The 55,107-nt window shown below is 70.6% G+C and carries 56 protein-coding genes, 3 tRNA genes and 3 pseudogenes (1 of these 62 only partly in view); 33 read left to right on the forward strand and 29 right to left on the reverse strand.

Annotated elements, in window-relative coordinates; all coding sequences use genetic code 11:
* Positions 1-173 precede the first annotated feature (173 nt).
* Entirely contained in the window at positions 174-716 is a 543-nt protein-coding gene (locus tag BLW84_RS24375; protein ID WP_093269273.1) for a chorismate mutase, read from the reverse strand.
* A 261-nt stretch (positions 717-977) separates the two neighbouring features.
* On the opposite strand from BLW84_RS24375, the gene BLW84_RS24380 reads away from it, so the two are divergent.
* Complete coding sequence (locus tag BLW84_RS24380; protein WP_093269276.1) at positions 978-1,580, forward strand: phosphatase PAP2 family protein; 603 nt, start codon at positions 978-980, stop codon at positions 1,578-1,580.
* A gap of 103 nt (positions 1,581-1,683) precedes the next feature.
* Here the strand turns inward: BLW84_RS24380 and BLW84_RS24385 are convergent, their stop codons facing one another.
* The gene (locus tag BLW84_RS24385) at positions 1,684-2,343 is read right to left on the reverse strand and encodes a response regulator (protein ID WP_281247439.1); all 660 of its coding nucleotides are present in this window, start codon (positions 2,341-2,343) and stop codon (positions 1,684-1,686) included.
* Between the two features lie 8 nt (positions 2,344-2,351).
* On the reverse strand, positions 2,352-3,863 hold the full coding sequence (locus BLW84_RS24390) for a sensor histidine kinase (RefSeq protein WP_245761344.1): 1,512 nt from the start codon (positions 3,861-3,863) through the stop codon (positions 2,352-2,354).
* 38 nt (positions 3,864-3,901) lie between these two features.
* On the opposite strand from BLW84_RS24390, the gene BLW84_RS24395 reads away from it, so the two are divergent.
* Complete coding sequence (locus BLW84_RS24395) at positions 3,902-4,453, forward strand: phosphatase PAP2 family protein (protein WP_093269282.1); 552 nt, start codon at positions 3,902-3,904, stop codon at positions 4,451-4,453.
* A gap of 105 nt (positions 4,454-4,558) precedes the next feature.
* Here the strand turns inward: BLW84_RS24395 and BLW84_RS24400 are convergent, their stop codons facing one another.
* Both BLW84_RS24400 and BLW84_RS24405 read right to left on the reverse strand, forming a co-directional pair.
* Complete coding sequence (locus BLW84_RS24400) at positions 4,559-5,365, reverse strand: NAD-dependent epimerase/dehydratase family protein (protein ID WP_093269284.1); 807 nt, start codon at positions 5,363-5,365, stop codon at positions 4,559-4,561.
* Positions 5,362-5,796: a nuclear transport factor 2 family protein gene (locus BLW84_RS24405; protein WP_093269564.1), complete on the reverse strand. Its 435-nt coding sequence runs from the start codon at positions 5,794-5,796 to the stop codon at positions 5,362-5,364. The genes BLW84_RS24400 and BLW84_RS24405 overlap by 4 nt, the downstream gene beginning before the upstream one ends.
* 102 nt (positions 5,797-5,898) lie before the next feature.
* Here BLW84_RS24405 and BLW84_RS24410 point away from each other — a divergent pair, with 102 nt between their 5' ends.
* The 3 genes and pseudogenes from BLW84_RS24410 to BLW84_RS24430 form a co-directional block, all read left to right on the forward strand.
* Positions 5,899-6,708 (forward strand): helix-turn-helix transcriptional regulator, encoded by an 810-nt coding sequence (locus BLW84_RS24410; RefSeq protein WP_093269287.1) that lies wholly within the window; start codon positions 5,899-5,901, stop codon positions 6,706-6,708.
* 595 nt (positions 6,709-7,303) lie between these two features.
* Positions 7,304-7,683: pseudogene (locus tag BLW84_RS50365) on the forward strand (Scr1 family TA system antitoxin-like transcriptional regulator).
* A 32-nt stretch (positions 7,684-7,715) separates the two neighbouring features.
* Positions 7,716-7,874, forward strand: a pseudogene (locus tag BLW84_RS24430) (DUF397 domain-containing protein); the annotation flags it as partial.
* A gap of 75 nt (positions 7,875-7,949) precedes the next feature.
* On the opposite strand, the gene BLW84_RS24435 reads toward BLW84_RS24430, so the two are convergent.
* On the reverse strand, positions 7,950-9,101 hold the full coding sequence (locus BLW84_RS24435; protein WP_093269298.1) for a DUF418 domain-containing protein: 1,152 nt from the start codon (positions 9,099-9,101) through the stop codon (positions 7,950-7,952).
* Positions 9,102-9,218: 117 nt separating this feature from the next.
* Here BLW84_RS24435 and BLW84_RS24440 point away from each other — a divergent pair, with 117 nt between their 5' ends.
* On the forward strand, positions 9,219-9,830 hold the full coding sequence (locus BLW84_RS24440) for a TetR/AcrR family transcriptional regulator (protein WP_093269300.1): 612 nt from the start codon (positions 9,219-9,221) through the stop codon (positions 9,828-9,830).
* Here the strand turns inward: BLW84_RS24440 and BLW84_RS24445 are convergent, their stop codons facing one another.
* The 8 genes from BLW84_RS24445 to BLW84_RS24475 all read right to left on the reverse strand — a co-directional run bounded on the left by BLW84_RS24445 (position 9,831) and on the right by BLW84_RS24475 (position 17,263).
* Positions 9,831-11,036 carry a hypothetical protein gene (locus tag BLW84_RS24445; protein WP_093269302.1) on the reverse strand — a complete coding sequence of 402 codons (1,206 nt, stop codon included), beginning with the start codon at positions 11,034-11,036 and terminating at the stop codon, positions 9,831-9,833.
* Between the two features lie 266 nt (positions 11,037-11,302).
* Positions 11,303-11,515, reverse strand: a complete 213-nt coding sequence (locus BLW84_RS46475; RefSeq protein ID WP_143061092.1) for a hypothetical protein — start codon at positions 11,513-11,515, stop codon at positions 11,303-11,305.
* 104 nt (positions 11,516-11,619) lie between these two features.
* Positions 11,620-13,008: an ADP-ribosylglycohydrolase family protein gene (locus BLW84_RS24450; RefSeq protein WP_245761345.1), complete on the reverse strand. Its 1,389-nt coding sequence runs from the start codon at positions 13,006-13,008 to the stop codon at positions 11,620-11,622.
* A gap of 145 nt (positions 13,009-13,153) precedes the next feature.
* A complete protein-coding gene (locus BLW84_RS24455; protein ID WP_093269307.1) occupies positions 13,154-13,411 on the reverse strand; it encodes a hypothetical protein in 258 nt (85 codons plus the stop codon).
* A 3-nt stretch (positions 13,412-13,414) separates the two neighbouring features.
* Positions 13,415-15,550, reverse strand: coding sequence for a putative T7SS-secreted protein (locus tag BLW84_RS24460; RefSeq protein ID WP_093269309.1), 2,136 nt, complete (start codon positions 15,548-15,550; stop codon positions 13,415-13,417).
* Positions 15,550-16,038, reverse strand: a complete 489-nt coding sequence (locus BLW84_RS24465) for a hypothetical protein (protein ID WP_093269311.1) — start codon at positions 16,036-16,038, stop codon at positions 15,550-15,552. The genes BLW84_RS24460 and BLW84_RS24465 overlap by 1 nt, the downstream gene beginning before the upstream one ends.
* Positions 16,039-16,521: a hypothetical protein gene (locus BLW84_RS24470; RefSeq protein WP_143061093.1), complete on the reverse strand. Its 483-nt coding sequence runs from the start codon at positions 16,519-16,521 to the stop codon at positions 16,039-16,041.
* A gap of 121 nt (positions 16,522-16,642) precedes the next feature.
* Positions 16,643-17,263, reverse strand: a complete 621-nt coding sequence (locus BLW84_RS24475; RefSeq protein WP_093269566.1) for a YigZ family protein — start codon at positions 17,261-17,263, stop codon at positions 16,643-16,645.
* A gap of 193 nt (positions 17,264-17,456) precedes the next feature.
* Between BLW84_RS24475 and BLW84_RS24480 the strand changes: the two genes are divergently transcribed.
* The gene (locus BLW84_RS24480) at positions 17,457-17,615 is read left to right on the forward strand and encodes a hypothetical protein (protein ID WP_245761346.1); all 159 of its coding nucleotides are present in this window, start codon (positions 17,457-17,459) and stop codon (positions 17,613-17,615) included.
* 208 nt (positions 17,616-17,823) lie between these two features.
* Positions 17,824-18,969 (forward strand): FAD-dependent monooxygenase, encoded by a 1,146-nt coding sequence (locus BLW84_RS24485; protein ID WP_245761347.1) that lies wholly within the window; start codon positions 17,824-17,826, stop codon positions 18,967-18,969.
* Positions 18,970-19,032: 63 nt separating this feature from the next.
* On the opposite strand, the gene BLW84_RS24490 is transcribed toward BLW84_RS24485, so the two are convergent.
* From BLW84_RS24490 to BLW84_RS50165, 7 genes and pseudogenes are all read right to left on the reverse strand, one after another.
* Positions 19,033-19,917 carry a hypothetical protein gene (locus BLW84_RS24490; RefSeq protein ID WP_093269321.1) on the reverse strand — a complete coding sequence of 295 codons (885 nt, stop codon included), beginning with the start codon at positions 19,915-19,917 and terminating at the stop codon, positions 19,033-19,035.
* A 140-nt stretch (positions 19,918-20,057) separates the two neighbouring features.
* On the reverse strand, positions 20,058-20,888 hold the full coding sequence (locus BLW84_RS24495; protein WP_093269323.1) for an aldo/keto reductase: 831 nt from the start codon (positions 20,886-20,888) through the stop codon (positions 20,058-20,060).
* A gap of 130 nt (positions 20,889-21,018) precedes the next feature.
* The gene (locus tag BLW84_RS24500; RefSeq protein ID WP_093269569.1) at positions 21,019-22,227 is read right to left on the reverse strand and encodes an MFS transporter; all 1,209 of its coding nucleotides are present in this window, start codon (positions 22,225-22,227) and stop codon (positions 21,019-21,021) included.
* A 726-nt stretch (positions 22,228-22,953) separates the two neighbouring features.
* A complete protein-coding gene (locus BLW84_RS24505; RefSeq protein ID WP_093269326.1) occupies positions 22,954-23,421 on the reverse strand; it encodes a MarR family winged helix-turn-helix transcriptional regulator in 468 nt (155 codons plus the stop codon).
* A 21-nt stretch (positions 23,422-23,442) separates the two neighbouring features.
* Positions 23,443-25,161: an aa3-type cytochrome oxidase subunit I gene (ctaD, locus tag BLW84_RS24510; RefSeq protein WP_093269329.1), complete on the reverse strand. Its 1,719-nt coding sequence runs from the start codon at positions 25,159-25,161 to the stop codon at positions 23,443-23,445.
* 81 nt (positions 25,162-25,242) lie between these two features.
* Complete coding sequence (locus BLW84_RS50160) at positions 25,243-25,497, reverse strand: helix-turn-helix domain-containing protein (RefSeq protein ID WP_342743176.1); 255 nt, start codon at positions 25,495-25,497, stop codon at positions 25,243-25,245.
* A gap of 228 nt (positions 25,498-25,725) precedes the next feature.
* Positions 25,726-25,911, reverse strand: a pseudogene (locus tag BLW84_RS50165) (AraC family ligand binding domain-containing protein); the annotation flags it as partial.
* Positions 25,912-26,135: 224 nt separating this feature from the next.
* On the opposite strand from BLW84_RS50165, the gene BLW84_RS24520 reads away from it, so the two are divergent.
* The gene (locus BLW84_RS24520) at positions 26,136-27,515 is read left to right on the forward strand and encodes an MFS transporter (protein WP_093269332.1); all 1,380 of its coding nucleotides are present in this window, start codon (positions 26,136-26,138) and stop codon (positions 27,513-27,515) included.
* Between the two features lie 6 nt (positions 27,516-27,521).
* Here BLW84_RS24520 and BLW84_RS24525 read toward each other — a convergent pair whose 3' ends face one another.
* Positions 27,522-28,094, reverse strand: coding sequence for an SACE_7040 family transcriptional regulator (locus BLW84_RS24525; RefSeq protein ID WP_093269335.1), 573 nt, complete (start codon positions 28,092-28,094; stop codon positions 27,522-27,524).
* Between the two features lie 87 nt (positions 28,095-28,181).
* Here BLW84_RS24525 and BLW84_RS24530 point away from each other — a divergent pair, with 87 nt between their 5' ends.
* The 3 genes from BLW84_RS24530 (at position 28,182) to BLW84_RS24540 (ending at position 33,118) form a co-directional block, all read left to right on the forward strand.
* Positions 28,182-29,795 carry a carboxyl transferase domain-containing protein gene (locus tag BLW84_RS24530; RefSeq protein ID WP_093269338.1) on the forward strand — a complete coding sequence of 538 codons (1,614 nt, stop codon included), beginning with the start codon at positions 28,182-28,184 and terminating at the stop codon, positions 29,793-29,795.
* Positions 29,796-29,914: 119 nt separating this feature from the next.
* Positions 29,915-31,957 (forward strand): ATP-binding protein, encoded by a 2,043-nt coding sequence (locus BLW84_RS24535; protein ID WP_093269341.1) that lies wholly within the window; start codon positions 29,915-29,917, stop codon positions 31,955-31,957.
* 3 nt (positions 31,958-31,960) lie between these two features.
* Positions 31,961-33,118 carry an acyl-CoA dehydrogenase family protein gene (locus BLW84_RS24540; RefSeq protein ID WP_093269344.1) on the forward strand — a complete coding sequence of 386 codons (1,158 nt, stop codon included), beginning with the start codon at positions 31,961-31,963 and terminating at the stop codon, positions 33,116-33,118.
* Positions 33,119-33,292: 174 nt separating this feature from the next.
* On the opposite strand, the gene BLW84_RS49280 is transcribed toward BLW84_RS24540, so the two are convergent.
* Together BLW84_RS49280 and BLW84_RS24550 are read right to left on the reverse strand one after the other, a co-directional pair.
* A complete protein-coding gene (locus tag BLW84_RS49280; protein WP_093269347.1) occupies positions 33,293-33,766 on the reverse strand; it encodes a hypothetical protein in 474 nt (157 codons plus the stop codon).
* Positions 33,767-34,031: 265 nt separating this feature from the next.
* Complete coding sequence (locus BLW84_RS24550) at positions 34,032-34,253, reverse strand: heavy-metal-associated domain-containing protein (RefSeq protein ID WP_093269349.1); 222 nt, start codon at positions 34,251-34,253, stop codon at positions 34,032-34,034.
* Between the two features lie 245 nt (positions 34,254-34,498).
* Between BLW84_RS24550 and BLW84_RS24555 the strand changes: the two genes are divergently transcribed.
* The 5 genes from BLW84_RS24555 (at position 34,499) to BLW84_RS24575 (ending at position 36,124) form a co-directional block, all read left to right on the forward strand.
* Positions 34,499-34,738: a hypothetical protein gene (locus BLW84_RS24555; protein ID WP_093269352.1), complete on the forward strand. Its 240-nt coding sequence runs from the start codon at positions 34,499-34,501 to the stop codon at positions 34,736-34,738.
* Between the two features lie 200 nt (positions 34,739-34,938).
* Positions 34,939-35,535, forward strand: a complete 597-nt coding sequence (locus BLW84_RS24560) for a ScbR family autoregulator-binding transcription factor (RefSeq protein ID WP_093269355.1) — start codon at positions 34,939-34,941, stop codon at positions 35,533-35,535.
* Between the two features lie 316 nt (positions 35,536-35,851).
* Positions 35,852-35,924, forward strand: a tRNA-Glu gene (locus tag BLW84_RS24565).
* Positions 35,925-35,946: 22 nt separating this feature from the next.
* Positions 35,947-36,023, forward strand: a tRNA-Asp gene (locus tag BLW84_RS24570).
* Positions 36,024-36,050: 27 nt separating this feature from the next.
* Positions 36,051-36,124 (forward strand) — tRNA-Phe (locus BLW84_RS24575).
* 159 nt (positions 36,125-36,283) lie between these two features.
* On the opposite strand, the gene BLW84_RS24580 is transcribed toward BLW84_RS24575, so the two are convergent.
* A complete protein-coding gene (locus BLW84_RS24580; RefSeq protein ID WP_093269358.1) occupies positions 36,284-36,994 on the reverse strand; it encodes a GTP pyrophosphokinase in 711 nt (236 codons plus the stop codon).
* A gap of 270 nt (positions 36,995-37,264) precedes the next feature.
* Between BLW84_RS24580 and BLW84_RS24585 the strand changes: the two genes are divergently transcribed.
* The 3 genes from BLW84_RS24585 (at position 37,265) to BLW84_RS24595 (ending at position 39,879) form a co-directional block, all read left to right on the forward strand.
* Positions 37,265-38,908, forward strand: coding sequence for an ABC-F family ATP-binding cassette domain-containing protein (locus BLW84_RS24585; protein ID WP_093269361.1), 1,644 nt, complete (start codon positions 37,265-37,267; stop codon positions 38,906-38,908).
* A gap of 90 nt (positions 38,909-38,998) precedes the next feature.
* Positions 38,999-39,631: a maleylpyruvate isomerase N-terminal domain-containing protein gene (locus BLW84_RS24590; protein WP_093269364.1), complete on the forward strand. Its 633-nt coding sequence runs from the start codon at positions 38,999-39,001 to the stop codon at positions 39,629-39,631.
* 41 nt (positions 39,632-39,672) lie between these two features.
* Entirely contained in the window at positions 39,673-39,879 is a 207-nt protein-coding gene (locus BLW84_RS24595; RefSeq protein WP_093269367.1) for a hypothetical protein, read from the forward strand.
* Positions 39,880-40,230: 351 nt separating this feature from the next.
* Here BLW84_RS24595 and yczE read toward each other — a convergent pair whose 3' ends face one another.
* Entirely contained in the window at positions 40,231-40,878 is a 648-nt protein-coding gene (yczE, locus tag BLW84_RS47640; RefSeq protein ID WP_177226667.1) for a membrane protein YczE, read from the reverse strand.
* 61 nt (positions 40,879-40,939) lie between these two features.
* Here yczE and yczR point away from each other — a divergent pair, with 61 nt between their 5' ends.
* On the forward strand, positions 40,940-42,385 hold the full coding sequence (gene yczR, locus BLW84_RS24605; RefSeq protein WP_093269370.1) for a MocR-like transcription factor YczR: 1,446 nt from the start codon (positions 40,940-40,942) through the stop codon (positions 42,383-42,385).
* 249 nt (positions 42,386-42,634) lie between these two features.
* Here yczR and BLW84_RS24610 read toward each other — a convergent pair whose 3' ends face one another.
* Positions 42,635-43,357: a hypothetical protein gene (locus BLW84_RS24610; protein WP_143061094.1), complete on the reverse strand. Its 723-nt coding sequence runs from the start codon at positions 43,355-43,357 to the stop codon at positions 42,635-42,637.
* Positions 43,358-43,624: 267 nt separating this feature from the next.
* On the opposite strand from BLW84_RS24610, the gene BLW84_RS24615 reads away from it, so the two are divergent.
* From BLW84_RS24615 to BLW84_RS24630, 4 genes are all read left to right on the forward strand, one after another.
* Complete coding sequence (locus BLW84_RS24615; RefSeq protein WP_245761349.1) at positions 43,625-44,749, forward strand: S8 family peptidase; 1,125 nt, start codon at positions 43,625-43,627, stop codon at positions 44,747-44,749.
* An 87-nt stretch (positions 44,750-44,836) separates the two neighbouring features.
* Entirely contained in the window at positions 44,837-45,421 is a 585-nt protein-coding gene (locus BLW84_RS24620; protein ID WP_093269574.1) for an RNA polymerase sigma factor, read from the forward strand.
* Entirely contained in the window at positions 45,418-45,891 is a 474-nt protein-coding gene (locus BLW84_RS24625) for a hypothetical protein (protein WP_093269375.1), read from the forward strand. The genes BLW84_RS24620 and BLW84_RS24625 overlap by 4 nt, the downstream gene beginning before the upstream one ends.
* Positions 45,888-48,509 carry a CHAT domain-containing protein gene (locus tag BLW84_RS24630; RefSeq protein ID WP_093269378.1) on the forward strand — a complete coding sequence of 874 codons (2,622 nt, stop codon included), beginning with the start codon at positions 45,888-45,890 and terminating at the stop codon, positions 48,507-48,509. Before BLW84_RS24625 ends, BLW84_RS24630 begins: the two co-directional genes overlap by 4 nt.
* A gap of 15 nt (positions 48,510-48,524) precedes the next feature.
* On the opposite strand, the gene BLW84_RS24635 is transcribed toward BLW84_RS24630, so the two are convergent.
* Positions 48,525-49,694 carry a pyridoxal phosphate-dependent aminotransferase gene (locus tag BLW84_RS24635; protein WP_093269380.1) on the reverse strand — a complete coding sequence of 390 codons (1,170 nt, stop codon included), beginning with the start codon at positions 49,692-49,694 and terminating at the stop codon, positions 48,525-48,527.
* Positions 49,695-49,878: 184 nt separating this feature from the next.
* On the opposite strand from BLW84_RS24635, the gene BLW84_RS24640 reads away from it, so the two are divergent.
* Positions 49,879-51,087: a DUF445 domain-containing protein gene (locus BLW84_RS24640; RefSeq protein WP_093269576.1), complete on the forward strand. Its 1,209-nt coding sequence runs from the start codon at positions 49,879-49,881 to the stop codon at positions 51,085-51,087.
* 246 nt (positions 51,088-51,333) lie between these two features.
* Here the strand turns inward: BLW84_RS24640 and BLW84_RS24645 are convergent, their stop codons facing one another.
* A complete protein-coding gene (locus BLW84_RS24645) occupies positions 51,334-51,876 on the reverse strand; it encodes a CGNR zinc finger domain-containing protein (protein WP_093269382.1) in 543 nt (180 codons plus the stop codon).
* Between the two features lie 98 nt (positions 51,877-51,974).
* Here BLW84_RS24645 and BLW84_RS24650 point away from each other — a divergent pair, with 98 nt between their 5' ends.
* The 7 genes from BLW84_RS24650 to BLW84_RS24680 all read left to right on the forward strand — a co-directional run.
* The gene (locus BLW84_RS24650) at positions 51,975-52,199 is read left to right on the forward strand and encodes a hypothetical protein (protein ID WP_093269385.1); all 225 of its coding nucleotides are present in this window, start codon (positions 51,975-51,977) and stop codon (positions 52,197-52,199) included.
* Between the two features lie 17 nt (positions 52,200-52,216).
* Positions 52,217-52,603, forward strand: coding sequence for a VOC family protein (locus BLW84_RS24655; RefSeq protein WP_425441748.1), 387 nt, complete (start codon positions 52,217-52,219; stop codon positions 52,601-52,603).
* 146 nt (positions 52,604-52,749) lie between these two features.
* On the forward strand, positions 52,750-53,154 hold the full coding sequence (locus tag BLW84_RS24660; protein ID WP_093269388.1) for a helix-turn-helix domain-containing protein: 405 nt from the start codon (positions 52,750-52,752) through the stop codon (positions 53,152-53,154).
* Positions 53,155-53,159: 5 nt separating this feature from the next.
* Positions 53,160-53,813 (forward strand): hypothetical protein, encoded by a 654-nt coding sequence (locus tag BLW84_RS24665; protein WP_093269390.1) that lies wholly within the window; start codon positions 53,160-53,162, stop codon positions 53,811-53,813.
* A gap of 48 nt (positions 53,814-53,861) precedes the next feature.
* Complete coding sequence (locus BLW84_RS24670) at positions 53,862-54,146, forward strand: DUF2516 family protein (protein ID WP_093269392.1); 285 nt, start codon at positions 53,862-53,864, stop codon at positions 54,144-54,146.
* A complete protein-coding gene (locus BLW84_RS24675; RefSeq protein ID WP_093269395.1) occupies positions 54,146-54,880 on the forward strand; it encodes an alpha/beta fold hydrolase in 735 nt (244 codons plus the stop codon). The genes BLW84_RS24670 and BLW84_RS24675 overlap by 1 nt, the downstream gene beginning before the upstream one ends.
* Positions 54,881-54,922: 42 nt before the next feature.
* Positions 54,923-55,107: the 5' portion of a YbaK/EbsC family protein gene (locus BLW84_RS24680; protein ID WP_093269397.1), read on the forward strand. Its footprint extends 364 nt past the window's final position; 185 of the gene's 549 nt are visible here — the first part of the coding sequence; its start codon is at positions 54,923-54,925; the stop codon falls past the right edge of the window.

Consider the following 55,107-nt stretch of genomic DNA (forward strand, 5'->3'; position numbering starts at 1 on the left):
CACTGGACCGCAGCGTCCGCTACCAACGACTCACACCAAAACTGTCCACGACGTCATGAGACAAAACTGTCCGTGAGGTCTTGAGACATGACAGGTCGTCAGAACAGCCATCACCGCTCACGAGGTGAGGTCGGCTCGATGAAATCGCGGGCTGGGCGGGTGACGACTCCAGATCAGGGGCCGGTGCAGATCGACGGGACCGCTCGGACGAGGCCGAGGCGGTGCAGGCCGGTCAGCCGCAGGTCGGCGCTGGCGTGCTGGAAGGCGCTGGTCAGGTAGCCGTCGCAGGACGGCGCGTCGCGCAGTTGCCGGGTGTCGCGTAGTTCCAGCAGGATCTCGTCGTTCAGCCGGTCGATGACCGGCCGGATCTCGCCCAGATCCGGGCGTTCCACCGGCCGCTCGCCGGGGTTCGCGGCCCACCGCTCGTGCAGGGCCCGCTGGACGAGCTTGCTGGCCTCGATCTGGTCCCGGAAGACCCGCTTCGTCTCCTCCGGGTCGATGCCGAGCTCCACCGACTTGCGGGCGACCGCGTCGAGCACCTGCTGCTCCCGCACCGGATCGTCGATCGGCCGGCCGGTGCCCCACTTGGCCGCGGCGACCTTGTCCGATGTGGTGACGCGCGCGGCGGCCGACCGCAGCAGCGGGTCGAGCGATTCCCGCTCGCAGGAGTGGGCCGGGGACGCGAGCGCGGCGATGATCGCGCCGGCGAGGAGCATTGAACGCACCGGTGCCTCCTGTCGACGATCCAGCCGCGCCAGGGTACTGCGCACCTACCGCCGAAACGCCAACAAAGACAGCGACTTTCAGCCATCTCACCGAACGCGACCACACCGTCGCGCAACCCGGATCACCATCCGTAGCGGCCCCGGGTGTCGGGATTCTGCCGAAAGTAAGGGCGGCCGCTGCCGAAAGACCACTGCCCGGGCGACTTCCCGATCCATACCTTCGACCGCGTTGCTAGCAGATGCGGAGGATCGATGAGTTTGCCGTTGGCCACCAACGAGATCGAGGACGTGCCGGACATCAGCATCGACTGGTACCGCGCGGTCACGGGCCTCGCCCACGACGCGCCGGGCTGGGTGCAGGCGTTGGCGGACGTGGCGACGGAGGCGGTGATCCTGGTGTTCGGCGCCCTGGTGCTGGCGAACCTCTGGCGAACCCGCCGGGCCGACCGCCGGCTGCGCGTCCTCGCGTTCGCGGCCCCGGCGGTCACGGTGCTCGCCTACGCGATCAGCGAGGTGACGAAGACGTTCGTCGAGCAGGAAAGGCCGTGCCGCGAGGTCCGCGGCGTCGTCGCGACGATCGCGGAATGCCCGGAGCCGGGCGACTGGTCGTTCCCCAGCAACCACAGCACCATCGCGGCGGCGGCCGCGGTCGGCCTGGCCGTCGCATGGCGCCGACTGGCCGTCGTCGTCGCACTGCTCGCGGTGCTGGAGGCATTCCTGCGGGTCTTCGTCGGAGTCCACTACCCGCACGACGTGATCGTGGGCCTCCTGCTCGGCGCGATCGTCGCGGCAGCGGGCATGGCCCTAGCCGCGAAGCTGGCCAAGACCCGCCTAGCCGCGCTGCAACACCGCTGAAGCCAGCACCTCCGAAACCAGCCGCGCCACTCACAGCCCCCGAAGCGAACGGCCCGTTTGTCTCGATAGACGAGGTGAACAGGCCGTTCGCTTGGCCCCACGCTCAGGCGTCGCCGCGCGGCACCAGGCCTGCTTCGTAGGCCAGGATCGCGGCCTGCACCCGGTTCTTCACGCCCAACCGGCCCAGGACGGCGCTCACGTACGCCTTCACCGTGCCCTCCACGACGTGCAGCCGCCGGGCGATCTCGGCGTTCGACAACCCGGCCCCGACCAGCGCGAGCACTTCGCGCTCCCGGTCGCTGAGCGCGTCCACGTGTTCCCGCGCGGCGATCTCCTGCTGCAGCCGCGGCCCGCCCAGCTGCCGGATCACCCGGTGCGCCACCGACGGCGAGAGGTATGCGCCGCCCTCGGCCGCCGCCCGCACGCCCAGCAGCAGTTCTCGCGGATCACCGGTCTTGAGCAGGAATCCGCTCGCACCGCCGTGCAACGCCCGCGTGACGTAGTCGTCCTCGTCGAACGTGGTCATGATGAGCACCGCGGTTTCCGGTGCCACGCGGCGGATCTCGTTCGCCGCGCCGAGGCCGTCGAGCTCCGGCATCCGGATGTCCAGCAGCGCCACCGCCGGCCGGTGCCGCCGCACCAGCTCCACCGCGTCCCGCCCGTTGGCGGCTTCCCCGACGATCTCGACGTCCGGGTCCGCGGCCAGGATCGCCCGCACCCCGGCGCGAACCATGGCCTCGTCGTCGGCCAGCACCAGCCGCACGTCTCCTCCTAACGCTGCAGGTAGTCCTTGTCCACCAGCACGTCCTGCCGGAAGCACAGCCGGTACAGGTCGCCGCGCCGCTCGTCGAACGGGTTGTGGTGCGTGCTGTAGTAGGAGCAGCTCGTACCGGGCGGCGGCGGCAGGTCGCCGTCGGGCGGGTCGTCGATCTTCGTGCGCGCCGGCAGCAGGTGCTCGATCGACGACCGCGACTGCCCGATCTGCATCCGGTCGAAGGCGGCCGACGGCAGCACGGAGGTAATGGTGTCGAACGCCGTGATGTTCACCGTCAGCAACCCCAGCAAGACGGCGCTCGCCGCCGCGGCAGCGACCGCGATGTTGCGGCTGCTGCGCACCTGACCTTCGGCCCGGGCCAGGCGCGCTGCGGAGTCCGAAGCGGCGATGGCCTGCGCGACCTGCGGAATCCGCGCGGACAGCAGGAACCGCCCGCGCTCCGGGCCCGCCTGGAAGGTTCCGCCCGCCAGCCGCACCCGCTCGGCGAGGGCGACGAGGCCGTACCCACCGCCGGAAGCGGGCTCGCGATCATCGGTCAGCGGGTTCGCCACTGACACTTCGCTCTCGTCGTCGGTGTGCCGCACCTCGACGGTCACGGCCGCTCCCGGCGCGTGCTTCGCCGCGTTGGTCAGCGCCTCCTGCACGATGCGGCACACCGCCCGGGCGCGCATCGACTGCGCCACCTCGCCGGTCTCCGACAACGTCACCGCCATCCCGGCGGCCCGAGCCTGCTCGACCAGCTCCGCGACGCTCTCGCCGGTGACCGGCCCGGAGTCGTCGCGCAGGACCTCGACGACCTCCCGCAGCCGCTCGGCCGCCTCCGTCACCGAGGCCCGGGCCTGCCCGGCCGCCTCCCGGTGCCCGGCGTCCAGCGAGGGCGCCACCTCCAGCGCGCCGATCCGCAGCGCGATCAGGCTGAGCTGGTGGCCGAGCAGGTCGTGCATGTCGCCGGCGATCCGGGTGCGTTCCTGCAGCCGCGCCTGCTCGCCCACGATCTGCTGCTGCCGCTCCAGCTGCTCCGCCCGCTCCCAGCCGGCCCGCACCAGCGCCCGGTACTTCTGGTGGTGCCGCCCCAGCAGCCACGGGATCAGCGCGAACAGCAGCGCGCCGATCAGCGTCACCAGCCACGCCCCGACGTCGCGCGCCAGCACGAGCACGAGCAGCGACAGCACGCCGGCGGCCAGCGCGAGCCGGATCAGCGCGTCGCGGTGCCTGCGCACCCGGAATCCGGCGTTGTAGCTGGTCGCGACCAGCATCGCGGTGAAGGCGAAGGCCGCGACGGCACCCGCCTCCGGCCGGGGGATCAGCGCACCCGCCCAGGCGGCCAGCGCGATGCCCGCGGCGACGAGCGGCCGGGCCCGGCGCAGCAGCACGGTGATGCCGACCACACCCACGCCGAGCGCGATCTCCCAGCCGCTGAACGGATCGGCCGCGGCGACCTGGTTGACCAGCAGCACGGGAGCGGACAGGACGAGCCACCACAGCACGTCCCGGATCGACACCTTCACCGCATCGACGCTACCGCCAGGTCGGTAGTGTCGGATTGATGCTGGAACCGAGCGCGGACTGGTACCGCGAGATCGCGGCGTGGGGGACGGCGTCGCCGGGCTGGGTGCACGGCCTCGCGCTGTTCGGCACCCAGGCGCTGCTGGCGGTGTTCGCGGTGCTGACGCTGCTCGCGTGGTGGCGGGCGGACCGGCGGCTGCCGGTGCTGCTCGCGCCGCTGCTGGCGGCGGGTGCAGCCTGGCTGTTCAGCGAGCTGATCAAGAACATCGTGCGGCAGGACCGGCCGTGCCTGGTGATGCGGATCCCGGGCGGCACGATCAAGAACTGCGCGGAGGTGAGCGCCTGGTCGCTGCCCAGCAGCCACTCGGCGGCGGCCGCGGCGTTCGCGGTGGCGCTGTCGATGCTGTGGCGGCGCATCACGGCGATCGTGGTGCTCCTCACGCTGCTCGAAGGCTTCTCCCGGGTCTTCATCGGAGTCCACTACCCGCACGACGTCCTCGCGGGCTTCCTCCTCGGCGCGGCCCTGGGAGCGGTCAGCGTCCTCGCGTGCAACAACGTGCGATTCCGGCGAAAACCATCCCAGCCACAGTGAACGTGCCGCGGTGAGGCGGGCAGGCGCGGGGTGACGGTTTCGCGCGAAACCGCCACCGCCAGGCACGGGGAACGGCGGTTTCGCGCGAAACCGGCGCCCGGTCGCCTAGCCGAGCTCTGCGCGGATGAAGTCGCGGAAGGAACGCGGCGGGCGCCCCGTGACGTCCTGGACGGTCGAGGTCGTGCGGTCCTCGCCGCCCTCCCGGATGTGCTCGTCCATGGCCGCCAATCCCGCCGCGAAGTCCGCGGGCAGCTCCGCCGAAAGCCGCCGGGCCAGCTCGCCCACGGTCATGTCCCGGTGCCGGACCGGCCGCCCGGTGATCTCCGAGATGATCGCCGCGGCTTCGCCGTAGCTCAACGCCTCCGGGCCGGTCAGCAAGTACTCGTCGGCCACCTCGTCCGAGGTCAGCGCGTGTGCGGCGACCGCGGCGATGTCGGCGGCGTCGATCCAGCCGAGCCGTCCCGAACCGGTGGCGGTCACGATCTCGCCGCGCTCCCGGATGCCGTCGGCCACCGGATGCCGGCCGGTGAAGTTCTGCATGAACCAGGTGGGCCGCAGCACGGCGCAGCCCGGCATCGACGCGATCCGCGCGCGGTACTCCGCCAGCCCCGGCGCGTTCGGCAGCATCGCGGACGACCCCAGCGCGACGATCCGGCGCCCGGCGGCGGCCGCCAGGAACGGCCCGACCTGCGGCATCGGGTCGGTGACCCCGACCGGCGGCACCAGGTAGACGCGGTCGACGCCGTCCAGCGCGCGCCGCTGCGAGTCCGGGTCGGCCCAGTCGAAGCGCACGTGGTCCGGGTCGTCGGCCGGGTGCCTGCTCGCGATCCGGACGGCGATCCCGCGCTCCCGCAGCACTGTCGCAAGTGGACGGCCGGTCTTCCCGGTGCCGCCGGTGATCAGCACGGTCACGAGCGCACCTCGTCGCCCAGCGCGGTCACGAGGCCGGCGAGTTCCCCGGACGCCTTGGCGCCCATGACCGGGCTCCAGTAGTCGCGGTACGAGGCGATCGCGCCGTCCCGCGCGACGATCACCGCGACGTAGCGCATCTCGTAATCCGCGCCGGTCGCCACGGTGCGGCCGCGCGCGGTGAACTCGGCGACGATGGTGCCCGGATCGGCGGTCCGGTGGACGATCACGGACGGGAAGCCCGCGATGTCCAGCTTCTGCGGGTAATCCGCCAGGTATTCGCGCAGCGCTTCCCGCCCGTTCAGGCGCTCGGGGGTGCCCGCCGCGAACGGGAACTCGAAGGTGCAGTCGGGCGCGAACAGGTCGACGAACCCGTCCATGTCCTTGGCCAGCAGCAGGTCGAGGGCCTGCTCGAAGAGTTGGTTCGCTTCCACGACGTCCAGGTTCGTCGCCGCGGAGCGCGCCGAGCAGGTCCGCGCTTGCCCCGGATCGGCGGTCCGTGGCTGGGCGGTCCGCCCCGGTGGCAAGGTGGTGAGGTGAACAAGCGCGAGCTGGCCGATTTCCTGCGCCGTCGCCGGGAGGAGCGACGTCCCGGCGATGTCGGGCTGCCCGACGGGGCCGGCCGCCGCCGCACGCCCGGCCTGCGCCGCGAGGAGGTCGCCTGGCTGGCGGGGGTGTCGACGAACTACTACGAGCGCCTCGAACAGGCCCGCGCGCCGCGCCCGTCGACGCAGGTCCTCGCGGCCCTGGGCACGGCGCTGAAGTTGTCGGAGGCGGAAGGCGAGCACTTGGCGCGACTGGCAGGGCAGGCCCCGCCGGCGCCGGAGGCCGCGGAACCGGTGCCGGAAGGCGTGCTGCGGCTGCTCGACCGCCTCGGCCCGATCCCGGCGTACGTGGTGAACGAGCGGCTCGACATCGTGGCGTGGAACGCCCTCGCCGCAAGCCTGATCACCGATTTCTCGAAGCTGCCGCGCGAAGAGCGCAATTCCCTGCGCCTGTCCATGCGAGGGGTGTGCTCGGCGAACGGCGAGAACCACTTCGCCCGGCAGGCGGCGGCGGAGCTTCGCCTGGCCGCCGCCCGCCACCCGGACGATCGGGCACTAGTGGCCCTGACCAGGGAATACGTCGAGTTCAGCCGGGAGTTCGCGGAAAGCTGGCGAGACCACGAGGTCCGGCCCCGCCCAACGCTGCGCAAGCGGATCGACCACCCGGACTTCGGCCCGCTGGACCTGGACTGCCAAACCCTGCACGTCCCGGGCCAGAAGCACCGCCTGATCCTCCTGTCGGCGGAACCGGGAACCCCGAGCCACAAGGCCCTCGAAGACCTAACGACCGCGGCCGAGTAGCGCGTGCCGCCCGTAGACCTCGGTCGCCATCTCGCGTTGTCGCTCCATCGCGACGCGCGCGCAGAGCTGCCAAACGCCGAGCGCGCTTTCGCCTGAGCCCGCGTGCTGCCCGGTCGACCGACCGATCCAGCAGAATCCAACGACGACGAAAACCGACGCAACGAGCAGAAACCCAAACACCGCAATCACTTTCTCGCCCTTTCCCAGAGGGCCCGGCAGAGGTGGGATTTCGGAGGGAGGGGGCATCCCGCCCCTGCCGGGGGCCTCGCCGCACCGGGCCGGGGGAATGCTGGGCGGCGAGGCGGTCATAGGTGCTCACCTGGCCTGTGCGTGTTTTGTGTCGCTATGGCAGCACAAAACACGCACGGGCCTTTACCTGCGAAAACAAGTGTCTGCGGAGGTCTCAGAAGTCCCAGACGGTCGATGGCGAGCCGCGTAGTCGGTACTCCGTGACGCATTCCGGGCACTGGTCGGTAATGCTGGCGGTGCGCGGCGTCGCGGGCCACGACGTCGGCCACGGGATCTTCACGGTTTTGGCAGCAAGACCGCCGTTGAGATCGACGAAGCCGTGAACATCCGGCAGGTGCGCCGAGGTGTGCTCTACAAGTCGGAACCCGCGACGCTGATGGTGTTCCTGGATGAAGGCGTCCTCGCTCGGCCGGTAGGTGGGCCGCGCGTAGCCGCCGAGCAGTTCCGGCATGTGCTGAAGGAGACCGAATCGAGGTACGAGTCGCGCCCACGGCTCTCGGGGCGCATCTCGGTCTGGATGGCGGGTTCTCGTTGCTCGAGTTCGCCCGTGGTAGCGCGAACATCTACGTCGAGGCGCACAACTCCGGTTTGCTGCTGAACGATCCAGCCGAGGAACCTCCGTTCCGAGCCACAACCAGTAGGTTCGGAGAGGTGGTGCTGAGCCCGGAAGAGTCGGCGCGGCTCATCGCTACCTACGCGGCGAGGTTCGAGAGCGAGGACGCATGACACACGCGTTAGCAGGCTAGCGAAAGAGCAGCTACAGCGGCGCGAACACGGGATGCGTCGAGGTCGGCTCGGCGCCGGATCTGGTCGGTATCCGGGACACGAAAGACCATGACAGCGGGACGTTAGCCGTTCCTCGGGGCGCATGGGTTCGGTTCGTCGCTGCTGTGAAGGCCAATCGCTTCCGCGGCTGAGCGCTGTTTTGGCTGGTCAGGCTTCGTGAGTGTTTTGGAGCGCCATAGCACTCCAAAACACTCACGAGCATTAGGTCAGCGCTGGGGCAGGCGGTAGGCCCAGTTCCAGGCCGCCTCCAGCGGGCCGCGTTCGAAGCGGCGCAGCCACAACGTCGACAGCGTCATGAACGTCGCGCAGATCGCCGCCCAGATCACCAGGACCCACCACGGGCGGGCCCAGTCGAAGCGCGCCGCCAGCCCGAATCCCCAGCCGTAGCACAGGATTGCCGCCACGAGGTTCTGGAAGACGTAGCAGGACAGCGCCATCCGGCCGACCGCGGTCAGCCCGCGCCGCAGGACGCCCGGCGTGCCGCGCAGCGCGCCCACCACGGTCGGGATCAGCCCGAGCAGGCCCAGCGCGATGATCGGCGGCAGGATGTAGCGGTCGACCATGAACCAGCCCTGCCCGGAGAAGGCGGTGAGCAGGTTCAGCGGCACCCCGATGCCGAAGCCGAACAGCATCAGGCGGTTCCGCAGCCGCTGCCCCTCGGCGGCGAACACCCCCGCGCGGAACAGCCGGGCGCCGATCAGGAACAGCGCCACGGACATCGGGATGATGAAGATCGCTTCGATCCGGTAGACGCCCCAGTGGGTGATCCGGGAGGACACCTGCTCTAGCCAGCCGCCGTGGGTGAACAGCTGCGACGGCGCGCCGCTGCCGCCGCTCATCGACGCGTGCCCGGTCAGCAGGCCGAGCGTGACCACGCTCATGAACGCGACGTGCAGCGAGGCCATCGTGATGATCCAGCCCTTCACCGCCCGGTCGCTGCGCCCGATCAGGTAAGCGACCAGCATCGACGTCACCGCGTAGCTCATCAGCACGTCGAACTCGAAGATCAGGACGTAGTGCAGCAGGCCCTCGGTGAACAGCAGCGCCGCCCGCCACAGGTACCAGCCGGGCCAGCGCCCGCCCCGGCGCCGCGCCGACCGGTACTGCAGCTCCAGGCCGATGCCGAACAGCAGCGTGAGCAGGGACAGGAACTTGCCGTTGGCGAGGACCCGGAGGGTCGCCTCGATGTTCGCGGTGAGCGTGCCGGTCTCCACCATGGTCAGCATCCCGGCCGGCCCCTCCGAGTCGGTGAAGATCCAGATGTTGGTGCCCAGCGTGCCTAGGATGGCGACGCCGCGGACCACGTCTATCGCGGTGATCCTGCTGGAGGTGGGTGCTTGCCGTAGTACCTCGGTCATGAATTCCCCAGTCGTTCGAAACTCGCCTCCGCAACCACGGAGGGTTACGATGCAGATGCATGGTAAACGGGTGGCGGACCCGTTTGCAATGCGATCGCATTGGAAAGGTGCGAGACGGTGCCCAAGCAGGTGGACCACGAGGCCCGGCGGATCCAGATCGCCGAGGCGCTCATGCGGCTGGCCAGCCGCGGCGGCCTGGAGGCGGTGAGCCTCCGCGACGTCGCGGCCGAAGCGGGCGTCTCGATGGGCGCGGTGCAGCACTACTTCAAGTCGAAGGACGAGATGCTGGGCTTCGCCATGGGGCACGTGAACAACCGGGCCTCGAACCGGATCGTGCAGCGGCTGAGCCAGGAGGGCGAACGGCCGAAGGTGCGCGTGGTGCTGCGGACGCTGATGCTCGAAATGCTGGCGCTCTCCGACGACAGCCGCATGGAGTTCCTGACGCACATCGCGTTCTTCCTCCGCGCGCTCGGCGCCCCGGACCTGGCCGAGACCTACCGCGAATGGTGGCCGAAGCTGGAGGAGTGGGTGGCCTCCGAGCTCCGCGCGGCGCAGGAGTCCGGCGAGCTACCCGCCGACCGCGACCCGGAGCGCGAGGCGGAAGCCCTGCTGCTCATCCCGGACGGCCTGTCGGTCGGCCTGCTGCTGGGCCACCGGACCGGCGAAGGCGCGACCGCGGCCATCGACTACCACCTCGACCGGCTCTTCGAGAAGTCCACAGAGGACTGATCAGCCGTGGTGCCGGTGGAAGGCGAGCTGATCGCGCACCGGGACGACGCGGTCGAGGTCGGCTTCGTCAACGGCGGCAAGCAGATCCACCGACTCGCCGGAGCCGTGGACCGACCCGTGCTGGCCGGGGAAGCGGCCCCCGGGCGCGGACCACACGTCGTGGCGAGAGCCTGCGGTCGCGAGCGAAAGTCCCTCGGGTTCCAGCTGGTTCAGCCGGATGTCCAGCAGCGCGGCGAAGAGGTTCTCGCCCCGCGAGCGGAAGGTGCGGGCCGCGGTGGAGATCTCCAGGACGACGCTTCCGCCGTCGACCCACCACCTGGCATCGGCGTGCGCTGCCCGGTCTCCGAGCAGGAGCACCTGGCGAGTGACCGGAACGCCCTGCGGATACGGCGTCGGCGCCCGATGCGCCTCGCGCCTACCCGCGCTCGGCGATCGCTGGGCCGGTACTCGCTGGCCGCCGGTCAGCTGCCCGACGAAACCGGCCGGATCCTCGGTGAAGCTGGCGCCGACGAACGCCTTCGCGGCCGAGAGCGTCCCGGATACCAACCCGCCGATGGTCTCGCCGTACTGCTGCGAGGGAGCTTTGTCGGACGCCAGCAGCAAGGTCTTCACGAGGTTCTTCGCGGCGTCCTCGACCTGGTTCTTCGCGGAGTCGATCGAGGCTCGCGCCTGGTCGTGGGCGGTGCCCGGATCCGGACGCGGCTCGGCGGCGCCGGCCTGCTCGACATCCGCGCGCGCCCGCTCGGCCTGCCGCTGGGCCCAGGCCAGCACGTCGCGGTACCGCTGCATAGCCCGGGCGGATTCGGTGAAGTCGTCGGTCGCGCGGAGCGACTCGGGGGTGATCCCGTGCAGCGCCACGGCGTGCTCTTGCAGCGGATCCAGCAGCACGTTCGTGCCCTGCGGCAGGCCGGGCAGATACCCGTCGAGCAGCCGCGCGCCGGTGAGCACCAGGTATTCGGCCCGGTCGCCCTCGCCGCGCCGCCGCCGGTACTCGGCGAAGTACCGCAGGTCCGAGAACACCGGCAGCCACGGGGCCTCGGCCACGTGCACGACGGGCACGGCCGGCGGATCGGACGCGCACTCCAGGTACACCCCGCTGCGGCGGAAGGTGGCCACCAGATCGGCCGGGCGCTGCACGGTTCGCCGGAACCGGAGAGCCTCCCGCACCAGCGGTGGCCCATCCGGAACGCACGTCGCCGAACCCATGTCTCCTCCGTAGTCGTGCGAGCACAGAGAGTGGCCAGGCTACTGGATCAAGAACAGTAAAAACCGAACGAAATACGTGGTATGAACCATACCGAAAGCTAGCCCGAACGGCGGTAAGTGATCAGATGTCCACCTCGACGTAACCCGGCCCACCGAAGAGCGCGAGGTAAGGACGCCCGTTCATCCCCCGAGAGACTCGGTGTTCGGGCAAGCGTCGATCGGTATCGTCGCCATCGGACATCTCGATTCCTGAGGTGGCCTGACGGTCAACCATCCGCCCCAGGCTCGGTTCTGGGAGCGGAGGGCTTGGGTTTGGTCGGCAGCGGGACCTCGGCGTGACGTTGTGCCAGCGACTCGGAGACGACCTCGCCACGTTCCTGCATGTCCTGGATACGCTGTCCGATCTGCTGCCTGCGCGCCTGCGCGTCAGGGCCATCCGATGGCGTATCGAACTTGCGGATCAGATCTTCGTGGTTCATTGCTCACCTCAACGTGGGCCCGATTGCGGCCTGCCACAGCACCCCCAGCTCTTGGGTTTTGTCCCTTTCGCAGCATGCAAGTCAGCGGTGGACGAGTGCTCTGGTCATGAGGCCGGGTACCGGTGGAGCCAGGCCTCGTTGGTCGGCGGGTTGGGGCCGTGCTCGGTGAGTGCGTCTTTGGCGAGGGTGTCGACGACCTCGGCCAGTGGTACCGCGGCACGCAGGTCGGCGGGGATCGCGCGCACACCACATTCAGCACCGATCAGCATCCCGGTGATCGCCCCGACTACCGGGCGGTGTGCTGAGTAGTTCATGGCCAGCTGCAGCGCCTCACGCACGTAGTCGCTGGCCATCGCGCAGTACAACCCGAGCCCAAGCGCTTCGGCGCCGTCGCGGCCGCCATCGCCGAAAGGCTTGCGGATGTTTTCCGGGGTGGTGGGCACCCAGTAGTCCTTGTTCATGATCAGTGCGAGCTCGATTTTGCGGAGCACGCGCGCGTTTCGTCGAGGCCAGCGCTCCAGGTGTGCACGGGCGGTCGTGAGGCAGTCGTGGAACGGCTGATCGCGGATCTGCTGGTGCAGGATTACCGCGAGCGTGCCTGCGGCCAGGCAGTCGTCCGGGCTGCTGTGTGTCAAAACAGCGATGTGGACTGCGGCCGCGAACACCTCGGCGGGATCATCGGCGCACACCGCCGCCATAGCGGCCCGAGGCACCACCTCGCTGCCGCGGGCGTGGGCGCGCATTTTGCGGAGCCTCGAGTGCTGGCCGGTGCGGGCGAAGTTCTCCAGCGCCGCCACCGTGTCTGGGTGGGGGGCGCCGTCGCGGCGCAGGCTGTCTACGCCGACCAGCCAGCCGTCCGGCTCGGGCGCAGCATAGGGGCCGCAGTGCTCCCAGCCACGTCGTTGCCCGTCTGGCGTGGGCTGGGTGTGCAGCCACCGTTGGTAGGCGTGCTGAACGACCGCCTCCGGTTCGCTGTCCCCTTTGGTGATGCGGTGGGCGACGTCGGCTCGGATGATCCCCTCCAGCGTGAAGGCGAGCAGCTGAGTCACGGCCGACGACTCAGCCGCGCTGTCGCGGAGGGAGTACTCGGTGAGTGCCTTCTCCCCTCGCAGTTTCACAGCAGGCGACCAGGGCAGCTTTGCTGTAGCGCAGGAGTCGACGGCGCAACCGAGCGCGTCCCCGACCGCTGCGGCGAGTACGGCGCCCCGAAACCGTTCCGCGGTATCGGGTTCCGGCAGGTGCCGACCAGTGCCGGGGTCGCGGCCGTCGATCTCCCGCACGCGGCGGTCAAAATCCACAATCGCGTCCAGCGGAGCGTGCACGTCGACGTAGTGGAGGTTGTAGTCACTTCCTTCTTTCCGGCCCTGCGGCCGGAAATCCGCTCGATGCTCGGTGCGCCGGGTCCAATCGTCATGCCAGCGCCCGACCTTGCCGCTGCGCCGGGACCGCTGCCGCACTGGCCAGCCCTTCGGAGCCACTCGCTCGTCTCTCACAGCTTCTTAATCCCCCGGCGTGCTCCTGAAGCGAATCCAGCAGCACGCTCGTGCCCTGCGGCATACCGGGAATTCGTAAGGAAGCTCCCGCGTAGTTCGAGATGTTCGGCGTTGTGTTGCGGCCAGGGGGCGCTGGCCGGGACGCTCATTGTTGGGTCTCGTCACCTGTCCGACGCTGATCCTGGTCTGGTCCGGTGAGGGGGAATGGCTCCATGTTGCTGTCCAGCCCGATGGGGAAGTTCTCCTTGCTCCACGATTTCAGCACTTCGCCGCGAGCGATCTTTTCGTTCATATACCGGATTGCCTCGTCGGTCTCCTTCCTGATTTCTGGGTCGATGTCCTCCGGCTTGGGCAAGTGCTTGCGGAGCAATGCTTCACGCTCTTCACGCTCTTCAGGGGTCATGGCTTAGTTTCCTTTCCCTAGGTCTCGCATGACAACATACATTTCTTCATCAGCGGCTCGCGTTTCGCGTACCAGGAAACGATTGCCGTCCTGCCACATGACCTCTAGCTCGTCCGGATTCGTCACGGACAGGTCTCGGGCGTTCCGGGGGTCTTCGATGATGAACCGCACCTTGTAGGGCTTCTCGGTGCCGTGTTCTGAGAACATCGCTGGTGGGATGTCCTTTGATGCCGAGGTGAACCCCGGCTCTTCTACTTCCGCACCGGGCTTGTAGCGCTGCAAGATGGCGTCGAATTCCTGCTTGCTGACGCCGATGTCGCGAAAGACTCGCGGCGTTTCGGTGGTGTCGACCTTGGACATCTCGTCGAGCGCGCTGCGTAGCACGTTGGCCTCGGGCCCGACGTAGTCCCGGTCGACCTCGTCTCCTTCACGCAAGACGCGGTTGAGGGTGTTGGCGTCCTCGCCGATGTAACGGCGCAGGCCCATCGCTTTCTCGTCGTCCAGGTGGGCGAGTTCGGGATGGTCCTCCCGCAGCCGAGCCACGCTCTCTTCGAACGAGACTCCGGTACGCGACTCGATGCGTTCACGGTATGTCTGCCGGTCCTCGTCGGATAGCTCGTGGCGAGGCTCGCCGTGCGGTTCCGGCTCGGGTCCGCGTGGCGCGGTCTCAGCCGCCCCGTCCTGGTCGCGCTGTCCGGTTGGATCCTCATGGCGGTGCGTTTCCGGCTGGTGGTCAGGGCGATCGTTGTGCTGCTCCGGGGCTTCCTGGGATGGTGGCTCCCCGCCATGTTCCCGCGTGCTGCCTCTCCCCGCGTCATCCCACGGGTCACCCCAGTCGAGGTCATCATTCCTGTTCGCCCCGCGTCCATAGGTCGGGCGCGGCTGGTCCTGGTTGCCCGGCTGAGTGTCCCGTGCGGGCGTGTCGTGGTCGGGCCCGCGGTCCCACCCGCTGCCCTGCGGTCCGAACGGCTTCCCGTTGTCCGGGATCGACTGGAGTTCGGGCGAGTGGCTCATCGGGGGCGAAGAAGTGTGACCCCAGGACGCGGTGGGTGGTTGTGATGGCGGTTCAGGAGTCCAATTGCTAGGCGTGGAATGAGACTGGGGGGTCGGGTGGGCAGGGTTCGGGTTCTGTGGGGCCGGGTGCGCGTTCGGCTGGATTGGTGGGTGCGTGGAGGCATTCGGGACGACGTCCGGGAGATGAGCCGGGGTCTTGTTCTTGTCGCCGAAGAAGTCCGTGACAGTGTCCAGCGCCCGTCGGCCCAGCGTGCCTGCTGTGCTGCTGCCGCTGGTGGCCAGGCCGGCTGCTACCTCCGGGGCCAGGCGTCCGACGAAGCCGGACGGGTCCTTGGTGAAGCTGTCGATTCCCGCGCCGATCATCGCTTTGCCGGTGCCGATCGGGTCGCTGATGAACGCCTTGCCCGCCGCTACCGTGCTGCCCGCCAGCTGGCTGATGTTCTCGCCGTACTGCTGCGGGTGCATCACGTTGTACGGGTCGAACGGGTTCAGCGTTCGCGCCTGCTGGAGCATGTCCAGCGCGCCGTCGAAGCTGCCCTTCCAGAAGTCGCCGTAGGACTCTGCGACGTTCTGGAAGACGTCCTCGAAACCCGAGGCGAGCATGGTGAGCGGCCCGGGCTGCGGGGGTGCTTTTTCGGACGCCTTGATCAGCGTTGCCGCGGCCCTCTTCGCCGCTTCTTCGACCTGCTCCTTCGCGGCGTCGAGGGCGGCCTGCGCCTGGTTGCGGGCGGCGGCGCCCGGGTCCTGGAACGGCTCGGTGGCGTTGCCCTGGTCGGCCGCCTGCTCGTACTTGGCCTCGGCCTGCGCGGTCTGCCGGTCTGCTCGCTCGATGTCGGCGCATGCCTGCTCGGCCTGCCGCTGTGCCCAGGCCAGCACGTCGCGGTACTGGCGCAGGGCGTCGGCGGACTCGGTGAAGGCGTCCGCCGCCCGGAACCACTTGGGCGGTTCTTGCTGGTAGTAGTCGCGGAACGCGTCGGCGGTCGGGCCTTCCCAGCCAGCGGTGTTGATCTTCTGGAAGCCCTGGGCGGCGTTCTCGAACGCGGTGCCCAGCTTGGTCATGGTGGCCAGGGTTTCGTCGATGGCAGGCAGCTCGCCCGGGACCTCTTCCCTGGGGTCCGGTGCCATCAGCCGTCCACCTTGGTGTTGTAGCCCGCCTGGTTCAACACGTGCGAGGCGGCTTGCTGCGGCATGCCAACTGGTGCGATGTCGACCCCGAACTGCGCGAACGACTTCTGCGGGGCGGCGTTCAGATCAGCGGTGGGGTTGTCGAACCCGGCGCCCAGGACCTTCTTGAACGCGTCGATCGCCGCCTGCTCCATCTTCTCGTACTCGGAACGGGTGTCGGTCAGCGCCGATGCCGCGGCGGCACCTTCTTCGACCAGGAACTTCACCCCGTATTCCCACCGGCCGCAGAACCTCTTCAGCGCCTCGGTGACCAGCGCCGACCCGGACTGCTCCGCATCGAGGTTCATCATGGTGACGCCGTGGCCGTCGTTGCCCATCTTCCGCACGGGCCACGGAAGTTCGTTCTCCAACGCGGCGATGGCGTCGCCCACGCCTTGCGACGCTTGTTGCAGCGCCGCCAGATCGACGCGGAATCCATCGTTACCCACTTACAGCGTCCCTCCCCAAGCACGCTTGACGGGTTTCTCGTACGGAGACTGCGCGGACACCGGGCGATCCGGCCGGTTTCGATCCACTGCGATCGATTCGGCGAGGATTCCGCGCAGTGCGGGCAGCGTCACCGAGTGCTCCTGCAGCGGATCCAGCAGCAAGCTCGTGCCCTGCGGCATGCCCGGCAGGTATCCGTCCAGCAGCCGGGCTCCGGTGAGCACCAGGTACTCGGCCGCCAGGTCGCCTTCGCCGCGCTGCCGCCGGTATTCCGAGAAGTACCGCAGATCCGAGAACACCGGGAGCCACGGAATCCCGTCCACGTGCACGACCGGCACGGTCGGCGGGGCGGACACGCATTCCAGGCAGACGTCGGCCCTGCGGAAAGTGGCCACCAGATCTTCCGGACGCTGCATGCTCCGCCGGAACCGGAGCGCTTCGCGCACCAGCGGTGGCGCGTCCGCAACGGACGCCAATGAACTCATGATCCCCCCGTAACCGTTCATGCACGGCGCGCAACGACGCTAGCCGATCAGCAACCGGGAAATCCGCCCAAAACTCGTGGCCTACACCATAGAAAGCATTAGGCCGAATGGCGGTAAGTGATCAGATGTCAACCTCGGCGTAACCGAGCTCGCCTGGCTCCGCTTCGGCGACGCCGCCGGTGGCCTCCGCCAGCCAGGTGCGAAAGGCGTCCACTTCGGACTCCGGGACGTTGATGCGGAAGCGGACCGCGTCCTGGTAGTCGGTGTCGGCCACCTGGTAACCGGCCGAACGCAGGTCGTTGTCGAGCTTCCCGGCCAGCAGGTAGTCCACTGTGGTATCCACGGCGCGGACCGGGCGGCGTTCGACCAGGCCGACGTGGTCCAGCGCCGCCGACACCGCGCCGCCGTAGGCGCGCACCAGACCGCCCGCGCCGAGCAGCACCCCGCCGAAGTAGCGGGTCACCACGGCGACCGAGTTGGTGATCTCGTTGCGGCGCAGCACCTCCAGCATCGGCACGCCCGCGGTGCCCGCCGGCTCGCCGTCGTCGCTGGACTTCTGGAACTCGCCGGCGTCGCCGAGGACGAACGCGGAGCAGTGGTGCCGCGCGTCGTGGTGCAGCCTGCGCCGCTGCTGGATGAATTCCCGGGCCTCGGCCTCGCTGGCGACCCGCGCCAGCGCGCACAGGAAGCGGGACTTCTTGACCTCCAGCTCGTGCTCGCCCGGCCGCTTGATCGTCCGCATCGGTCCCCTTCGCCAGGTGATGCCGCTCGCCGCCGCGCGGCGGTCCTCGCGGTCCATCCTCCCACTCCGGTAACAGTGCAGGTCAGCGCGGTGATGGGGGCTCGGGTCGGAGGCGATTTCCGTTGCAGCCCGCGGGCACGTAACGTCCCCCTTTATGGAGCAATCATCGAGCCCGTTTGAACCAGGCGTGCGGGTGCGCGCCACGTTCGGCCGGTTCCGTGATCAGGTCGGCACGGTGGTGGAGACCGCCACCGGTCTTCCTGAGGTCTTCGACGGTCCCGTCCTGTGGGTGCGGTTCGACGGAGGCGACGAGCCTGGCCTGGTTGCGGGGAGATTCCTGGAAGCGGCCTGACGGCATCCCTCAGCCGTTGAGTTCGTCGACCCGTGGGCCGCCGGTCCGCTGGCGGATATCGACATGTCTCCCGGGCTCTTGACCAGGTATGACGAATGTCTTGATCGATTCTCGCGGGCGCGCGGTGTGAGCAAGGACAATTCGGTACTTCCGGTCGAGTGGATAAAATCGTCCTTGAAAACCGACGTCGCGACGACGGATGGAGACGATGCGGGTTCTCGTGATCGGGGCCGGAGTCGGGGGACTCGCCATCGCCAACGGATTGTTGGGCAAGGGCCACCACGTGCAGATCTTCGAGCACGCGGACGCCCTGCGCACCACGGGTGCGGGCATCACGGTGTGGAGCAACGGCACCGCGGCGCTGCGTGGGCTCGGCGTCGACATCGAACCGGCCGGTCACCGGCTGCACAGCCTCCGCTCGGTCACCGAATCCGGCCGGCTGCTCTGGGAGGCGGACCTCGGCGAGGTCACCGAGCGCCTGGGATCGCCCACCGTGCAGATCCCGCGCCGCGAGCTGATCGCGGAGATGGCCGCCGCGCTGCCGCCGGGCGTGCTGCACTTCGGCCGCCGGTGCGTCGGCGTCACCGAGCACCCGGACCACGTCGTCGTCGAGTTCGCCGATGGCAGCTCGGCCACCGGTGACCTGCTGATCGGCGCCGACGGGCAGCGCTCGGTGGTGCGCCGCGAGGTGCTGGGCGGCGAACCGGCGCGGCCCACCGGCTGGGCCAGCTGGCAGGGCCTGACCCGCAGCGACCTCCCGCTCGCGCACGGCCACCAGACCCTCAACATCGCCGGCCGCTACGCGCACTGCGGCCTGATCCCGACCGGCGGCGGGCTGCTGCACTGGTGGTTCGACATGCTCTGGAAGGACGGCGACCCGGTGCTGTCCGTCGCCGAGCTGCGGCGGATCTTCCGCGGCTGGCCCGATCCCGTCGAGGCGCTGCTGGCCTCGGTCACCGACGACGACCTCGGGTTCTTCCCGCACATCCGGCACAAGGTGCCGCAGGTCTGGGGCGGCCCGCGCAGCACGCTGCTGGGCGACGCGGTGCACGCGATGCCGCCCGCCGTGGCGCAGGCGGCCAACCAGACGCTGGAAGACGCCTGGCTGCTCACCCAGTTCCTGTCCGTCGTGGATAGAGATCCGGCGGAGCTGCTGCGCGCCTACGAGCAGGAGCGCCGTCCCCGCGCGCTGAAGGTGTCACGCACCGCGGCGCTGACATCGGCCCAGCGCAGCACGCCTCTGCAGCGCTTGGCGAAGTTCCCGAGGTGGCTCGCGACCCGCAGCCAGGTGGCGTCGCTGCGCTCCGGCAGCGACGTCCTCCGCCTGGCCCGCCCTAGCGTCCAGGCCGCCTGAGCAGTGCCCGTGTGTACTTCGTGTCGCCATGGCAGCACAAAGTGCGCACGGGCCTGAATCGCCTCAGCTCCCGGTCGTCAGGACCGAGCCTCCGGCGTTCTCGTCGTCGCTGCCCAGCAGCAGGCCGCCGCCGACCTCGATCAGCGCCTCGACCTTGTGCCCGGGGAACTCGCCGAGCGGCTCCGGCTCCTGGTCGATGGTCAGGCGCGGCTCGCCGCCGTCGACGGTGAGCGTTCCGGCGGCGAACACGGCGGAGTCGAACGGCCCGTCGTCGCCGGAGTCGGACGCCGAGGACACCACGATCCGGCCGTCCGCGCGCAGCTTCAGGTCCGACACGTGCCGCACGTCCTTCGTCGGGTACGGCGCGCGGAACTCCTGCGTCTGCGCCTCGCCGAACTCTAGGCGCTCCTCGTCGAACTCGGCCGCGCGCAGCGTCGCGGGCCGGTCGTCCTCGCCGCGCTCGGCCCAGACCGCGAACAGCCGCCCGTCCGCCGCCAGCAGGCCGAAGCCCTCGTAGTTCTCGTCGTCGGCGCGGTCGGGCAGCTCGAAGGTGCCCAGGACGGTGGCGCCGCTGCGGTCGATCCGGACGTGGCAGGCGCTGCCGTCGCTGGCCAGCGCGATGTACTCGCCCGGCGAACCGGGGATCGCCTCGATCGCCTCCAGGTCGACCGGCAGCTCGCCCTGCCAGTCCAGCGGCTCGGCGCCGGTGACCTGCCCCTGCCGCAGCGACAGCCAGGACGCCCGGTTCTCGCCGTCCTTCTTGTTGTCCCGGACGATGATCGCCTCGGTCGCTTCGGGCGTGGCGTCGACGAGCGCGATCCCGCTGATCCCGGACTCGGTTCCGTCGCCGACCGGCTGCCAGTCCGCCTGATCCGGCGCGGCCGTCGCGGTGCCTGGCGACGCGAGCACGAGCGCCAGCGAAACGGCGCCGACGAGAGATCTGTGCACGGCAGAACCTCCAAGAGATCGGAACCCGGCGTCGATCTTTCGGCCCCTGCCGCACCGCGTCAACGGCCGTTAGGCGGAGTTCTCCGCGCAGCGAGAAGCCCTCCCCGGCCGATCGGCGAGGAGGGCCTTCGAGGTGCGGGTCAGCTGCCGAAGGTGTCCGGGTCGGGTCCGACGCGCACGCCGGTCTTCAGCGCCGTGATGGCGGCGACGTCGTCGTCGGCGAGCTCGAAGTCGAAGACCTCGAGGTTCTCCTTGATCCGCGACGGCGTGACCGACTTCGGGATCGCGATGTTGCCGAGCTGGATCTGCCAGCGCAGCACGACCTGCGCCGGGCTCTTGCCGTACTTCTCGGCCAGCGAGGCCAGCGCGACGTCGTCCAGCAGGCCCTTGCCCTGGCCCAGCGGGCTCCACGCCTCGGTGGCGATGCCGTGCTCGGCGTGGAACGCGCGCAGCTCGGCCTGCGGCAGGTTCGGGTGCAGCTCGATCTGGTTGACCGCGGGCACCACGTCGGTCTCGTCGAGCAGCCGGCGCAGGTGCGGGACCTGGAAGTTCGACACGCCGATCGCCTTGGCCCGGCCGTCGGCGTGCAGCTGCTGGAGGGCCTTCCAGGTCTCCACGTACTTGTCCTTGGACGCCACCGGCCAGTGGATCAGGTACAGGTCGACGTGGTCGAGACCGAGCTTGGTGAGGCTCTCGTCGAACGCCTTCAGCGCGCTGTCGTAGCCCTGCGAGTCGTTCCAGAGCTTCGTGGTCACGAACAGTTCCTCGCGCTTGAGGCCCGAGTCGGCGATCGCCTTGCCCACGCCTTCCTCGTTGCCGTACACCGCGGCCGTGTCGATGCTGCGGTACCCGGCCCGCAGCGCCGCCAGCACCGGCTCGACGACCTGGTCGGCCGGGACCTGGAAGACGCCGTAGCCCAGCTGCGGCATGTGAGCGCCGGTGTTCAGCGTGATGTTCGGAACCTGTGTCATGTGGGTGTTTTCCTCCGCCGATGTCGGATGGTTCGCCCCGCGAATGCACGTCGCGGGCTGGTGCCCGCCCTGCGGCCACCGTATTAGGTGCGTTCGGCCCCGGCTAGCCGATCTGCTCCGCGGGAAGCCCTCAGCCGACCTCGGCCGACTCGGTGGGCTGCGCGGCGCGGTGCGAGGCGGTTTTCCCGGCCCGCCGCGGCCGCCGGTCCAGCCGGCCGGAGACCAGCGCGAAGCCCAGGCCGACCACCGCGAGCAGGGCGCCGACCCAGCTCGGCGCGGTCAGCCCGAGGCCGGCCGCGATCACCAGGCCGCCGAGGTAGGCGCCCAGCGAGTTGGCGATGTTGAAGGTCGACTGGATGCTCGCCGAGCCCAGCGCCGGCGCCTCCTTGGCCTGGTCGAGGATCCGTGCCTGGATGCTGGGGATCGCCGCGAACCCGGTCGCGCCGATCAGGAACACCGTGATCGGCGCCAGCACCGCGCTGTGCGCGGTCACCACGAACAGCGCCAGGCAGGCCGCCAGCGCGCCGAGGAAGACGTACAGCGTCTTCATCGGGGCCTTGTCGGCGAGCCGCCCGCCGACCGCGGTGCCGACGGTCATGCCGACGCCGAACAGCGCGAGCAGCGGCGTGACCGCGGTCGGCGAGTAGCCGGTCACATCGGTCAGCACGGGCTTGATGTAGCTGTAGAAGGAGAACGTCGCGGCGAAGCCGAAGACCACGACCGCGAACGCCAGCCAGACCTGCGGGCGGCGGAACGCGCGCAGCTCGCCGCGCACGCTGACGTCGGCGGGCTTGGGCTGGTCGGGCACCAGCGCCGCGACCGCGGCCAGCGCGACGACGCCGATCACCGCGACCAGGCCGAACGCCCAGCGCCAGCCGAGCGCCTGGCCGAGCAGCGTGCCGACCGGGACGCCGACGATGTTCGCCACGGTGAGGCCGATGAACATCATCGAGATGGCCTGCGCGCGCTTGTCGGTGGCGACCAGGCTCGCGGCGACCACGGCGCCGATGCCGAAGAACACGCCGTGCGGCAGGCCGGCGAGGAACCGGGCGCCGAGCAGCAGCTCGTGGGTCGGCGCGAACGCCGAGCACAGGTTCCCGACGGTGAACAGCACGAGCATGCTCAGCAGCATCGTCTTGCGCTTGAACCGCATGCCCAGCATGGTCAGCAGCGGCGCGCCGATCACCACGCCGAGCGCGTACAGCGAGATGTAGCCGCCGGCGTCGGGGATCGACACCTGCAGGTCGGTGGCGACCTCGGGCAGCAGGCCCATCATCACGAACTCGGTCGTTCCAATCCCGAATGCGGCGATGGCCAGTGCCAACAGGGCAATGGGCAAGGAAGTCTCCCCTGAAACGAACGTGCCGGACTGGTTCTCGTCGTCCTCGCCGGTCGGGCGCACGGCGGTGCGCGGCGCATTCCGGTCTTCGAGAACGATTCAGGAAGGCGACTGACGGTGGCGCTCCCCAGACGTGTTCAACAGTAGTCCGGCGCCCCGCTGTTCCCGAAGTGGTTATGAACCGCGCCACGTCGGAAACCGCTCGTTCGGCCGAGCAGGCAAGGAAAACTCAGCATCCACAGTGGACCTGGCGCGGTGCGCGGTGCACATCCGGAGGGCGGTCGCGTTGTGCACTCTGGCAAAGAACAGAACGTGGAAACTATTCGCAACAAGCTGTCGGCCGCCCGCCGGTCGGTGATTTCGCGGCCGACTGCCAGGTCCTGGCCCGCTCCGAGCCGGTCCAAGCGGGCTGACCCGTCCAAAGGAAGGTGCGGGTTCAACTGAGCGTTTTTCATCCTGGTCGGCCCGCAGCCGCGGGTCGCAAAGCTGCACGTCGATGGAGTGCCGCATGCGCCGCAGGCGCATAGCCCACCTACGACACCTGCACCGCCGCGGGTTCACGGTGCCCACCCCTTCGGGGCTCCCTCGGCAAGGACGGCCCCTCCGCCGTGTATCGGACATACATCAGGAGGGGCACCCACAGACCAGGAAGCCTCTGAGGTTCCGCCACCCGCACCGCCACACAAATCGAGGTTGGAAAAACCTCACTGAAACCGAGGGTTTCGGTCAGCGGATGGTGCGGTAGCCGGGGTGGACTCCGGGCGTCAGGCCGTGGCTATTCGCCAGGCGCTCCAGGAGGGCCTTGAGCCGGGTCCGGTCGTCCTGGTCGAGGGCCCGGCAGAAGTCGGCCTCGTGCTCGTTCGCCACCGCGTGGACGTCGCCCAGCAGCTCGGTCCCCTCCTCGGTGAGGGCGAGTTCGTGGACCCGGCGGTCCCGGCTGCTGCGGGTGCGGGTGACCAGGCCGCGGCCCTCCAGCTCGTCGACGAACGCGACGACCTTGCTCGGCAGCATCCCGAGGTGCCCGGCCAGCGCCTGCTGGCTCAGGCCCGGCTTCGCGGCGATCATCCGCAGCATGCCCACCTGGGGCGGGGTCAGGTCGAGCTCGCCGACGCGGGCGGCGAACTTCGCCGCGGCGTGCGTGCCCAGCTGCGTGAGCAGGAACGAAACGCCGGGCGCGGGAAGGTCTGCTGCCACGCGAGCACTGTACAGAATCGTTCACTCGCCGAACGATTCTTGTTTCCCGCCGGGCCGCAGGCTGGCGTGCGCCTCCCGCTCCATGCGCTCGGCCATGTGCGGGTAATGCAGCTCGAAGGCGGGCCGGACCGAGCGGATCCGCGGCAGCGCCGCGAAGTTGTGCCGCGGCGGCGGGCAGGACGTGGCCCACTCCAGCGAGTTCCCGTGCCCCCACGGGTCGTCCACCTCGACCACCGCGCCGAACCGGTAGCTGGTGAAGACGTTGTACAGGAACGGCAGGATCGAGGCGCCCAGCACGAACGCGCCGATGCTCGACACGATGTTCAGCGCGGTGAAACCGTCGGACTCCAGGTAGTCGGCGTAGCGCCGCGGCATCCCCTCGGCGCCCAGCCAGTGCTGCACCAGGAACGTGGTGTGGAACCCGATGAAGGTCAGCCAGAAGTGCAGCTTGCCCAGCCGCTCGTCCATCATCCGGCCGGTCATCTTCGGGAACCAGAAGTACACCCCGGCGAACACCGCGAACACGATCGTGCCGAACAGCACGTAGTGGAAGTGCGCGACCACGAAGTAGGTGTCGGTGATGTGGAAGTCCAGCGGCGGCGCCGCGAGGATGACGCCGGTCAGCCCGCCCAGCAGGAACGTCACCAGGAACCCGACCGCGAACAGCATCGGCGACTCGAAGGTCAGCTGCCCGCGCCACATGGTGCCGATCCAGTTGAAGAACTTGATCCCGGTCGGCACCGCGATCAGGAACGTCGCGAACGAGAAGAACGGCAGCAGCACCGCGCCGGTGGCGAACATGTGGTGCGCCCACACGAGCATCGACAGCCCCATGATCAGCAGCGTGGCGCACACCAGGCCGGTGTAGCCGAACAGCGGTTTCCGGCTGAACACCGGGAAGATCTCGGTGACGATGCCGAAGAACGGCAGCGCCACGATGTAGACCTCGGGGTGGCCGAAGAACCAGAACAGGTGCTGGAACATGATGGCGCCGCCGTTGGCCGGGTCGAACACGTGCCCGCCCAGGTGCCGGTCGATCAGGAGCCCGAACAGCACGGCGGCCAGGATCGGGAACGCCATCAGCACCAGCAGGCTGGTGGCCAGGATGTTCCAGCAGAAGATCGGCATCCGCCACATCGTCATGCCGGGGCAGCGCAGGCAGACCAGCGTGGTGATCATGTTGACCGCGCCCAGGATCGTGCCCAGCCCGCTGAGGATCAGCCCGGCCGCCCACACGTCGCCGCCCGGTCCCTGGCTGAACATCCCGCGCGACAGCGGCACGTAGGCGGTCCAGCCGAAGTCGGCGGCGCCGCCCGGCAGCAGGAACCCGCTCAGCACGATCAGTCCGCCGAACAGGAACAGCCAGAACGACAGCGCGTTCAGCCGCGGGAACGCCACGTCCGGCGCCCCGATCTGCAGCGGCAGCACGACGTTGGCGAAGCCGAACACGATGGGCGTGGCGAACAGCAGCAGCATGATCGTGCCGTGCATGGTGAACAGCTGGTTGTACTGCTCCTGCGAGAGGAACTGCAGGCCCGGCTCGGCGAGTTCGCCGCGGATCAGCAGCGCCATCGAGCCGCCGGCGAGGAAGAAGAAGAACGAGGCGATCAGGTAGAGGATCCCGATGTCCTTGGGATCGGTGGTGCGCAGCCACGGGATCAGGCGCCTGCCCTTGACCGGTCGCGGCTTGGTGCGCGACCGGGTCGGAACCGGGGTCGGTTCGATCCTGGTGGTGGCCATCGGTCTCCTGCGGCGGCGCGAGAGTCGGAGCCGGAACCAACCCAGTCTCAACCCGCCCCCGACCACCCGCAATCGGCCGGGTCAGCCGTCGCCGTCGAGGTAGCGGCTCGGCGATGTCCCGACGGTGCGCTTGAACGCGGCGAGGAACGCGCTCGGCGTCGCATACCCGACGGCGTGCGCGACCCGGGAGACCGGCTGCCCCTCGGCGAGGAGGGCCAGTGCGGCGCGGAGCCGCGCGTGGGTGCGCCAGCGGTCGAAGGACATGCCGGTGTCGTGGACGAACAGCCGCGTCAGGGTGCGGCGGCTCACCCCGACGGCCCGGGCGTGCGCGTCCATGCTCCGCTGGTCCGCGGGGTCGGCGAGCAGCGCATCCGCCACGGCGCGGACGCGCTCGTCGGCGGGGCGCGGCACCTCGATGGGAGTGGTGGGCAGCGGGCGCAGCAGGTCGAACACGACGGCTTCGCCGCGCAGCCGCGCGTCATCGGCGAGATCGTCGCGGCCCAGGTACGCGATGAGCTGCGCCAACAGCCCGTCCACCCCGACCGGCGTGGGCTCGGCCCAGTCCAGGGCGCACCGGTCCGGCTCGAAGTAGAGGCTGCTCAGCACCGCATCGCGGGTCGCGCCGGTCCGGTGCACGACGCCGCCGGGCAGCCACAGCGCCAGGGTGGGCGGCAGAACCCAGTGGACGTCCCCCACGGCCACGCCGAGCACGCCGCGCCGGGTCCAGGCCAGCTGGTGCTGCGGGTGGCTGTGCTCCTCGAACTACTGCCCCGACGACAGCGGGAAGTTGCCGACGACGATCGCCCCGATTCCAGGCGGGACGGCGCCCGCGATTGCCTCGGCCATGCCGCCGAGCCTATGTCCTCAGCACGACATCATTCGTCCTGGTAGCGCATCGCGGACAGGATGGCCGCTGCATAGCGTCGTGGCATGTCGATTGATCATCGCCAAAAGCACCGCGCCAGGACGGCGGAATGACGACCACCGTGGCCGCGGGCCGCCGCGGGCCGGCCCTGGTGGTCCTGTGCTTCGTGCAATTCATGCTCGTCCTGGACGACACCGTGGTGAGCGTCGCGCTGCCCAGCGTCCGGGACGACCTCGGCTTCAGCGCCGCGGGCCTGACCTGGGTCGTCAACGCGAACTTCGTCGCCTTCGGCGGACTGCTGCTGCTGTTCGGCCGCGCGGCCGATCTGTTCGGCCGCCGACGCGTGTTCCTGAGCGGTGTGGCGCTGTTCGGCGTGGCGAGCCTCCTCTGCGGGATCGCGCAGGAGCCATGGCAGCTCGTGGCCGGACGATTCGCCCAGGGCGCGGGCGCGGCCATGGCGAGTCCGGCCGCGCTGGCGCTGATCACGCTGCTGTTCCCCGGCCCCGAGGAGCGCGCCCGGGCGCTCGGCATCTGGGGCGGCATCGCCGGGCTGGGCGGCACGGCGGGCCTGGTGATCTCCGGCGCGCTGACCGGCCTCGCGTCCTGGCGCTGGATCTTCCTGATCAACCTGCCGATCGCGGTCGCGGCCCTCGCGCTGCTCCCGCGCCTCGTCGCGGAGAGCCGGGCGAGCCGGCCGGGACGGATGGACGTTCCGGGCGCCGTGCTGGGCACCGGCGCACTCGTGTCCCTGGTCTACGGCCTGCTCCAGACCGCCGAGTCGGGGTGGGGCGACATCGCCGCCGTCGGGCCCCTCGCCCTCGCCGCCGTGCTGGCGGTGTCGTTCGTGGCGGTCGAGGCCCGCGCTGCTGAACCGCTCGTGCCGCTGTCGTTCCTGGCCGTCCGCATCCGTGCGGTGGCCAACTGCGCGTCGTTCCTGTTCTCCGCCGCCTTCTTCGCGATGGCCTTCCTGCTGATGGTGCACCTGCAGACGGTGCTCGGTTACCAACCGCTGACGGCGGGCCTCGCCTACTTGCCCTACGCCGCCGGCATGCTCACCGGCCTGTGGCTCTCGTCCCGCGCGGTGCTCAGGTTCGGGATGCGGCGGACGCTCGTCGCGGCATTCCTGATCGGCGCGGTCGGCCTGGTTCTGCTGGCCGGCGTGGGACCGGGCGACGACTACGCGACGGTCGCGCTGCCCGGCATGCTCGTCACGAGCCTCGGATGCGGTCTGGGCAATCCCGCCCTGGCGATCGCCGCGGTCGAGGGCACCACCGAGCAGGACGCGGGACTCGGCTCGGCCGTCTTGAGCTCCGTCCAGCAGGTCGGCGGAGCCGTGGGGGTGGCGGTGCTGGTCGCGCTGGCGGCAGGTCGCGCCCAGGCCGCCGATCCGTCGGAGGGTTTCTCGCTGGCGCTCACCGTCGCAGCCGCGCTCCTCGCCTTCGGCGCGCTGCTCGTCGCCGCACTGCTCGGGAAGGGCTCCCGCGCGTGACCCGGCTCAGGCCGCCTTCTCGATGGCGGCGAGGGCCATCCGGTGCAGCAGCCGCGACATCGCTTCGGCGTCCAGGTGCGCGCTGTAGGGCGTCGAGTTGATCAGGCCGAACACCGCGTGCGCGGCGGCGCGCGCGGTCGGGCGGTCGAGGTCCGGCCGGACCTGGCACAGCACGTCCACCCAGACCTCGACGTAGCTGCGCTGCAGCTCGCGGACCTTGTGCCGGTCGGTCTCGGCGAGGCTGTCCAGGTCGCGCATGTGCACGGTGATCAGCGCCGGGTTGGCCAGCGCGAACTCGACGTGCCAGCGCACCAGCCGGTCCAGCGCGTCGCGCGGGTCGGCGGCGGCGCCCACCCGGTCCTGGCCGCCGAGCAGCAGCCGGTCGCTGATGCCGGTGAGCAGCTCCGCGAGCATCGCGTCCTTGCTGCGGAAGTGCCGGTACAGGCCGGGGCCGGAGATGCCGACGGCGGCGCCGATGTCGTCGATGCCGACGCCGTGGAAGCCGGAGCGCGCGAACTTCTCCGCCGCGGCGGAGAGGATCTGCTCGCGGCGGGACGGCTTGGCTGCATCGGTGGACATCAGCGTCGATACTAGACGAAAGCTGTTAGTCATCGTTAACATCGGTTGCGTTAACGATGACTAACTCCCGGTGGAAGGTGCCCCCGCATGGATGCGCCCGCCCTGCGCACGGCCGTTGACCCGGACTCGGCGGAGTTCGCCCGCTACACCGAGCAGCACGCGAAACTCGTCGACGACCTCAACACCCAGCTCGGCCGCGCCCGGCTGGGCGGGCCGGAGAAGGCCCGCATCCGGCACGTCGAGCGGGGCAAGCTGCTGCCCCGCGACCGGGTCGACGCGCTGCTCGACCGCGGCTCGCCGTTCCTGGAGCTCTCGCCGATGGCCGCGCACGGCCTGTACGACGACGAAGCGCCGTCGGCGGGCATCATCACCGGCATCGGCCGGGTGTCCGGGCGGGAATGCGTGGTCGTGGCCAACGACGCCACCGTCAAGGGCGGCACCTACTACCCGATCACGGTGAAGAAGCACCTGCGCGCGCAGGAAGTCGCGCTGCACAACAACCTGCCGTGCCTCTACCTGGTCGACTCCGGCGGTGCGTTCCTGCCCAGGCAGGACGAGGTGTTCCCGGACCGCGAGCACTTCGGCCGGATCTTCTACAACCAGGCCACGATGTCGGCCCGCGGCATCCCGCAGATCGCCGCCGTGCTGGGCTCGTGCACCGCGGGCGGCGCCTACGTCCCGGCGATGAGCGACGAGGCGGTGATCGTCCGCGAGCAGGGCACCATCTTCCTGGGCGGCCCGCCGCTGGTGAAGGCCGCGACCGGGGCCGAGGTGACCGCCGAGGAGCTCGGCGGCGGCGAGCTGCACTCGCGCACCTCCGGCGTCACCGACCACCTGGCCGTCGACGACGCGGACGCGCTGCGCATCGTCCGCTCCATCGTCAGCACGCTCGGCCCCCGCGAGCCCCGGCCCTGGGACGTCGCGCCGGTCGAAGCGCCGGCGGTCGACCCCGACGAGCTCTACGGCGCGGTGCCGACCGACAGCCGCACCCCGTACGACGTGCGCGAGGTGATCGCGCGGATCGTCGACGGCAGCCGGTTCGCCGAGTTCAAGCACGACTACGGCCAGACGCTGGTGACCGGCTTCGCCCGCATCCACGGGCACCCGGTCGGCATCATCGCCAACAACGGGATCCTGTTCAGCGAGTCGGCGCTCAAGGGCGCGCACTTCATCGAGCTGTGCGACAAGCGGTCCATCCCGCTGGTGTTCCTGCAGAACATCTCCGGGTTCATGGTCGGCAAGGAGTACGAGGCGGGCGGCATCGCCAAGCACGGCGCGAAGATGGTCACCGCGGTGGCCTGCGCCCGGGTCCCCAAGTTCACGGTCGTCATCGGCGGTTCCTTCGGCGCGGGCAACTACTCGATGTGCGGCCGGGCGTACTCGCCGCGATTCCTGTGGATGTGGCCGAACGCCCGGATCTCGGTGATGGGCGGCGAGCAGGCGGCATCGGTGCTGGCGACGGTGCGCCGCGACCAGCTGGACGCCCGCGGCGAGCAATGGCCGGTCGAGGACGAGGAAGCGTTCAAGCAGCCGATCCGGGACCAGTACGAGCACCAGGGCCACCCGTACTACGCGACGGCGAGGCTGTGGGACGACGGCGTGATCGACCCGAAGCAGACCCGGACGGTCCTCGGCCTGGCGATCTCGACGGCCGCCAACGCCCCCCTGGAACCAGTCTCCTACGGCGTCTTCCGGATGTGAGCCATGAGTTTCCGCAGCTCAGGTCCCGTGCGTGTTTTGTGCTGCTATAGCGACACAAAACACGCACGGGCACTGACCAGGCAAGACGTTGCGATCCTGCCGTTCGGCAAGGCGAAGGGATGACGATGCGGCACTTCGACACGGTGCTGGTGGCGAACCGGGGCGAGATCGCGGTGCGCGTGATCCGGACGCTGCGGCGGCTGGGCATCCGCTCCGTCGCGGTGTTCAGCGACGCCGACCGCGGCGCGCGGCACGTCGCCGAGGCCGACACCGCCGTCCACATCGGACCGAGCCCGGCCACCGAGAGCTACCTCGACGTCAAGCGCATCCTGGACGCCGCGCGCGGCACCGGGGCCCAGGCGATCCACCCCGGTTACGGCTTCCTCGCCGAGAACGCGGGCTTCGCCGAGGCGTGCGCGCAGGCCGGCATCGAGTTCATCGGCCCGCCGGCCTCGGCGATCGATTCGATGGGCGACAAGATCCGCGCCAAGCAAACGGTTTCGGCCGCCGGCGTCCCGGTGGTGCCCGGCCGCAGCGAGCCGGACATGACCGACTCCGACCTGCACGCGGCGGCGATCGAGATCGGGTTCCCGGTGCTGCTGAAGCCCTCCGCGGGCGGCGGCGGCAAGGGCATGCGGCTGATCCACGACGAGTCCACGTTGGACGATCAGATCGCCTCGGCGCGCCGGGAGGCGCGGTCGGCGTTCGGCGACGACACGCTGTTCGTCGAGCGCTTCGTGGCCCGCCCGCGGCACATCGAGGTCCAGGTGCTGGCGGACGCGCACGGCAACGTGGTGCACCTCGGCGAGCGCGAGTGCAGCCTGCAGCGGCGGCACCAGAAGATCATCGAGGAAGCCCCGTCGCCGCTGCTGGACGCCGAGACCAGGGCCCGCATCGGCGGCGCGGCCGTCGACGCCGCCCGCTCGGTGGGCTACGTCGGGGCGGGCACCGTCGAGTTCATCGTCTCCGCGGACCGGCCGGACGAGTTCTTCTTCATGGAGATGAACACCCGCCTGCAGGTCGAGCACCCGGTGACCGAGCTGGTCACGTCGGTCGGCGGGCAACGCGGCGTCGACCTCGTCGAACAGCAGGTCCGCGTCGCCGCGGGCGAGCCGCTGCCGTGGGCGCAGGAGGACCTGTCGATCGAGGGCCACGCGGTGGAGGCGCGGGTCTACGCCGAGGACCCGGCCCGCAACTTCCTCCCGACCGGCGGCGACGTCCTCGCCGTGCACGAGCCCTCCGGGCCCGGCGTGCGGGTCGACTCCGGGGTGCGCGCGGGCGGGCGCGTCGGCTCGGACTACGACCCGATGCTGGCCAAGGTCATCGCGTGGGCGCCGAGCCGGGCCGACGCGCTGCGCCGCCTGGACGCCGCGCTGGCCGACACGGCGGTCCTCGGCCTGCACACCAACGTCGCGTTCCTCCGCGCGCTGCTGCGGCACGAAGACGTGCTGGCGGGCCGCCTCGACACGGGACTCGTCGAGCGCGACCTGACCGAGCTCATCGCGGAGAGCAACACGACGCCGGAAGACGCCTACGTCGCCGCGGCCCTGGAGCGGCTGCTCGCGGGCGAACCGACCGACCCGGTCGTCGACCCGTGGGACACGACCGACGGCTGGCGGCTCGGCGAGCCCGCCTGGAGCACCTGGCGCTTCGCCGGAACACCCGACGAGGTCGCCATCCGCCTCCGCGGCCGGTCCCGTGACGCCGCAGTTTCAATTGAAACTGCGTCAGGACAGGCAGCCTCCGTCGAAACCGTCCACCGGGCCTCTGTCGAGGCGCACGGCGACGAGCTGACCGTCACCTACCGGGGCCGCACCCGCCGCTACCGGTACGCGCACGTCGACGGCACCACGTGGCTCGCCGCCGACGGCCGCGCCTGGGCGCTCGCCGAGCACCGGATGCTCGCCGACCGGGGCGGCAGCGGCGGCCGGTCGGACGGCGTGGTGACCAGCCCGATGCCCGGCACGGTGCTGGTCGCCGACGTCAGCCCGGGTCAAGAAGTCCAGAGTGGACAAAGATTGTTCGTGGTGGAGGCGATGAAGATGGAACACACCGTCACCGCGCCGATCGACGGCGTAGTCGCCGAAGTGCATGCAAGGAAGGGGCAGTCGGTCGGACTCGACCAGCCGCTGGCTGTCCTCGCCGCTCAAGAGGAGGCCTGATCGATGGTGGACCACCGGCTCAGCGAAGAGCACGAAGCCCTGCGCGAGAGCGTGCAGACCTTCGCCCGCAAGGAAGTCGCGCCGGTCATCGGCGACTACTACGAACGCGAGGAATTCCCGTACCCGCTGGTGCAGACCATGGGCCGGATGGGCCTGTTCGGGCTGCCGGTGCCGGAGGAGCACGGCGGCATGGGCGGCGACTACTTCGCGCTGTGCCTGGCCCTGGAGGAGCTCGCCCGGGTCGACTCGTCGGTCGCGATCACCCTGGAGGCCGGGGTTTCGCTGGGCGTCATGCCGATCTACCGGTTCGGCGACGACGAGCAGCGGCGCACCTGGCTGCCGCGGCTGGCGGCCGGGGAGATCCTCGGCGCGTTCGGCCTCACCGAGCCGGGCGGCGGCTCCGACGCGGGCAGCACCCGCACCACGGCGGTGCTCGACGGCGACGAGTGGGTGATCAACGGCTCGAAGGCGTTCATCACCAACTCCGGCACCGATCTCACCGGCCTCGTCACGGTCACCGCCGTCACCGGGCAGAAGCCCAACGGCGGCAAGGAGATCTCCACGATCATCGTGCCCGCGGGCACGCCCGGCTTCACCGTCGCGAAGAAGTACTCGAAGGTCGGCTGGAACGCCTCCGACACCCACGCGCTGTCCTTCGACGACTGCCGGGTGCCCGCCGCGAACCTGCTCGGCGAGCGCGGCCGCGGCTATGCCCAGTTCCTCGCCACGCTCACCGAGGGACGGGTCGCGATCGCCGCGGTCGGCGTCGGCCTCGCCCAGGGCTGCGTCGACGAATGCCTGCGCTACCTCGGCGAACGCGAGGCCTTCGGCCGGAAGATCGGCGAGTACCAGGCGATGCAGTTCAAGGTCGCCGACATGGAGCTGCGCGCGCACACCGCGCGCCTGGCCTACTACGACGCGGCGTCGCGGATGCTGCGCGGCGAGCCGTACAAGAAGCAGGCCGCGATCGCCAAGCTCGCCTCGTCGAACGCGGCGATGGACAACGCCCGGGACGCCACGCAGATCTTCGGCGGCTACGGCTTCATGAACGAAACCCCGGTCGGCCGCTTCTACCGGGACGCCAAGATCCTGGAGATCGGCGAAGGCACGAGCGAGGTCCAGCGCATGCTGATCGCCCGGGAGCTGGGCCTCCCGGCCTAGAGCCCGTTCCCAAGTCCGTCCCGCGCAGCGGGGCGGGCCGGGCGGCTGCGCCGATCAGCAGGGGCGCGGAGCCGGGAACGAAGACGGCCGGCGGAGGCTTCGGGGGGTTGCCTCCGCCGGCCGGAACGTCATCGGTCGGGGTTGTTCGGGTCGGGGGTCGGTTCGGTCGGGGGGTCAGCGGAACCGCTTCTGCGGCACGGTGATCTCGTCGGTCTCCTCGATGCCGGGGTAACCGGCCTGGTCGCCGTACTCGGGCAAGGGCCGGAAGTCCTGCTGCGTTTCCTCGCCGGGCCACACGTGGCCGTAGCCGTCCGGTGCCTGCCCGCCCGGGGCCTGCCCACCCGGCGCCTGGCCGGCCGGATCCTGCTCGGCCTCGACCACGGCCAGGTGCTGCATCACCCAGTCCCGGGCCAGCGCCGCCGGCGACGTGCCCTGCTTGACCGCGAGCTCCCGGAGGCGCTCGTTGGCCATCAGCGGCAGCCGCAGCTGGTAGACCTGGGAGCCGCCGAAGCGGCGTCCGGACCCGGTGGACTCGACGTTCTCCTCCGGGGCCAGCGCAGCCAGGTACGACTCGAACTCATGATCCGGTTCGGCCGGCTCGGCGGGCTTCTGCTGCCGCCTGCTGGTCTTCGTTCGTCCTAGAGCCACCGGCCCACGATAACGGTTGTGTTGCGACGAACGAATCGCTGTGAGCCCTCTCACTGACCCGGAAACGCGGAGGGCCCCCGCGCCAGGGGGAGTGCGCGGGGGCCGGAGGGGATCTCCACAGGTGCTGACCGGGGGTGTGTCAGCGCCCCGATTGTGACACGGCGCAGGTCGCGGTGGGGAGCCTTCGACGCATGATTCGTGCGTCCGGCACCTTCGGACGAGGGCCGGACGGCGGTCCTGCGCAATCATCCGAGGTGCTAGCGGCTCAGTTCGCGCTCGGCCAGTCCGTGATCGTGTAGCCGGCCTCGGTGATCGCCGCGGTCGCGGCTGCCAGCGTGAGCGGCTGGTCGCTGGTCACGGACACCTGCCCGCTCTCCGCCGAGACCTGCACGTCGCTGACGCCGGGAAGGTCCGAAAGCTCCTCGGTGACCGACCTGGCGCAGTGGCCGCACGTCATGCCACCCACGGTGAACGTCTGATTGCTCATGCGAGTTCCCTCCTGGCAGTTCCTGCCACGATCGGATGCGAATATCGCCGCAACTGTCTCGAACGTCCAGTGTGGACGGCCCAGGCGGGGGCGGCCCCGGCGGGTGCGGCGGGGCCAATATCCGAAGTGGATCGAGAATCGCCGAATAATTACTCTCCGTCGAAGGTAAATCACTCTCTGGGGGGCTGCGGCTGTTGACAACCTGTGGATAACCTGCGCCCGGAACCCGAGGCCGGGGAGGCGTCATGTACGGGTCGCTGGACGTACGGAAGTTCTTGTGGCAGCAGGACGACGGGACCTCGCGGCAGGCGTCCGCGGTGCCCGTGCCACGCGCCGGTGAGCCCTCGCGGATCTCGTCGGAGCAGGTGCACCGCGCCAGGATGGCGGTCGCCCGCGGTGCGGAGAACGCCGAGGACTGCAAGCTCCTGCTGGACATGCTGGGATTGGCACCGGACGATGACGGGCAGCCGCCGGTCGTCCGCTGACCGGGAGTCGGCTGCGCCGCCGCGCCGCGCTTCGGTGGATGCTCGTCGGGAGTCCTCCGGCGAGCCGGCACCGCGCCGCGCACGACGGGCGGACCGGCCGGATACGCGGTAACTTCCGGTGGCGTAGTTGATCATCCGTTCGTGGATCGCGTCGCTCGGGCGGCGGATCCCGGACGCCCTCTTCGTGCCGGAGTCGTGCCATGCCCCAGCAGCATCGGGCCAAGCTCACCCGCGGCGCCATCCTGGCCGCCGCGGCGGAGGAGTTCGACCTGATCGGCTACGAAGCCGCCACGCTGAGCTCGGTGCTGCGGCGCTCCGGCATCACCAAGGGCGCCTTCTACTTCCACTTCACGGCCAAGGAGGCGGTCGCCGAGGCGCTGGCCCGGCAGTACCTGCTGAACCTGACGGCGATGCGGCGGCGGTGGTCCGGCCGCAGCCTGGACCCGCTGTCGACGCTGGTCGGCCTGACCTCGGAGGCCGCCCGCAGGCTGGAGCGCGACGTCGTCCTGCGGGCCGGCATGCTGCTGGCCTGCAATCGGATCGGGGCGGAGTCCGACGGCTGGTACGAGGCGATCTGCGAGCTGGTGCTGAAGGCGACCGAGGCGGGACAACTGCGCCCGGGCGTCGATCCGGCGGAGGCGGCGCGGGTGCTCTACGCGGCGCTGGTGGGTGCGCACACGGTCGGCGACGAGCCCGAGGGGCTGGTCGATCGCTTCGAGGAGATCTGGCGCGTGGTGCTCGCCGGGGTCGCGCGGGACGGCTGGCACGCGGACGCCGAACTGACCGGCCAACTCTGAGGCCTGGATCACAAGATTTCGATTGATCCCGTTTGTCGGGTTCCGGCCTCCTGGACGTCCCCTGGGGGCTGCCAGGCGCCCGTTGCTGCGGTTGGGAAACGGTCCGCCATGATCGATGAAAATTGCAGGTAGAGCGGCTATTGTGAGGTTTCGGGCCGTGCTGGATCGGCGGCGATCGAGGGCTGCGCGCGGCTTAAGGGACCCCCCGTTGCGGGGCCCGTGAAGGGGTGTCGTAAGCTTTCATCACTGCCAACGGGGCGCCCCGAAAGGGGAAAGCCGGTTGGAGGCAAGGCCGGGTCGGTTTCGAATCGGCCAAGCCCCCATCGTCTAGCGGCCTAGGACGCCGCCCTTTCAAGGCGGTAGCGCGGGTTCGAATCCCGTTGGGGGTACGAACAACTGAAGATAGAGCATGGCCCAGTGGCGCAGTTGGTTAGCGCGCCGCCCTGTCACGGCGGAGGTCGCGGGTTCGAGTCCCGTCTGGGTCGCCAAGGCGAACGGCATTGAGCCGACGCTTCGGCCAGGTAGCTCAGTTGGTACGAGCGTCCGCCTGAAAAGCGGAAGGTCGGCGGTTCGACCCCGCCCCTGGCCACCGCTCGCAAGCTGTGAAAACAGCCCCCACCGGTTTCGGTGGGGGCTGTTTTGTCTCACTTGTCGTCTCAGCCCGTCCAGAAGTACGCGTTCAGCCGGTCGGCGAGGTCGCTTCGGAGGACGTCCGTCACGTGCTGGTGCTGCGGTCCAACTCCCGGTTCTAGCCGGGTGTCCCCTCGCTGCGCTCGTGCAGCGAAGACATCTGGGTGTCGAGTCCGGCAGCGGCCTCGGCAGCCGCCTTGAGCTCGGCGGCGAAGCTCTCCGGCACCTCGCCGCCGCTCTTGTAGAGCAGCTCGTGCTCGACTGCGGCCCAGAAGTCCATCGCGATGGTGCGCAGCTGGAGTTCGACGGCGACCAGCTCGGTGCGGTCGGACAGGTGCACCTGCACCTTGATGATCAGGTGCAGGCTGCGGTAGCCGTTCGGCTTCGGCGCTGCGATGTAGTCCTTGGTCTGCACGATCTCGATCTGGTGCTGTCGGATGAGATCGCGGAGGAGGTAGACGTCGGAGATGAACGGGCACACGACGCGCACGCCGGCGATGTCGGTGAGGTGTTCGCGGGCCGACACCGGGTCGATCGGCAGCCCGCGCCGGGCGAGCTTGGCCGCGATCGCCTCAAGGCTCTTGATCCGCGAGCTGATGTGCTCGATCGGATCGTGCTCGTGGGTGGAGTCGAACTCCTCGCTCCAGATCCGCAGCTTGGTCATGAGCTCGTCGACGCCGAACTTGTGCACCATCAGCAGGTCGTTGGTCCGGCGCATGAAGGCGAGGGCGTCTTCGCGGTCCATGTCGCTGAGCTGCTCGATGGCGCTGCGCTGCGGATAGGGCCAGCCGCGCGAGCCGCCACGCGGTGATCTGTCCCTGGGACCCATCCACGCTCCTCCCCTTGGCTACTCGGCTCCAGCCTAGGCTGCACCGGACGACCGAGCGTGCGCTCAGGCGCGGGGTGAGAGGACGAACACGCGGATCTCCCGATCTCCGGAGCGGCCCCGGTGACCAGTCTCGCAATGAACTTCGGCGAACGGACGAGCGCAGACCTGAAAAGCGGAAGGTCTGCGGTTCGACCCCGCCCCTGGCCACCGCGAAGACCAGTTCGCTTTGCGGCAGGTGGTCGCGGGCCGGTTGTTATTCTCGGCGACCTGATGTCTGCAACCCTCGTCGCCACGAATCTCGCCGCCGGCCACGGCAACCGCTCCCTGTTCACCGGGCTCGACCTCGTCGTCGCGCCCGGCGACGTGATCGGGCTCGTCGGAGCCAACGGGGCCGGAAAGTCCACGCTGCTGCGGCTCCTCGCCGGGCTCAACGAGCCGGAACAGGGTGAGCTGCGGCTCTCCCCGCCCACCGCGACCGTCGGATACCTGCCGCAGGAGCCCGACCGCAAGCCCGGGGAGACGGTGGCCCAGTTCCTCGCCCGGCGCACCGGCGTCGCCGCCGCGCAGCGCGCGATGGATGCGGCGGCGGAAGCCCTCGGGGAAGGCGTGCCCGGGGCGGACGACGCCTACGCCGCGAGCCTGGAGCGCTGGCTGAACCTGGGCGGCGCCGACCTGGACGAGCGCGCCGAAGGGGTCGCGGATTCGCTCGGCCTGATCGTCGAGCTCGACCAGGCCATGACCTCGCTGTCCGGCGGCCAGGCCGCCCGCGCGGGGCTCGCCTCGCTCCTGCTGTCCCGCTACGACGTGTTCCTCCTGGACGAGCCGACCAACGACCTCGACCTGGTCGGCCTCGAACTGCTGGAGGACTTCGTGCGCGGGCTGCGCGCCGGCACCGTCGTCGTCAGCCACGACCGCGAGTTCCTCACCCGCACCGTCAACAAGGTCCTCGAACTCGACCTCGCCCAGCAGCAGATCAACCTCTACGGCGGCGGCTACGATTCCTACCTGGAGGAACGTGAGGTCGCGCGCAGGCACGCGCGGGACTCGTACGAGGAGTACGCGGACAAGAAGTCCGGGCTGGAGGCGCGCGCCCGCATGCAGCGCGGGTGGATGGAGAAGGGCGTCAAGAACGCCCGCCGCAAGAACACCGACAACGACAAGGTCGGCCGCAAGTTCCGCTCTGAATCCACCGAGAAGCAGGCCGCCAAGGCGCGGCAGACCGAACGGCTCATCGAGCGGCTCGACGTCGTCGAGGAGCCGCGCAAGGAGTGGGAGCTGCGGATGGAGATCGCCGCGGCGCCCCGCTCCGGCGCGGTCGTCGCGACCCTCCGCGATGCGGAGGTGCGCCGCGGCGACTTCGCGTTCGGACCGGTGACGCTGCAGATCGACTGGGCGGACCGGGTCGCGATCACCGGGGCCAACGGCTCGGGCAAGTCGACGCTGCTCGGCGCGCTGCTCGGGCGGATCCAGCTGGACGCGGGAACCGCCGCGCTCGGCTCGGGCGTCGTGGTCGGCGAGGTCGACCAGGCCCGCGCGCTGTTCCACGGCTCGGAGTCGCTGCTCGACGCGTTCTGCGCGGCCGTGCCGGAAACCGAGACCGCCGAGGTCCGCACGTTGCTCGCCAAGTTCGGCCTCAAAGCCGATCACGTGCTGCGCTCGGCCGCCACGCTGTCGCCCGGCGAGCGCACGCGGGCCGCGCTGGCGCTGCTGCAGGGGCGAGGCGTCAACCTCCTGGTGCTGGACGAGCCGACCAACCACCTCGACCTGCCCGCGATCGAGCAGCTGGAGTCGGCGCTGGACTCCTACGGCGGCACGCTCCTGCTGGTCACCCACGACCGCCGGATGCTCGACGCGGTGCGCACCAACCGCCGCCTGGAGATGGCGGGCGGGAAGCTCACCGAGCTCGAGGGGTGAGGGTTCGCCTGCTCGCCCGGTGCTCGTCGTCCCGATGTCGTACCCGGCCGATAGCTTGATCAACGGAGTCGGCATCGGGAAGGGATTGGGATGAGCGCGATCCGAGAGGCTTATCTGCAGGCAGCCGCATCGGCCGCGGCGGTGCTGGGTGATCCGGCGGTCGCGGCCGCGTGGGACCGGCCCAGCGCCCTGGCGGAGTTCAGCGTTCGCGGGCTGGCCGGGCACCTGGCGTCGCAGGTCCTGTTCGTTCCTCGGGTGCTCGCCGCCGCCGAGCCGGAAGAAGAGCCAGTGCCGCTCCTCGGGTACTACGCGAAGAGCGAGTGGATCGGCGCCGACGTCAACGCGGAGGTCAACGTCCGGCTCCGGGAAATGGGCGAGGGTCTCGCGACAGAGGGGGCCGCGGCGCTGGTCGCCGAGGTCGACTCGGTCGTTCGGGATCTTCGTTCGGCCCTGCCCGCCACGCCGGCGGACCGGGCGGTCGCGTTCTCCCGGCGGGTGCTGCGCATCGACGACTTCCTGATCACCCGGATGATGGAGATCGCGGTGCACTCCGACGACCTGGCGTCGAGCGTGGGCATCGCCACGCCGGAGCTGCCGCCGGAGGTTTACGACCACGTGCTCGCGCTGCTCTCGCAGCTCGCAGTGCGGCGGCACGGGCAGACGGCCGTGCTGCGGGCGCTGAGCCGGGCCGAGCGCGCACCTGCCACGATCGCCGCGATCTGACCGCGGCCCGGCCGGGCTCCGGGGCGTGGAAGGATCGGCGCATGCCGGACAACGAGGAGCCAGACCTGGCGGGCGGCCCCAACGCGCTGTGCTTCACCTGCGGCGGACTCCGCAAGCTCAGCGAGCCGCGGATCTACGTCGTGCAGGCCACCGAGGACATGCAGACCGGCATGACCATGGCGGAATGGCGGACCTGCCCGCAGTGCGGTGGCAAGGGCCACCTCTCCGGCCTCCACCCCCCGGCCTGACAGCGCCTGTTTCCAGACTCACCTCGCGTGGCGGTTCCCTGCGGGAGTTGCAGAGCCATTCTCGCTGTGGGCTCCCCGACCTCATGAATGCCAGTCGGGACTGTCCTCGGGAGAAGGCCCCTGAGAACCCGCAGTGGGCAAGCGGCGAGAGTGGGCCGGGCGGCTGCGCCGCTTCAGACGACAACCCGCCCTGCCGCGCACCACATCTGAACAGCCCTGATGGCTCTGAGACGTAGGGACGCCCCCGCGCTCAACCGGCCTGGGGGTTACCGGGAGTGCGGGGGCGTCAAGGTCCACCCCTGGGGGTCAGGTGGACGGCGTCCATGCTACTTCGTGGTATCCGAGATGTCTCTAGGGGCAGAGATCTTTTTTCTCCCGGACCGCCGCGAAGCGGAGGAAGAACTGGGTCAGCGGCCCGATGGCCAACGCGTAGAGCACGGTGCCGACGCCCACAGTGCCGCCCAGCAGCCATCCGGCGGCGAGGACGCTGAGCTCGATCGCGGTGCGGACAAGGCGCACCGACCAGCCGGTGCGGGCGTGCAGGCCGGTCATCAGGCCGTCCCGCGGGCCCGGGCCGAGCCGCGCGCCGACGTACACCGCCGTCGCGATGCCGTTGAGCACGATGGCCGCGACCATCAGCGAGATTTGCCCCGGTAGCGCGTCGACCGGTGGTGTCACGGCGAGTGTGATGTCCACCGCGAACGCGATGACCACCACGTTGGCGACCGTGCCGATGCCGGGCCGCTGCCGCAACGGAAGCCAGGCGAGCAGCACCGCCACGCCGGTCAGCGCGGTGACCGCCCCGAAGCTCCAGCCGAGCCGCTCGGACAGGCCCTCGTGCAGGACGTCCCACGGGTCGAGGCCGAGCTGGGCCCGCACCATGAACCCCATGCTGGCGCCGAAGAGCGCCAGGCCGCCGAAGAGCTGCCCGAACCGGAGCAGCGGCCGGGTGCGGATCGGTAGCGGGGAGAGATCCACTAGTGCCGATTTCGACGCCATGTGGACTTTCTAGCCTGTGATTGGACTTAAAGTCGATAGCCAGTTGAACTATATTGGTCACATGTCCTTCACTCCGTCCGCGCACATCCACGGCCACAAGCTCGTCGAGTTGCTCGGTTCCTGGCACGGCACGGCGCGCCCGTCCTCCCAGGCGTTGGCCGCGGCGCTGCGGCAGCTGGCGTTGGACGGGCGACTGCCGCCGGGCACCAAGCTGCCCGCAGAACGCGACCTCGCCGACGCCCTCGGGGTCAGCCGGACGCTGGTCGCGCGCACGCTTGACCGGCTGCGCGAAGAAGGTTTCGCGGCCAGTCGGCGCGGCGCCGGGTCGTGGGTGAAGCTGCCGGACCGGGAACGCGACAACGAATCCCACGGCGGGTGGTTCCCGGCCGCGGACAGCGAGGTGCTGAACCTCGCGCAGGCCACGCCGAGCGCGCCGCCGGAGCTGTGCGCCGCGGTGGATCAGGCGCGGCTGCGGTTCGCCGAGCAGCTGTCCGGCCACGGCTACCAGCCGCACGGGCTGCCGGAGCTGCGCGAACGGATCGCCGAGCGCTACGCGAAGCGGGGACTACCGACCAACCCGGATCAAATCCTCGTCACCAGTGGCGCGCAGCACGGCTTCGCCCTCCTGCTCCGGATGCTGGTGTCGCCAGGCGAGCGGGTGCTCGTGGAGCACCCGACGTACCCGAACGCGCTGGAGGCGATCCGCGGGCTCAACGTCGCCCCGGTGGCGGTGCCGATGGTCGAGGAAGGCTGGGACCTGGAGTTGCTGGCCGCGAGCCTGCGGCAGACCTCGCCGAGGTTGGCGTACCTGATCCCGGACTTCCACAACCCGACCGGAATCCGGCTGGATGCGGACGGCCGGGCGCGGCTCGCCCGGGAGCTGGCGCGCACCTGCACCACTGCGGTCATCGACGAGACGCTCGCCGAGATCGACCTGACCGGCGACCAGGCGCCGCTGCCGATGGCCTCGTTCACCGATCGGGCGCTGCTGGTCGGGTCGGCGAGCAAGTCGTTCTGGGGCGGGCTCCGGCTCGGCTGGATCCGGGCGTCCGAAGACTTCGTGCAGCGCGCGGTGGTCGGCCGCGCCGCCGTGGACCTCGGCAGCCCGATTCTCGAACAGCTGGTGCTGGCGGAGCTGCTGCGGGACGCCGACCGGCTGCTGGAGCGTCGGCGCGCCGAGTCGATCGAGCGCCGCGACCACCTCATCGCGGCCCTGCGCGAACACCTGCCGCACTGGCGCTTCCGCGTTCCGGACGGTGGCCTTTCGCTGTGGTGCGACATCGGCGCGCCAGTCAGCAGCAGGCTCTCGGTGGCTGCGGAGCAGCACGGCGTGCGGGTGGCGCCGGGGGTGCGCTTCTCGGTGCACGGTTCGCTGGAGCGCTGGATGCGCGTCCCGTACACGTTGCCGGGCGATCAGCTGGAAGAGGCGATCCGCCGTCTCGCGACGGCGTCGTCGTCGATGCCGGACGGGCCCGGCCCGACCGCCCTGACGGCGCCGCTCGCCTGAACGGCTGACCGCCCGTCGGCACGGCCCCTCGTCGTGCCGACGGACGGTTCGTGCCGCCCCGGTGCCGCAGGGGCATTGCGGCACCGGGGCTCCGGGGGCCCAGTCCTCGGTTTTCCGGCAGGTCACCGACTTTGCCGGGGATAGGCCGGGGCGCCCCGATTCCGATCCGGCCGGGCGCAGACGGCCGGCTCGGAGCTGGTGGGTGCGAACGTTTCCCCAGGATTGCCGCCGGAGCGGCTCGGTGCAGCGTCAGTCGGGCGACGTCGATGGTTCGAATGACGGGACGCCGGTCGCCGGCCGGTCTTCCGGGTGGGCGACGCCGGCGCTCGCCGATCCGACCTGGTCGGGTCCGGTCGGCAGGATCGCCAGCTGACCTCGCAGCCCGCCGCCCCAGGAGGTCGTTCCTGCGGACAGCGACGTGGCCGGTGCCGGGGGCGCCGGTGATTCCGGCGCCGGGCTGGTCGGTGGCGTGATGCGGGACGGGGAAGGCGCGTCCGGGGCCCGGGGCTCCGGGAGGGTCCGGGCGGCCGTGGTGGGTACCGGCGACCGCTTCGGCAGCGGAGCCGCCCGGTCGCCGGTGGCCGGCGCGGCGGCGTGCTGGTGCGGTGGTGGCGCGAACACCGCCGGAGCCGGTGGGACGTCATCGGGGTCGTCGGCGATGGCGGTGGGCCGGTCGGTTTCGCCGATCGGCGAAACCGGGCGGTCGATTCGGGGTGGTTCGATCGCGGGCGCTGCCGGTTCGGTCGGTTCGACCACGGGCCGCGCAACCGGATCGAGCTCGGCTTCGGGCTTCGCCACCGCGTCGACGACGGCGTGCTCCACCTCGATCAGGGGCGGATCGAGCTCGACGGCATCGGCGGCGCTGGTGGTGCCGAGCCACCCGCCGATGCCCAGGCCGCCGATGAACACCGCCCGCGTCGCGAGCGCGCGGAGCCGCGACCAGGGACTGCGCTGCGCGCAGGCTCCCGTCACGGTCACCACCGCCTGTCGGTCGGGTCCGCGCGGCCGGGCGCGGCGCTGGCGTCGGGTGCGCCGGGGTGATCGGCGCGGTACGAGCATTCAACCACCTGAGGTGGCGGTTTCGGGGCACCGACCGCGACGAGTGCGGCGGTCGTACTCGCATTCTCCACGGAATCGGGCGACTGGCAAAGATCTCCGGCGGCGTCGTCCGGGTGAGGTCGGCGGCGGGCGGCGGCGTGTCCGCAGTGGACAGATCGGGTGCCCGGCACAGTGTCCGTTGTGGATCAAGGGCGTGAAATCCGGTTGAGCATCGGTGAACTCCAAGAGTTCTGGGCTTCCCACGGGCACGATCTGCTGCTGCACGATCCCGGCGGTAGCGGTGAATGCCTGGTTCGGCGGGGCGAGCTCATCGCTCCGGCGAGCGTCCTGGATCCGGTGCTCGAGCGGTACCGCCGATGGGTCGACGACGTGCAGCACGACGACGATCTGCTGCTGGCCAGGGTGCGGTTGCGGGGCGCGGAGCGGGATCGGTGCGTCGATCTCGCCCGGGAGGCCGGTGTCGCCGCCAACCACGTGCACTTCGGCTGCTCGATCATGTACGGGATGCCTGTCATGTGGGGAACCGGGGCGGATGCGCAGGCTGGCCCGCCGCTTCCGGAACCGCCCGCGAGACAGTGGGATCCGCTGGTCGTGGTCGGGGTGCTGGACACCGGGTGCGACCCGCACCCGTGGTTCCGGGACCGGCCGTGGTTCGAGGCCGTGCCGGAGGAGCTGGACGCCGACGGCGACGCGGGTCAGGACCGCCAGGCCGGGCACGGCACGTTCGTCAGCGGCGTGGTGCTGCAACACGCGCCGGGCGCGGTGATCCGGGCGCGTCGGGTGCTTTCGTCGCTCGGGTTCACCGATGACTGCACCGTCGCGACCGGGCTTCGTTCGTTGCGGCGGTCGGCCGAAGCGCGCGGCGAACGCATCGGTGTCGTCGTGCTGACCGCCGGCTGTCACACCGCGGACGATGAGTGCCCGCCGATCCTGCGCGAGGAGCTGCGCAACTGGCCGGGCACGGTCGTTGTCGCCGCCGCTGGGAACCACGCGCAGACCAGGCCGTTCTGGCCCGCGGCGTTGCCTTCGGTGGTCGCGGTGGCGGCGACCGGGGCCGACGGCGCGGTCGCCGGGTTCTCCAATTCCGGGCCGTGGGTCGACGCCGCCGCGCCCGGGGTGGACGTGGCGAGCAGCTTCGTGCGGATGGCTCCCGGCGGCGATCGTCGATTCGGCTACGCGCGCTGGAGCGGGACGTCGTTCGCCGCGCCGCAGGTGGCCGCCGCCGCTGCGAACGCGTTGCGGGACGGCCTGAATCCGAACGAGGCACGCGATCTTGCTCGTCGGCGTTACCCGTTCGAGCGGTAATCGGCGCGAAGTGAATCTAGGAGCACCTCTGCTTCCTCTTATTACGCGGGAGGACGAAGATCGCCGAACGGGGAGAGGTGCTTGGTCGTGCACGAGGTCGGGGAGGCCCGGACGTCGGCGGTGCTGTTGCGCCGCGCGGCATCCGGTGATCAGCAGGCGTGGCAGGAACTGGTGGACCGCAACGCCCCGGTGGTCTGGGGCGTGTCGCGGGCGTTCACGACGAACAACGCGGACGCCGAGGACATCTACCAGGCCACCTGGTTGCTGCTGGCGGAGAACCTGGGGCGGCTGCGCGAACCGGAGTCGCTGTCCGGGTGGCTGGTGACCACCGCGCGGCGCGAGGCGATGCGGTTGCGCCGGGCGAGGCGGCGGGAATCGCCCGTCGGGCTGGATTCCGGCGATCTAGGGCCGCCGGACCACGCGGAGGACCCGGAGCACAAGGTGCTGCGGGCCATGACGAGTTCGCGGCTGGCGCAGTCGTTCGCCCAACTGCCGCAGCGCTGCCAGCAGTTGCTGCGGGTGCTGGCGGTCGCGCCGGAGACGACCTATTCCCAGGTCAGCCAGGCATTGGGGATGCCGAGGGGGACGATCGGGCCGAAGAAGAGCCGCTGCCTGGCGGAGCTGCGGCGGCTCATGCTGGCCGGCGACATCCCCGAGGAGGTGGCGGGATGAGCCGGTGGATGCCGTCCGAGCTGCGGCGCTTGCGCGAGATTTTCCAGTCCTGCGACCCGGTTCCAGAGCACGCCCTGGCGGGCGCGTACTCGGCCATGGCGCGGCGCTCGCCGCACCTGGACCGGGTGGCGTTGGAGCTCGTCGGCGACTCGGCGGAGTCGTCGGCGAGGGTCCGGTCCGGGCGGCCGGAGCCGAGGGTGCTGACCTTCGCGATGCCCGGCCGGGTGCTGGAGATCGACCTGGTGCCGACCGTGGCCGGCCAGTACCGGGCGTCCGGGATGGTGCTGAACCGGGCGGGCCACGCCGCGCCGGCGGGCGAGGTCGTGCTCCGCCATCCGGCCGGGGAATGCGCGGGCCCGCTGGACGAACACGGCGCGTTCCGGGTGGCCGACGTGCCCCGCGGCCCGATCAGCGTGGTGTTCCGGCCGCTCCGGTCGGCGCCCGCAGTCGCCGATTGGCTGGTCTGTTGAGCGCCGGGACGGCGGTGGCACCGCCGGATGAGATCACCGCGGCGCTGTGGTGGCGGGACAACGCCGGCACGGAACCGGACACGGCCATGCGCAAGGCGGAGGAACTGCTGTCGGGCACCGGCGACGCGGAGTTGAGGGTGCTCGCCCGGCACATCGCGGCGCTCGCCGCGGTCGAGCGCGGGAAGGTGCGGCAGGCGCAGCGGCACGCGCGCCTCGGGTTGGCCGCGGCGAACCGGACCGGGCAGCCGGAGCGGGCCGCGCAGCTGCGGCTCACGCTCGCGTGGATCGAGATGGAGCGCGGTGCGACGAGCGCGAGCTGGGCGCAGCTGGTGGCGGCGGAGCCGTCGCTGCCGGCTGCGGACCAGACCAGGGCGGCCTGCCTGCGCGGCCTCCTGCACTGCCAGAGCGACCAGCACCACGAGGCGATAGCGGAGCTGAGCCGGGCATTGCGGAGCCTGTCGGCGGGCGACGACCGGCGCTGGCGGGCGAACGCGTTGCTGGGGCGTGGCCTGGCGAACCTGTACACCAACAGGTTGGCCGCCGCGGAGGCGGATCTTGCCGCCGCGGAACGGGTTTTCGCGTCGGACGGCAGGACCGCGCGGGCGGCGGGCTGCTTGCACAACCGCGGTTGCGTCGCGTTCCGGGCCGGTGATCTGCCGCGTGCGCTGAGGCTGTTCGAGGAGGCGGTGGCCGCCGGGCTGGACGTCGAGTCGAACCCGGAGGCGCTGGTCGATCGGGCGGAGGCGTTGGCGGCGGCCGGGTTGAGCGGGGAGGCCCGCGCGGCGATGAAGCAGGCGGCCGACCGGTTGGCCGCCTGCGGCCGGGCCGGCCGACTCGCCGAAACCAGGCTGGCGCTGGCGGGCTGCGCGTTGCGCGACGGCGATGCGGTTGCGGCCGCCGAGGCCGCAGGCAGCGCACGGCGGTTGTTCCGCGCGCAGCGGCGCCCGGCGTGGGCGGCGTTGGCGACGGCCATCGCGTGGCAGGCGAAGCTGCGTGGCGGCCAGTGCTCCCGCTACGCGTTCGGGGCCGCGCGGCGAGCCGCCGCCGCGTGCGAGGAGGCCGGGTGGATCGGACCTGCGGCAGAGCTGCGGCTCATCGCCGGTCGGAGTGCTGCCCGCGCCGGGATGCACGCGTTGTCCCGCAAGCTTTTCGCGCTGTGCGTCCCGCTGCGCGACGAGCTTTCGGGGCCTCCGCAACATCGGGCGCTGGGGTGGCTGGCCGAAGCGCTGCTGGCTGATCAGGACGGTGACGTGGACCGGGTGTTCGCGGCGTGCCGGGGCGGGTTGCAGGCCGTTGACGGCCAAGCGGCCGGGATGGCGGCCTTCGAACTGCGGGTGCACGCGCTCGGCCTGGCGGGCGAGCTGGGCGACGTCGCGGTCGGCGCCGCGCTCCGCACCGGTGATCCGCGGCTGGTCCTGCGCTGGACGGAGCGGTCGAGGTGCAGCGCGCTGCACCGCCGGGTCCTGCGGCCGCCGACGGATTCGAGGCTGAACTCCGCGTTGGTGCGGCTGCGCGCTGCGGTGCTGGAAGCGCAGGGCAGCCGCGACCCGAAGCGCGCGCTGGCCACGATCGCGGAGCTGGAAGAGCTGGTGCGCCACCGCGCGATGCTGGTGCGCGGCCGCACCAGCGGCCTCCGGGCGCCCGGAGGCATCGACGACGTCATCGCGGAGCTCGGCGATTCGGTGCTGCTCAGCCTCTTTTCCCATGGCGATCGGTTGTTCGCGGTGTCCATTGTGGATGGTGATGTGCGGCTGCACGTGCTCGGTCCGGAGGCGAATGCGGAAGGCCACGCGGCCCGGCTCCGGCACTTGCTCGCGCGGCAGGCGGTGGGCACCGCGCCGAGCGCAGCGCCGGTCTTCGAGATGCGCGCGCGCCGCGAGGCGGAGGAGTTGCAGGCGCAGCTGCTCGCGCCGGTGCTGCCCGCGCTCGAACGAGGTCGGCCGCTCGTCGTGATCCCGACCGGACGCCTGCACGTGCTGCCGTGGGCGGCGCTGCCGGAGTGCCGCGGCCGCAGTGTGACCGCGAGCCCGTCGTTGCGGTGCTGGTTGCGCGGTGCATCGGATTCGCGGAGCGCGGATCGGGCCGGTGCGCCGGTGTGGATCGCGGGCCCTGGCCTGGAGCACGCGGAGCGGGAGGTCGAAGGTCTGCACGCGGTCGCGGGCGGGCGACTGCTGGTGGGCGCCGAGGCGATCTCGGAGCGGATCCTATCCACTGTGGACGGGGCGGCGATCGTGCACATCGCCGCGCACGGCCGGTTCCGGGACGACCAACCGCTGCTGTCGTGCGTGGATCTCGCCGACGGGCCGCTGTACGCCTACGACCTGGACCGGCTGCATCGCGGCCCCACCACGGTGGTGCTGTCGGCCTGCGACGTGGGCCGGTCGGCGGTCAGCCGGGGCGACCAGCTCAGCGGCCTGGCGACCACGCTCCTCGGGCGCGGCACCGCGACAGTGATCGCCAGCGTCGTGCCGGTGCCGGACGAGCGCACGGCAGGCGTGATGACGTCGCTGCACCGCGCGCTCCGCGCGGGCCGTCCCGCCGCTGCGGCGCTGGCGGAAGCCCAAGCGGAGCACGGCGAAACCGGATTCGTCTGCCTCGGATACGGAGGTGGTCGATGACCGGAACGTGCCGCGTCAGCGGAGCTTGTGGAGGCGCCGGATCGCTTCGTCCAAGACCTCGTCGCGCTTGCAGAAGGCGAACCGCACCAGGTGCTTGGCGTCCTCCGGGTTGTCGCAGAAGACCTGCACCGGGATCGCGGCGAGCCCGATCCGCTCCGGCAGCGAGCGGCACAGCTCGGCGCCGTCCGCGAAGCCCAGCGGCCGGACGTCGGCGCAGATGAAGTAGGTGCCCTCGCTGGCGAGCACGTCGAAGCCCGCCTCGGTCAGCCCGCCGGCGAGCCGGTCCCGCTTGCGCTGGAGGTCCTCGCGCAACCGCTCGACCCAGTCGAGCTCGTTGCGCAGGGCGTGCGCGACGGCGGGCTGGAACGGCGCGCCGCCGACGAAGGTCATGAACTGCTTGGCCGCGCGAACGGCGGCGACGAGCTCGGCCGGACCGCAGATCCAGCCGATCTTCCAGCCGGTGGCGCTGAAGCTCTTGCCGACGCTGGAGATCGACAGCGTCCGCTCGGCCATGCCGGGCAGGGTGGCCAGCGGGCGGTGCTGGCGGCCGTCGAAGATCAGGTGCTCGTAGACCTCGTCGGTGATGGCGATCACGTCGTTGTCGCGGCAGACCTCGGCGATCACGGCCAGCTCGGCATCGGTGAACACGGTGCCGGTCGGGTTGTGCGGCGAGTTCAGCACCAGGGCGCGGGTCTGCGGCCCGACGGCGGCGCGCAGTGCCTCGACGTCGAGCTCGAAGCGGTGGTCGGGGCCCTGCCGCAGCGCGACGGTGCGGCGCACCCCGCCGGCCATCGCGATGGCGACCGGGTAGGAGTCGTAGTACGGCTCGACGAGCACCACCTCGTCGCCGGGCTCGACCAGGGCGAGCATCGCGGCCGTCAGCGCCTCGGTCGCGCCGACGGTGACGAGCACCTCGTCCTCGGGGCGGTGCTCGATGCCATAGCGCGCCTGGCGGTGCTCGGAGATCGCGGCCCGCAGGTCCGGCTCGCCGGCACCCGGCGGGTACTGGTTGACGCCGTTGGCGATGGCCTCCTGCGCGACGCGCAGCATGCCCGCGGGACCGTCGGTGTCCGGGAAGCCCTGCCCGAGGTTGACCGCGCCCGTCCGCCGGGCGAGCTCGGTGATCTCGGCGAAGATCGTGGACGTGAAGGGCCGCAACCGGCTGGTGAGGGCAGGAGTACGCACGTTTCCGCAGGGTAGTCGAAAACACGGGTGCGACGCTCGGTCGTCTCGCGCTGTGGTCGGGACTGGCGGCCTCCTGCCGCTGCCGGATCGCCGTGTCGCGTCGGTGCTCGTCGGGCGCTGCCACAATCGGTATGTGCAGCCGACAGCGGATTCCGACAGTGACAAGCGCCGTGGCCTGCGGCGGATGAAGGCGGTGGCCGGCGGGTTCCTGCTGGTCGCGACCCTGATCTACGTGATCGCCCGCTGGCAGGAGAACGCCGGCGCCGGTGCCTGGGTGGGGTACGTGCGGGCCGCGGCCGAGGCGGGCATGGTCGGTGCGCTGGCGGACTGGTTCGCGGTCACCGCGCTGTTCCGGCGGCCGCTGGGCCTGCCGATCCCGCACACCGCGATCATCCCGACGCGCAAGGACATGATCGGCCGCAGCCTCGGCGACTTCGTCGGCTCGAACTTCCTGGCTGAGCAGGTGGTCCGGGACAAGCTGCGCCGCGCGGAGGTCAGCCGCCGCCTCGGCGGCTGGCTCGACGACGCCGACCACGCCGAGCGGGTCACTTCGGAGCTGGCCACGGCGGTGCGCGGCGCCGTGCAGGTGCTGCGGGACGAGGACGTGCAGGCCGTGCTGGAGCAGGCGGTCGTGCGCAAGGTGCTCGCCCAGCCCTGGGGGCCGCCGCTGGGCCGGATCCTCGGCCAGGTCTTCGCCGACGGTTCGCACCACAAGCTCGTCGACCTGATCTGCGACCGGGCATACGACTGGGTGCGGGACAACCACGAAACCGTGCTGCGCGTGGTCAGCCAGCGCGCGCCGTCGTGGTCGCCGAAGTTCTTCGACGCCATCGTGGCGGACAAGATCTACGCCGAGGTGCTGTCGTTCGCGTGGGCGGTCAAGACCGACCCGGAGCACCCGATGCGCAAGGCCGTCGACCGCTTCCTGGTGGAGTTCGCCGACGACCTGCAGAACGACCCCAAGACGATGGCCAAGGCGGAGCAGATCCAGCAGCAGGTGCTGGAGCACCCGGAGGTGCAGAACCTCGTCTCCTCGGCGTGGGGCACCGCCAAGAAGATGCTGCTCGACGCGGCCGAGGACCCGTCGAGCGAGCTGCGGGTGCGGGTGCGCGAAGGGCTGCGTTCGCTCGGCCGCCGGCTGGTCGAGGAGCCGGAGCTGCAGTCCAAGGTGGACGGTTGGCTGGAGGGCGCCGTGGTGTACGTGGTGTCCAACTACCGCGACGAGCTGACCACGCTGATCACCGAGACGGTGGAGCGCTGGGACGCGCAGGAGACGTCCCGCAAGATCGAGCTCCAGGTCGGCCGCGACCTGCAGTTCATCCGCATCAACGGCACCGTGGTCGGCGCCCTCGCCGGACTGCTGATCTACACCCTCTCCCAGCTGTTCCTCTGAGCGCCGCCGGTGGTTCAGATGCTGTTCGGGATGCGGTGCGGGAGGGCGGGTTGTTGTCTTTGAAGCGCCGGAGGCGCTTAGCCCACCTACGCAGCTTGCACCGCCGCGGGTTCTCAGGGGTCTTCTCGCGAGGACAGCCCCGACGTGGTGAATTGGCATTCATGAGGTCGGGGATCCCACAGCGAGAAGGCATCTGAGGGTCCGCCACCCGCACCGCTACCCAAAACGAGCCTGGAAACGAGCTCTTCAGCTGGTGTGGCGTTCCCGCCAGGAGCGGGCCTTCTCGCGGTTGCCGCACACGCGCATCGAGCACCAGGTGCGGGAGCGGTTGCGGGAGCGGTCGTAGAACGCCCACAGGCAGTCGTCGGCCGGGCAGATCTTGATCCGGTCCCAGCGCCCGGTGTGCACCAGCCTGGCCGCGGCTACCAGCACGCTCCCGATCGCGTCGCCGCCGGTCAGCGTCGGAACGCCGTTGTGCAACCGGACCTGGACCGGCCAGGCCGTTTCGAAACCCGCCTGCGGTCGGACGCTGCAGGACACCGCGGTGCGCATGGCGTCCCGGATCTCCCGCGCGGCGTCGACGCCCGGCGCCTTGCCGAGGCCCTGGTCGATGCACCACTGCTGCCACTGCCCGGGATCGTCCAGGATCTCGGTGCCCTTCTCGGCGTCGCAGGTGTTCAGGAAGGCCAGGACCAGCTCGATGTCGTGGTCGAAGTCGAGTTCGACGCCCTCCAGGGCCGACGGGCGATCCACCACCGGAGCGACAGCTCTGCTGTTCACGAACACCATCGTAAGCCAATAGGGGGTTGTGCCGGCCTCATGTAACCAACACAATCATTACACCGGTTAGTAACCGGTGAACGTGTTTGACAGGTTGGAGTGTGGCGGTGAATCCGATCCAGATCGAGTCGTACGGGTACTCCGAGAGCAGTCGCGAGCTGACTGCGTGCGCTGCCCGCGGTGCCGAGATCGACCGGGCGCTGAAGGAAGAGGGCCGGCTCCGTCCCGCGTGGCTCGACCGGTTCGCCAACTGGTGGGCCTCGGCGACGGCGGCGCTGAGACCCGGCGCCGCGGTGGATCCCGGTCCGGCTCCGCGTGGCTGCCTCAACTGATGACGAGAGGGATGACGATGACGACGACCTTGCGTTTGGTCGCCTTCGCGATCGACTGCCCGGACCCGCGGGCGCTGGCTGAGTTCTACGGGCGGTTGCTGGGCTGGGAGATCGACGAATCGGAGACCGAGGACGACTGGGTTGAGCTCGCGGACCCGGCCGGCGGTGCGGGGCTGGGCTTCCAGCGGGACCCGGGCTATCGGCCGCCGACTTGGCCGAGCCGGGAGGTGCCGCAGATGATGCACCTGGACATCAGGGTGTCGACGCTCGCGGAGGGGCACGAGCAGGCGATCGCGGCGGGTGCGACGCCCCTGCCGCAGCCGCCCGACCAGCAGGGCGCGAGCTGGCGCGTCTACGCCGACCCGGCCGGGCACCCGTTCTGCTTGTGCGCCCCGCAGGGCTGATCGCGTCTGCGGCCTCGCCGTCGATGGCAGCGACGGCGAGGCCGCCGCGCTGTCGTCGGGTAGGACCCGATCGGGTGCAAGCAGAGTGCTTGCAAGAGTTAGCACTCATGCGTATCGTGGTTGGTGACCGGAAAGGTGCTAGCCCGATGGAACGCGTGGACAAAGCCGTCAACAAGGCCGTCAACCAGGCGGTCAGCGACCTCGGCAGCTACATCCGGACGCAACGCAACAACGCCCAGATCTCGTTGCGGCAGCTGGCGAAGCTCGCCGGCGTGTCGAATCCCTACCTGAGCCAGGTGGAGCGCGGGCTGCGCAAGCCCAGCGCGGAGATCCTGCAGCAGATAGCCAAGGGGCTGCGGATCTCCGCCGAAGCGCTCTACGTGCAGGCCGGGATCTTGGAGCGCCGCGAGAGCGGGCCGGTGGTGGACGCGATCCTCGCCGACCCGGAGCTCAACGAGCGGCAGAAACAAGTGCTTCTGGACATCTACGCCTCGTTCCGGCGGGAACACGACACCGCAGCGGACGGGGACACCGAGCAACCCGAGGAGTGACCGCCATGCCGGCTTTCCCGAAGACCGACGACGTGAACAAGGTGCGCGAGCAGGCCGCGCACGCCCTGGGCGAGGCCGTCGAGCAGGCCCGCACCCCGCTGCTCGCCGCGCTCGGCGCCGGTGACCTCGCCGCCCAGGCCCTGGTGGAGGCGGTCAACAAGGTCCGCACCCAGCTCAACGAGCGCGCCGAGGCTGCGCGCCAGGAACTGCCCGGCGACTTCGGTGAGCTGCGCGACAAGTTCGACCCGGCCGAGCTGCGCAAGCGCGTCGACGCCTACAGCCAGACCGCGAAGAACCTCTACGACTACCTGGCCGAGCGCGGCGAGGAGACGCTGCACCGGCTGCAGGACCAGCCGCAGGTCAAGAAGGTCTGGGACCAGGTGGGCACCGCGCAGGGCAAGGTCGAGGACACCGTCGACGAGGTCCGCGACCTGGCCGACGACGTGCTGGGCAAGGTCAGCCGCCCGTTCGGCAAGGCCGAGGAAGAGGCCGCCGAGGAGCCGAAGAAGGCCGCCGAGCCGGAGGCCGAGGCGCCCGCCGCCAAGCCGGCTGCGAAGCCCGCCGCGAAGACCACGGCCGCGCGGACCACCACCCGCAAGACCACGACCAAGCCGACCGACGCGAAGAAGTCCTCGACCAGCAAGTCCAGCGAGAGCTGACGGTCCGGCAGGGTGACCACGGCGCCGGCGACCACGTAGGGTGGGCGTGTGGAGCTGGCGCTTTGGATCCTGACGATCATCTGGATTGCGGGCATCCCGGTCGGGGTTTTCGCTTTCGTGCACGCGGCGTCGCAGCGCGCGGACGCCTTCACCGCCGTGGACAAGTTGAACAAGCTGGCCTGGATGGGCATCACGGGTGCCGCCGCGCTGGTGCTGATCTTCAGCACGATGGGACCGTTCACGATCATCTGGATCGCCGGGCTGGTCGCCTCGCTGGTCTACCTCGTCGACGTCCGGCCCAAGGTGAAGGAAATCCAGGGGCGGTCCTGGTAGTGGGGGCTAGCTGGGCGGCGCACGGCCGTGGCACCCCGGTGACGCTGGTCGTGCACGGTTTGGGCGCGACCGAAGGAGAAGCCCGCATCCCGGCCTCCGGGCTGCCGGGCACCCGCGTCGTCCTGGCGCTTCCGGGTCACGGCAGCGCCGACGACGCGCCGCCGGACTACTGGAACTACGCCTCGATCGCGGCGGATGTCCTCGCCGTGGCGGACGAGGTCGAGGCGACCCGCGCCGTCGGCGTCTCGCTCGGAGCGGGCGCGTTGACGCGCATCGCCGCGGAGCACCCGGACCGGTTCGAGCGGCTGGCGCTGCTGTTGCCCGCCGCCCTGGACAGGCCGCGCGAGGTGGCCGCGACCTGGGCGTTCGAGCGGCTCGCGGCGGCGGTCGCGGCCGGCGGCGAGACGTTGCGCGAGACCGTGGCCGCAGACCTGCCCGAGGGCGTGGAGGTCGGCGACTACGTCGAGCGCCGCGCTGAGGCGCTGCTGCGGCTGGAAGACGCGCTGCGCGAGCTGCCGGAGCAGGTTCCGGTGCCAGATGCCGCCGTGCTGGCCGGTGTCCGGTCGGAGGTGCTGGTCGTCGGCGCCACCGACGATCCGCTGCACCCGGCCGAGGTCGCCAAGGCGGTGGCCGCGGCCTTCGCCCGCGCGCGGCTGGAGATCCTGCCCTCCCCGGCGCCGATGCTCACGCACCGCCGGGAGCTGCGCCGCCTGCTGGTGGACTTCCTCGGCTGAACCCACGTCCGGCAGCCCAGGCGGGATTCGTATTGTCTGGTCATGGGTGTTGATTGGTCTGCGGCGGCAGGAACGCTGGACGTCACGTCGGCGCTGGAGCGCCTCGAACTGCTCGCCGAGCCGGTCGCGGCCGCGGTCCGCGAGCTCGACGACGAGCAGATCGGGGTGACCGAGATCGACCCGGATCTGGCGGACACCGCCGCGTTCTGCGAAAAGTACGGCTCGCC

It is taken from the genome of Saccharopolyspora shandongensis, assembly GCF_900106995.1.
GTDB lineage: Bacteria > Actinomycetota > Actinomycetes > Mycobacteriales > Pseudonocardiaceae > Saccharopolyspora > Saccharopolyspora shandongensis.

Coding starts and splice junctions, on each gene's coding strand:
- BLW84_RS24375 (WP_093269273.1), bottom strand. CDS start 716: ATGCTCCTCGCCGGCGCGATCATCGCCGCGCTCGCGTCCCCGGCCCAC.
- BLW84_RS24380 (WP_093269276.1), top strand. CDS start 978: ATGAGTTTGCCGTTGGCCACCAACGAGATCGAGGACGTGCCGGACATC.
- BLW84_RS24395 (WP_093269282.1), top strand. CDS start 3,902: ATGCTGGAACCGAGCGCGGACTGGTACCGCGAGATCGCGGCGTGGGGG.
- BLW84_RS24435 (WP_093269298.1), bottom strand. CDS start 9,101: ATGACCGAGGTACTACGGCAAGCACCCACCTCCAGCAGGATCACCGCG.
- BLW84_RS24445 (WP_093269302.1), bottom strand. CDS start 11,036: ATGGGTTCGGCGACGTGCGTTCCGGATGGGCCACCGCTGGTGCGGGAG.
- BLW84_RS46475 (WP_143061092.1), bottom strand. CDS start 11,515: ATGAACCACGAAGATCTGATCCGCAAGTTCGATACGCCATCGGATGGC.
- BLW84_RS24455 (WP_093269307.1), bottom strand. CDS start 13,411: ATGACCCCTGAAGAGCGTGAAGAGCGTGAAGCATTGCTCCGCAAGCAC.
- BLW84_RS24460 (WP_093269309.1), bottom strand. CDS start 15,550: ATGGCACCGGACCCCAGGGAAGAGGTCCCGGGCGAGCTGCCTGCCATC.
- BLW84_RS24470 (WP_143061093.1), bottom strand. CDS start 16,521: ATGAGTTCATTGGCGTCCGTTGCGGACGCGCCACCGCTGGTGCGCGAA.
- BLW84_RS24475 (WP_093269566.1), bottom strand. CDS start 17,263: ATGCGGACGATCAAGCGGCCGGGCGAGCACGAGCTGGAGGTCAAGAAG.
- BLW84_RS24485 (WP_245761347.1), top strand. CDS start 17,824: ATGCGGGTTCTCGTGATCGGGGCCGGAGTCGGGGGACTCGCCATCGCC.
- BLW84_RS24495 (WP_093269323.1), bottom strand. CDS start 20,888: ATGACACAGGTTCCGAACATCACGCTGAACACCGGCGCTCACATGCCG.
- ctaD (WP_093269329.1), bottom strand. CDS start 25,161: ATGGCCACCACCAGGATCGAACCGACCCCGGTTCCGACCCGGTCGCGC.
- BLW84_RS50160 (WP_342743176.1), bottom strand. CDS start 25,497: ATGGACGCGCACGCCCGGGCCGTCGGGGTGAGCCGCCGCACCCTGACG.
- BLW84_RS24520 (WP_093269332.1), top strand. CDS start 26,136: ATGACGACCACCGTGGCCGCGGGCCGCCGCGGGCCGGCCCTGGTGGTC.
- BLW84_RS24525 (WP_093269335.1), bottom strand. CDS start 28,094: ATGTCCACCGATGCAGCCAAGCCGTCCCGCCGCGAGCAGATCCTCTCC.
- BLW84_RS24530 (WP_093269338.1), top strand. CDS start 28,182: ATGGATGCGCCCGCCCTGCGCACGGCCGTTGACCCGGACTCGGCGGAG.
- BLW84_RS24535 (WP_093269341.1), top strand. CDS start 29,915: ATGACGATGCGGCACTTCGACACGGTGCTGGTGGCGAACCGGGGCGAG.
- BLW84_RS24540 (WP_093269344.1), top strand. CDS start 31,961: ATGGTGGACCACCGGCTCAGCGAAGAGCACGAAGCCCTGCGCGAGAGC.
- BLW84_RS24550 (WP_093269349.1), bottom strand. CDS start 34,253: ATGAGCAATCAGACGTTCACCGTGGGTGGCATGACGTGCGGCCACTGC.
- BLW84_RS24555 (WP_093269352.1), top strand. CDS start 34,499: ATGTACGGGTCGCTGGACGTACGGAAGTTCTTGTGGCAGCAGGACGAC.
- BLW84_RS24560 (WP_093269355.1), top strand. CDS start 34,939: ATGCCCCAGCAGCATCGGGCCAAGCTCACCCGCGGCGCCATCCTGGCC.
- BLW84_RS24580 (WP_093269358.1), bottom strand. CDS start 36,994: ATGGGTCCCAGGGACAGATCACCGCGTGGCGGCTCGCGCGGCTGGCCC.
- BLW84_RS24585 (WP_093269361.1), top strand. CDS start 37,265: ATGTCTGCAACCCTCGTCGCCACGAATCTCGCCGCCGGCCACGGCAAC.
- BLW84_RS24590 (WP_093269364.1), top strand. CDS start 38,999: ATGAGCGCGATCCGAGAGGCTTATCTGCAGGCAGCCGCATCGGCCGCG.
- BLW84_RS24595 (WP_093269367.1), top strand. CDS start 39,673: ATGCCGGACAACGAGGAGCCAGACCTGGCGGGCGGCCCCAACGCGCTG.
- yczE (WP_177226667.1), bottom strand. CDS start 40,878: ATGGCGTCGAAATCGGCACTAGTGGATCTCTCCCCGCTACCGATCCGC.
- yczR (WP_093269370.1), top strand. CDS start 40,940: ATGTCCTTCACTCCGTCCGCGCACATCCACGGCCACAAGCTCGTCGAG.
- BLW84_RS24625 (WP_093269375.1), top strand. CDS start 45,418: ATGAGCCGGTGGATGCCGTCCGAGCTGCGGCGCTTGCGCGAGATTTTC.
- BLW84_RS24640 (WP_093269576.1), top strand. CDS start 49,879: ATGAAGGCGGTGGCCGGCGGGTTCCTGCTGGTCGCGACCCTGATCTAC.
- BLW84_RS24645 (WP_093269382.1), bottom strand. CDS start 51,876: ATGGTGTTCGTGAACAGCAGAGCTGTCGCTCCGGTGGTGGATCGCCCG.
- BLW84_RS24655 (WP_425441748.1), top strand. CDS start 52,217: ATGACGACGACCTTGCGTTTGGTCGCCTTCGCGATCGACTGCCCGGAC.
- BLW84_RS24660 (WP_093269388.1), top strand. CDS start 52,750: ATGGAACGCGTGGACAAAGCCGTCAACAAGGCCGTCAACCAGGCGGTC.
- BLW84_RS24665 (WP_093269390.1), top strand. CDS start 53,160: ATGCCGGCTTTCCCGAAGACCGACGACGTGAACAAGGTGCGCGAGCAG.